The 57,671-nt window shown below is 39.2% G+C and carries 48 protein-coding genes, 9 tRNA genes, 2 rRNA genes, 1 pseudogene and 1 other annotated feature (1 of these 61 cut by a window edge); of the genes and pseudogenes, 19 read left to right on the plus strand and 41 right to left on the minus strand.

From position 1 onward, the window contains the following. From AC6H0J_RS08575 to AC6H0J_RS08615, 9 genes are all read right to left on the minus strand, one after another. Positions 1–2,647 (minus strand): 23S ribosomal RNA (locus AC6H0J_RS08575) (it extends 252 nt beyond the left edge of the window). A gap of 307 nt (positions 2,648–2,954) precedes the next feature. Further along, positions 2,955–3,030, minus strand: a tRNA-Ala gene (locus AC6H0J_RS08580). A gap of 53 nt (positions 3,031–3,083) precedes the next feature. After that, positions 3,084–3,160: transfer RNA gene (locus AC6H0J_RS08585), tRNA-Ile, on the minus strand. 82 nt (positions 3,161–3,242) lie between these two features. Further along, positions 3,243–4,782: ribosomal RNA gene (locus tag AC6H0J_RS08590) — 16S ribosomal RNA — on the minus strand. Together the 16S and 23S rRNA genes with 5 tRNA genes alongside form the textbook arrangement of a ribosomal RNA operon. A 169-nt stretch (positions 4,783–4,951) precedes the next feature. After that, positions 4,952–5,028, minus strand: a tRNA-Pro gene (locus tag AC6H0J_RS08595). Between the two features lie 21 nt (positions 5,029–5,049). Then, positions 5,050–5,125: transfer RNA gene (locus AC6H0J_RS08600), tRNA-His, on the minus strand. A 26-nt stretch (positions 5,126–5,151) separates the two neighbouring features. Further along, a tRNA-Arg gene (locus tag AC6H0J_RS08605) sits at positions 5,152–5,228 on the minus strand. A 148-nt stretch (positions 5,229–5,376) separates the two neighbouring features. Further along, the gene (rlmKL, locus tag AC6H0J_RS08610) at positions 5,377–7,512 is read right to left on the minus strand and encodes a bifunctional 23S rRNA (guanine(2069)-N(7))-methyltransferase RlmK/23S rRNA (guanine(2445)-N(2))-methyltransferase RlmL (protein WP_046952626.1); all 2,136 of its coding nucleotides are present in this window, start codon (positions 7,510–7,512) and stop codon (positions 5,377–5,379) included. A 130-nt stretch (positions 7,513–7,642) separates the two neighbouring features. Further along, positions 7,643–7,719: transfer RNA gene (locus AC6H0J_RS08615), tRNA-Met, on the minus strand. A gap of 185 nt (positions 7,720–7,904) precedes the next feature. Here AC6H0J_RS08615 and mltA point away from each other — a divergent pair. The 3 genes from mltA to znuA all read left to right on the plus strand — a co-directional run bounded on the left by mltA (position 7,905) and on the right by znuA (position 11,008). Then, entirely contained in the window at positions 7,905–9,017 is a 1,113-nt protein-coding gene (gene mltA / locus AC6H0J_RS08620) for a murein transglycosylase A (protein WP_005625936.1), read from the plus strand. Continuing rightward, positions 9,017–9,787 carry a tRNA cyclic N6-threonylcarbamoyladenosine(37) synthase TcdA gene (tcdA, locus tag AC6H0J_RS08625; RefSeq protein WP_005625938.1) on the plus strand — a complete coding sequence of 257 codons (771 nt, stop codon included), beginning with the start codon at positions 9,017–9,019 and terminating at the stop codon, positions 9,785–9,787. Before mltA ends, tcdA begins: the two co-directional genes overlap by 1 nt. A 177-nt stretch (positions 9,788–9,964) precedes the next feature. Beyond that, on the plus strand, positions 9,965–11,008 hold the full coding sequence (gene znuA, locus AC6H0J_RS08630; RefSeq protein WP_497513522.1) for a zinc ABC transporter substrate-binding protein ZnuA: 1,044 nt from the start codon (positions 9,965–9,967) through the stop codon (positions 11,006–11,008). Positions 11,009–11,057: 49 nt separating this feature from the next. Here znuA and AC6H0J_RS08635 read toward each other — a convergent pair whose 3' ends face one another. Continuing rightward, complete coding sequence (locus AC6H0J_RS08635) at positions 11,058–11,564, minus strand: DUF2301 domain-containing membrane protein (protein WP_497513524.1); 507 nt, start codon at positions 11,562–11,564, stop codon at positions 11,058–11,060. Between the two features lie 107 nt (positions 11,565–11,671). Then, on the minus strand, positions 11,672–13,033 hold the full coding sequence (gene mpl / locus AC6H0J_RS08640; protein WP_497513526.1) for a UDP-N-acetylmuramate:L-alanyl-gamma-D-glutamyl-meso-diaminopimelate ligase: 1,362 nt from the start codon (positions 13,031–13,033) through the stop codon (positions 11,672–11,674). A 157-nt stretch (positions 13,034–13,190) separates the two neighbouring features. On the opposite strand from mpl, the gene AC6H0J_RS08645 reads away from it, so the two are divergent. Beyond that, the gene (locus AC6H0J_RS08645; protein WP_497513528.1) at positions 13,191–13,742 is read left to right on the plus strand and encodes a hypothetical protein; all 552 of its coding nucleotides are present in this window, start codon (positions 13,191–13,193) and stop codon (positions 13,740–13,742) included. 48 nt (positions 13,743–13,790) lie between these two features. Here the strand turns inward: AC6H0J_RS08645 and metC are convergent, their stop codons facing one another. After that, complete coding sequence (gene metC / locus AC6H0J_RS08650; protein ID WP_497513529.1) at positions 13,791–14,978, minus strand: cystathionine beta-lyase; 1,188 nt, start codon at positions 14,976–14,978, stop codon at positions 13,791–13,793. 136 nt (positions 14,979–15,114) lie between these two features. On the opposite strand from metC, the gene AC6H0J_RS08655 reads away from it, so the two are divergent. The 5 genes from AC6H0J_RS08655 to AC6H0J_RS08675 all read left to right on the plus strand — a co-directional run bounded on the left by AC6H0J_RS08655 (position 15,115) and on the right by AC6H0J_RS08675 (position 16,791). Then, positions 15,115–15,717: a peroxiredoxin C gene (locus AC6H0J_RS08655; protein ID WP_005625599.1), complete on the plus strand. Its 603-nt coding sequence runs from the start codon at positions 15,115–15,117 to the stop codon at positions 15,715–15,717. A 100-nt stretch (positions 15,718–15,817) separates the two neighbouring features. Then, positions 15,818–16,375 (plus strand): CDP-diacylglycerol--glycerol-3-phosphate 3-phosphatidyltransferase, encoded by a 558-nt coding sequence (pgsA, locus tag AC6H0J_RS08660; RefSeq protein ID WP_005625600.1) that lies wholly within the window; start codon positions 15,818–15,820, stop codon positions 16,373–16,375. A 154-nt stretch (positions 16,376–16,529) separates the two neighbouring features. After that, positions 16,530–16,605: transfer RNA gene (locus tag AC6H0J_RS08665), tRNA-Gly, on the plus strand. A 4-nt stretch (positions 16,606–16,609) separates the two neighbouring features. Continuing rightward, positions 16,610–16,696 (plus strand) — tRNA-Leu (locus tag AC6H0J_RS08670). Between the two features lie 19 nt (positions 16,697–16,715). Then, positions 16,716–16,791 (plus strand) — tRNA-Lys (locus AC6H0J_RS08675). 208 nt (positions 16,792–16,999) lie between these two features. Here the strand turns inward: AC6H0J_RS08675 and thrC are convergent. The 3 genes from thrC to thrA are packed head-to-tail and all read right to left on the minus strand — an operon-like array spanning position 17,000 to position 21,721. Further along, a complete protein-coding gene (thrC, locus tag AC6H0J_RS08680) occupies positions 17,000–18,274 on the minus strand; it encodes a threonine synthase (protein ID WP_497513532.1) in 1,275 nt (424 codons plus the stop codon). 42 nt (positions 18,275–18,316) lie between these two features. Beyond that, entirely contained in the window at positions 18,317–19,261 is a 945-nt protein-coding gene (gene thrB / locus AC6H0J_RS08685; RefSeq protein ID WP_497513534.1) for a homoserine kinase, read from the minus strand. A 12-nt stretch (positions 19,262–19,273) separates the two neighbouring features. Continuing rightward, on the minus strand, positions 19,274–21,721 hold the full coding sequence (gene thrA, locus AC6H0J_RS08690) for a bifunctional aspartate kinase/homoserine dehydrogenase I (RefSeq protein ID WP_118801123.1): 2,448 nt from the start codon (positions 21,719–21,721) through the stop codon (positions 19,274–19,276). 35 nt (positions 21,722–21,756) lie between these two features. After that, positions 21,757–21,875, minus strand: a sequence feature (Thr leader region). Positions 21,876–22,045: 170 nt separating this feature from the next. Between thrA and AC6H0J_RS08695 the strand changes: the two genes are divergently transcribed. Continuing rightward, positions 22,046–22,747: a YggS family pyridoxal phosphate-dependent enzyme gene (locus AC6H0J_RS08695; protein ID WP_118801122.1), complete on the plus strand. Its 702-nt coding sequence runs from the start codon at positions 22,046–22,048 to the stop codon at positions 22,745–22,747. 74 nt (positions 22,748–22,821) lie between these two features. Here the strand turns inward: AC6H0J_RS08695 and AC6H0J_RS08700 are convergent, their stop codons facing one another. The 7 genes from AC6H0J_RS08700 to AC6H0J_RS08730 all read right to left on the minus strand — a co-directional run bounded on the left by AC6H0J_RS08700 (position 22,822) and on the right by AC6H0J_RS08730 (position 29,276). Beyond that, positions 22,822–23,577, minus strand: coding sequence for a class I SAM-dependent methyltransferase (locus AC6H0J_RS08700; protein WP_118801121.1), 756 nt, complete (start codon positions 23,575–23,577; stop codon positions 22,822–22,824). Between the two features lie 132 nt (positions 23,578–23,709). Beyond that, on the minus strand, positions 23,710–24,855 hold the full coding sequence (nagA, locus tag AC6H0J_RS08705; protein WP_118801120.1) for an N-acetylglucosamine-6-phosphate deacetylase: 1,146 nt from the start codon (positions 24,853–24,855) through the stop codon (positions 23,710–23,712). A gap of 57 nt (positions 24,856–24,912) precedes the next feature. Further along, positions 24,913–25,716: a glucosamine-6-phosphate deaminase gene (nagB, locus tag AC6H0J_RS08710; RefSeq protein ID WP_009500377.1), complete on the minus strand. Its 804-nt coding sequence runs from the start codon at positions 25,714–25,716 to the stop codon at positions 24,913–24,915. Between the two features lie 178 nt (positions 25,717–25,894). Then, the gene (nanA, locus tag AC6H0J_RS08715) at positions 25,895–26,773 is read right to left on the minus strand and encodes an N-acetylneuraminate lyase (protein ID WP_005631506.1); all 879 of its coding nucleotides are present in this window, start codon (positions 26,771–26,773) and stop codon (positions 25,895–25,897) included. Positions 26,774–26,783: 10 nt separating this feature from the next. Then, entirely contained in the window at positions 26,784–27,650 is an 867-nt protein-coding gene (locus AC6H0J_RS08720; RefSeq protein WP_118776840.1) for a MurR/RpiR family transcriptional regulator, read from the minus strand. Further along, complete coding sequence (locus AC6H0J_RS08725) at positions 27,643–28,545, minus strand: N-acetylmannosamine kinase (RefSeq protein WP_497513537.1); 903 nt, start codon at positions 28,543–28,545, stop codon at positions 27,643–27,645. The genes AC6H0J_RS08720 and AC6H0J_RS08725 overlap by 8 nt, the downstream gene beginning before the upstream one ends. Before the next feature lie 44 nt (positions 28,546–28,589). After that, the gene (locus tag AC6H0J_RS08730; protein ID WP_497513538.1) at positions 28,590–29,276 is read right to left on the minus strand and encodes a putative N-acetylmannosamine-6-phosphate 2-epimerase; all 687 of its coding nucleotides are present in this window, start codon (positions 29,274–29,276) and stop codon (positions 28,590–28,592) included. Positions 29,277–29,636: 360 nt separating this feature from the next. On the opposite strand from AC6H0J_RS08730, the gene AC6H0J_RS08735 reads away from it, so the two are divergent. From AC6H0J_RS08735 to AC6H0J_RS08755, 5 genes are all read left to right on the plus strand, one after another. Beyond that, positions 29,637–30,623: a sialic acid TRAP transporter substrate-binding protein SiaP gene (locus AC6H0J_RS08735; protein ID WP_497513599.1), complete on the plus strand. Its 987-nt coding sequence runs from the start codon at positions 29,637–29,639 to the stop codon at positions 30,621–30,623. A gap of 71 nt (positions 30,624–30,694) precedes the next feature. After that, the gene (locus AC6H0J_RS08740; RefSeq protein ID WP_497513540.1) at positions 30,695–32,545 is read left to right on the plus strand and encodes a TRAP transporter large permease subunit; all 1,851 of its coding nucleotides are present in this window, start codon (positions 30,695–30,697) and stop codon (positions 32,543–32,545) included. Between the two features lie 123 nt (positions 32,546–32,668). Continuing rightward, positions 32,669–33,796, plus strand: coding sequence for an N-acetylneuraminate epimerase (locus AC6H0J_RS08745; protein WP_497513542.1), 1,128 nt, complete (start codon positions 32,669–32,671; stop codon positions 33,794–33,796). A gap of 88 nt (positions 33,797–33,884) precedes the next feature. Continuing rightward, complete coding sequence (nagE, locus tag AC6H0J_RS08750; RefSeq protein WP_497513543.1) at positions 33,885–35,348, plus strand: N-acetylglucosamine-specific PTS transporter subunit IIBC; 1,464 nt, start codon at positions 33,885–33,887, stop codon at positions 35,346–35,348. Between the two features lie 63 nt (positions 35,349–35,411). Beyond that, entirely contained in the window at positions 35,412–35,846 is a 435-nt protein-coding gene (locus tag AC6H0J_RS08755; protein WP_497513545.1) for a methyltransferase family protein, read from the plus strand. A 42-nt stretch (positions 35,847–35,888) separates the two neighbouring features. On the opposite strand, the gene hflC is transcribed toward AC6H0J_RS08755, so the two are convergent. The 13 genes from hflC to yceD all read right to left on the minus strand — a co-directional run bounded on the left by hflC (position 35,889) and on the right by yceD (position 47,798). After that, positions 35,889–36,776 (minus strand): protease modulator HflC, encoded by an 888-nt coding sequence (hflC, locus tag AC6H0J_RS08760; protein WP_005625632.1) that lies wholly within the window; start codon positions 36,774–36,776, stop codon positions 35,889–35,891. Beyond that, the gene (gene hflK / locus AC6H0J_RS08765) at positions 36,776–38,011 is read right to left on the minus strand and encodes an FtsH protease activity modulator HflK (protein WP_032825326.1); all 1,236 of its coding nucleotides are present in this window, start codon (positions 38,009–38,011) and stop codon (positions 36,776–36,778) included. Before hflK ends, hflC begins: the two co-directional genes overlap by 1 nt. A 752-nt stretch (positions 38,012–38,763) precedes the next feature. Beyond that, positions 38,764–39,126: a hypothetical protein gene (locus AC6H0J_RS08770; protein WP_497513547.1), complete on the minus strand. Its 363-nt coding sequence runs from the start codon at positions 39,124–39,126 to the stop codon at positions 38,764–38,766. Between the two features lie 124 nt (positions 39,127–39,250). After that, the gene (locus AC6H0J_RS08775) at positions 39,251–39,622 is read right to left on the minus strand and encodes a hypothetical protein (RefSeq protein ID WP_046953076.1); all 372 of its coding nucleotides are present in this window, start codon (positions 39,620–39,622) and stop codon (positions 39,251–39,253) included. Between the two features lie 332 nt (positions 39,623–39,954). After that, a complete protein-coding gene (locus tag AC6H0J_RS08780) occupies positions 39,955–40,662 on the minus strand; it encodes a 4'-phosphopantetheinyl transferase family protein (RefSeq protein WP_005627311.1) in 708 nt (235 codons plus the stop codon). Positions 40,663–40,722: 60 nt separating this feature from the next. Then, complete coding sequence (locus AC6H0J_RS08785; protein WP_005627315.1) at positions 40,723–42,054, minus strand: anaerobic C4-dicarboxylate transporter; 1,332 nt, start codon at positions 42,052–42,054, stop codon at positions 40,723–40,725. A 204-nt stretch (positions 42,055–42,258) separates the two neighbouring features. Continuing rightward, a complete protein-coding gene (gene acpP, locus AC6H0J_RS08790; protein ID WP_005627318.1) occupies positions 42,259–42,489 on the minus strand; it encodes an acyl carrier protein in 231 nt (76 codons plus the stop codon). Positions 42,490–42,761: 272 nt separating this feature from the next. Next, positions 42,762–43,490, minus strand: a complete 729-nt coding sequence (gene fabG / locus AC6H0J_RS08795) for a 3-oxoacyl-ACP reductase FabG (protein ID WP_005627320.1) — start codon at positions 43,488–43,490, stop codon at positions 42,762–42,764. A 12-nt stretch (positions 43,491–43,502) separates the two neighbouring features. Next, positions 43,503–44,441, minus strand: coding sequence for an ACP S-malonyltransferase (gene fabD / locus AC6H0J_RS08800; protein WP_114892584.1), 939 nt, complete (start codon positions 44,439–44,441; stop codon positions 43,503–43,505). Positions 44,442–45,068: 627 nt separating this feature from the next. Continuing rightward, positions 45,069–46,019: a beta-ketoacyl-ACP synthase III gene (locus tag AC6H0J_RS08805; RefSeq protein ID WP_497513550.1), complete on the minus strand. Its 951-nt coding sequence runs from the start codon at positions 46,017–46,019 to the stop codon at positions 45,069–45,071. A 20-nt stretch (positions 46,020–46,039) separates the two neighbouring features. Continuing rightward, positions 46,040–47,059 carry a phosphate acyltransferase PlsX gene (gene plsX / locus AC6H0J_RS08810; protein ID WP_005627327.1) on the minus strand — a complete coding sequence of 340 codons (1,020 nt, stop codon included), beginning with the start codon at positions 47,057–47,059 and terminating at the stop codon, positions 46,040–46,042. A 21-nt stretch (positions 47,060–47,080) separates the two neighbouring features. Beyond that, on the minus strand, positions 47,081–47,251 hold the full coding sequence (rpmF, locus tag AC6H0J_RS08815) for a 50S ribosomal protein L32 (RefSeq protein WP_005544470.1): 171 nt from the start codon (positions 47,249–47,251) through the stop codon (positions 47,081–47,083). Positions 47,252–47,273: 22 nt separating this feature from the next. Next, a complete protein-coding gene (gene yceD, locus AC6H0J_RS08820) occupies positions 47,274–47,798 on the minus strand; it encodes a 23S rRNA accumulation protein YceD (protein ID WP_005627329.1) in 525 nt (174 codons plus the stop codon). Positions 47,799–47,956: 158 nt separating this feature from the next. Here yceD and asd point away from each other — a divergent pair, with 158 nt between their 5' ends. The 4 genes from asd (at position 47,957) to yedF (ending at position 51,186) form a co-directional block, all read left to right on the plus strand. Then, complete coding sequence (gene asd / locus AC6H0J_RS08825) at positions 47,957–48,826, plus strand: archaetidylserine decarboxylase (protein WP_032825584.1); 870 nt, start codon at positions 47,957–47,959, stop codon at positions 48,824–48,826. A gap of 24 nt (positions 48,827–48,850) precedes the next feature. Further along, the gene (gene bamJ / locus AC6H0J_RS08830) at positions 48,851–49,474 is read left to right on the plus strand and encodes a BamJ family beta-barrel-assembly machinery protein (protein WP_005627333.1); all 624 of its coding nucleotides are present in this window, start codon (positions 48,851–48,853) and stop codon (positions 49,472–49,474) included. A 204-nt stretch (positions 49,475–49,678) separates the two neighbouring features. Then, positions 49,679–50,899 (plus strand): selenium metabolism membrane protein YedE/FdhT, encoded by a 1,221-nt coding sequence (yedE, locus tag AC6H0J_RS08835; protein WP_032825576.1) that lies wholly within the window; start codon positions 49,679–49,681, stop codon positions 50,897–50,899. Between the two features lie 17 nt (positions 50,900–50,916). Next, positions 50,917–51,186: a sulfurtransferase-like selenium metabolism protein YedF gene (gene yedF / locus AC6H0J_RS08840; protein WP_005627337.1), complete on the plus strand. Its 270-nt coding sequence runs from the start codon at positions 50,917–50,919 to the stop codon at positions 51,184–51,186. 62 nt (positions 51,187–51,248) lie between these two features. Here the strand turns inward: yedF and AC6H0J_RS08845 are convergent. The 6 genes and pseudogenes from AC6H0J_RS08845 to suhB all read right to left on the minus strand — a co-directional run. Then, a pseudogene (locus tag AC6H0J_RS08845) lies at positions 51,249–51,436 on the minus strand (5-methyltetrahydropteroyltriglutamate--homocysteine S-methyltransferase); the annotation flags it as partial. A 202-nt stretch (positions 51,437–51,638) separates the two neighbouring features. Further along, complete coding sequence (locus AC6H0J_RS08850) at positions 51,639–52,844, minus strand: BaiN/RdsA family NAD(P)/FAD-dependent oxidoreductase (RefSeq protein ID WP_497513553.1); 1,206 nt, start codon at positions 52,842–52,844, stop codon at positions 51,639–51,641. Then, complete coding sequence (gene nrfF / locus AC6H0J_RS08855; protein ID WP_497513555.1) at positions 52,841–53,998, minus strand: heme lyase NrfEFG subunit NrfF; 1,158 nt, start codon at positions 53,996–53,998, stop codon at positions 52,841–52,843. Before nrfF ends, AC6H0J_RS08850 begins: the two co-directional genes overlap by 4 nt. Beyond that, a complete protein-coding gene (locus AC6H0J_RS08860) occupies positions 53,995–54,525 on the minus strand; it encodes a DsbE family thiol:disulfide interchange protein (RefSeq protein WP_005627344.1) in 531 nt (176 codons plus the stop codon). The genes nrfF and AC6H0J_RS08860 overlap by 4 nt, the downstream gene beginning before the upstream one ends. Beyond that, positions 54,525–56,432, minus strand: a complete 1,908-nt coding sequence (gene nrfE / locus AC6H0J_RS08865) for a heme lyase NrfEFG subunit NrfE (protein WP_005627346.1) — start codon at positions 56,430–56,432, stop codon at positions 54,525–54,527. Before nrfE ends, AC6H0J_RS08860 begins: the two co-directional genes overlap by 1 nt. Before the next feature lie 240 nt (positions 56,433–56,672). Further along, positions 56,673–57,476: an inositol-1-monophosphatase gene (suhB, locus tag AC6H0J_RS08870; RefSeq protein WP_005633301.1), complete on the minus strand. Its 804-nt coding sequence runs from the start codon at positions 57,474–57,476 to the stop codon at positions 56,673–56,675. Between the last annotated feature and the right edge of the window lie 195 nt (positions 57,477–57,671).

Raw genomic sequence — 57,671 nt, forward strand, 5'->3', positions numbered from 1 at the left:
CAGCCCCAACCAATTCTCCAACGCCCACGGCAGATAGGGACCGAACTGTCTCACGACGTTCTAAACCCAGCTCGCGTACCACTTTAAATGGCGAACAGCCATACCCTTGGGACCTACTTCAGCCCCAGGATGTGATGAGCCGACATCGAGGTGCCAAACACCGCCGTCGATATGAACTCTTGGGCGGTATCAGCCTGTTATCCCCGGAGTACCTTTTATCCGTTGAGCGATGGCCCTTCCATTCAGAACCACCGGATCACTATGACCTACTTTCGTACCTGCTCGACTTGTCTGTCTCGCAGTTAAGCTTGCTTATACCATTGCACTAACCTCACGATGTCCGACCGTGATTAGCAAACCTTCGTGCTCCTCCGTTACTCTTTGGGAGGAGACCGCCCCAGTCAAACTACCCACCAGACACTGTCCGAGACCGCGTTCCGCAATCTTCGTTAGAACATCAAACGTTAAAGGGTGGTATTTCAAGGACGACTCCATAATCACTGGCGTGACTACTTCTAAGTCTCCCACCTATCCTACACATCAAAATTCAATGTTCAGTGTCAAGCTATAGTAAAGGTTCACGGGGTCTTTCCGTCTAGCCGCGGGTACACCGCATCTTCACGGCGATTTCAATTTCACTGAGTCTCGGGTGGAGACAGCCTGGCCATCATTATGCCATTCGTGCAGGTCGGAACTTACCCGACAAGGAATTTCGCTACCTTAGGACCGTTATAGTTACGGCCGCCGTTTACTGGGGCTTCGATCAGGAGCTTCTCTTTCGATTACACCATCAATTAACCTTCCAGCACCGGGCAGGCATCACACCCTATACGTCCACTTTCGTGTTTGCAGAGTGCTGTGTTTTTAATAAACAGTTGCAGCCAGCTGGTATCTTCGACCGGTTCAACCTTCGCCCGCGAGGGACTACAATCTACGCCGGCGCACCTTCTCCCGAAGTTACGGTGCTATTTTGCCTAGTTCCTTCACCCGAGTTCTCTCAAGCGCCTGAGTATTCTCTACCTGACCACCTGTGTCGGTTTTCAGTACGGTTTAGATAAACCTGAAGCTTAGTGGCTTTTCCTGGAAGTGTGGTATCGGTTACTTCAGCTCCGTAGAGCCTCGTCATCATCTCTCAGTGTTTAATAGAAGTCCGGATTTGCCTAAACTTCCCACCTACCAACTTAAACGCACATATCCAACAGTGCGATAACCTAACCTGCTCCGTCCCCACATCGCAGTTTATCCAAGTACAGGAATATTAACCTGTTTCCCATCGACTACGCTTTTCAGCCTCGCCTTAGGGGCCGACTCACCCTGCCCCGATTAACGTTGGACAGGAACCCTTGGTCTTCCGGCGAACGGGTTTTTCACCCGTTTTATCGTTACTTATGTCAGCATTCGCACTTCTGATACGTCCAGCAGCCCTCTCGAGCCACCTTCATCCGCTTACAGAACGCTCCCCTACCCAACAGACTTACGTCTGATGCCGCAGCTTCGGTGCTATATTTGAGCCCCGTTACATCTTCCGCGCAGGCCGACTCGACTAGTGAGCTATTACGCTTTCTTTAAATGATGGCTGCTTCTAAGCCAACATCCTAGCTGTCTAAGCCTTCCCACTTCGTTTCCCACTTAATATAGACTTTGGGACCTTAGCTGGCGGTCTGGGTTGTTTCCCTCTCCACGACGGACGTTAGCACCCGCCGTGTGTCTCCTGAGTATCACTCTTTGGTATTCGTAGTTTGCATCGGGTTGGTAATCCGGGATGGACCCCTAGCCGAAACAGTGCTCTACCCCCAAAGGTGTCCGCTCAAGGCTCTACCTAAATAGATTTCGGGGAGAACCAGCTATCTCCCGGTTTGATTGGCCTTTCACCCCCAGCCACAAGTCATCCGCTAATTTTTCAACATTAGTCGGTTCGGTCCTCCAGTTAGTGTTACCCAACCTTCAACCTGCCCATGGCTAGATCACCGGGTTTCGGGTCTATACCTTGCAACTATTCGCCCAGTTAAGACTCGGTTTCCCTTCGGCTCCCCTATTCGGTTAACCTCGCTACAAAATATAAGTCGCTGACCCATTATACAAAAGGTACGCAGTCACCCTTTCAGGCTCCCACTGCTTGTACGTACAAGGTTTCAGGTTCTATTTCACTCCCCTCACCGGGGTTCTTTTCGCCTTTCCTTCACAGTACTGGTTCACTATCGGTCAATCAGGAGTATTTAGCCTTGGAGGATGGTCCCCCCATCTTCAAACAGGATATCACGTGTCCCGCCCTACTTATCGTTAACTTAGTACCACAGCCTGGATGTCGAGTACGGGGCTATCACCCTGTGTCGCTAAGCTTCCCAGCTTATTCCTCTATCTCTGCTGCTATCATTAACAGGCTCTTTCGCTTTCGCTCGCCGCTACTGACGAAATCTCGGTTGATTTCTTTTCCTCGGGGTACTTAGATGTTTCAGTTCTCCCGGTTTGCCTCACCTACCTATGTATTCAGTAAGTGATAGTAGATTCTTCATCTACTGGGTTTCCCCATTCGGATATCTTGGATTAAACGCCTCTTATCGACTCATCCAAGCTTTTCGCAGATTAGCACGTCCTTCTTCGCCTCTGATTGCCAAGGCATCCACCTTGTACGCTTAGTCACTTAACTATACAACCTCAAATGTTTTCAATCACTTTAAGTTTTCACTTGAAAGTGCGGTCAATTTGATGCGTATCTTCATTCAACTAAACACTTGATTGCTTTTGTTCAATCAAGATTTTATGCAAAACAGGTTTTATTTTTAGATTTCCCTTTTCAGTTCCCTCTTTCACTTTCCTGTCTTGCCTACTCAGACTTTCTCTCGAAAATCTCTTGTTTTCAGCTTGTTTCCAATTTTTTAAAGAACAGTTGATAAAACTTTTCAGTTATCATCGTTAAATAAACTAAATAAATAAATTTACTTAACGATGATAAGTGGTGGAGATAAGCGGGATCGAACCGCTGACCTCCTGCGTGCAAGGCAGGCGCTCTCCCAGCTGAGCTATATCCCCATGTCATCGTTTATTTATCACCTTATTCACCTTCATCACTCACTCAGTTTGAGTGGTGGGTCTGAGTGGACTTGAACCACCGACCTCACCCTTATCAGGGGTGCGCTCTAACCACCTGAGCTACAGACCCAAGGGAATAACGGCTTTCTGCTCGATATTGTCTACAATATATCAATCAATCTGTGTGGACACTTATTGTCTCTCGTTTTCAGTAAGGAGGTGATCCAACCGCAGGTTCCCCTACGGTTACCTTGTTACGACTTCACCCCAGTCATGAATCATACCGTGGTAAACGCCCTCCAAAAGGTTAAGCTATCTACTTCTGGTACAACCCACTCCCATGGTGTGACGGGCGGTGTGTACAAGGCCCGGGAACGTATTCACCGCGACATTCTGATTCGCGATTACTAGCGATTCCGACTTCATGGAGTCGAGTTGCAGACTCCAATCCGGACTTAGACGTACTTTCTGAGATTCGCTCCACCTCGCAGTTTCGCCACCCTCTGTATACGCCATTGTAGCACGTGTGTAGCCCTACTCGTAAGGGCCATGATGACTTGACGTCATCCCCACCTTCCTCCAGTTTATCACTGGCAGTCTCCTTTGAGTTCCCGACCAAATCGCTGGCAACAAAGGATAAGGGTTGCGCTCGTTGCGGGACTTAACCCAACATTTCACAACACGAGCTGACGACAGCCATGCAGCACCTGTCTCATGGTTCCCGAAGGCACTCCCGTATCTCTACAGGATTCCATGGATGTCAAGAGTAGGTAAGGTTCTTCGCGTTGCATCGAATTAAACCACATGCTCCACCGCTTGTGCGGGCCCCCGTCAATTCATTTGAGTTTTAACCTTGCGGCCGTACTCCCCAGGCGGTCGATTTATCACGTTAGCTACGGGCACCAAGCTTTAAGCCCAATCCCCAAATCGACAGCGTTTACAGCGTGGACTACCAGGGTATCTAATCCTGTTTGCTCCCCACGCTTTCGCACATGAGCGTCAGTACATTCCCAAGGGGCTGCCTTCGCCTTCGGTATTCCTCCACATCTCTACGCATTTCACCGCTACACGTGGAATTCTACCCCTCCCTAAAGTACTCTAGTTACCCAGTCTGAAATGCAATTCCCAGGTTAAGCCCGGGGCTTTCACACCTCACTTAAATAACCGCCTGCGTGCCCTTTACGCCCAGTTATTCCGATTAACGCTCGCACCCTCCGTATTACCGCGGCTGCTGGCACGGAGTTAGCCGGTGCTTCTTCTGTATTTAACGTCAATGATGTCTACTATTAGCACACATCCCTTCCTCAATACCGAAAGAACTTTACAACCCGAAGGCCTTCTTCATTCACGCGGCATGGCTGCGTCAGGGTTCCCCCCATTGCGCAATATTCCCCACTGCTGCCTCCCGTAGGAGTCTGGACCGTGTCTCAGTTCCAGTGTGGCTGGTCATCCTCTCAGACCAGCTAGAGATCGTCGGCTTGGTAGGCCTTTACCCCACCAACTACCTAATCCCACTTGGGCTCATCTTATGGCATGTGGCCCGAAGGTCCCACACTTTAATCTTTCGATATTACGCGGTATTAGCTACAGTTTCCCGTAGTTATCCCCCTCCATAAGCCAGATTCCCAAGCATTACTCACCCGTCCGCCACTCGTCAGCAAGAAAGCAAGCTTTCTCCTGCTACCGTTCGACTTGCATGTGTTAAGCCTGCCGCCAGCGTTCAATCTGAGCCATGATCAAACTCTTCAATTCAAGTTCAATCGCTCAATACTGCTGACATAAAATGTCACTACTTAAAAAGTATAATGAATTTCTAGTTAGCACCTATTAAGACTTCAAAATTAAAAAATATTTTTAAAACAAGTCAATCAACAAGTGCCCACACAGATTGTCTGATACATTGTTAAAGAGCAAAATAAAGTGGTCGGCGAGATAGGATTTGAACCTACGACCCACTGGTCCCAAACCAGTTGCGCTACCAAGCTGCGCTACTCGCCGTCAGATCTTATAAAGATAAGATGGGGTGGCTAATGGGATTCGAACCCACGACAACTGGAATCACAATCCAGGGCTCTACCAACTGAGCTATAGCCACCATTAAAAGTTGTTATTGCACTGACCTGGCGCGCTCGACAAGATTCGAACTTGCGACCTTTGGCTCCGGAGGCCAACGCTCTATCCAACTGAGCTACGAACGCGTTATTGCGTCGTTGCGGAGGCGTATATTAATGATTTAATAAAACCTTGTCTAGCACTTTTTGAAAAAAAATGTTTGAGCGATAGTTTTTTATTCAGTTTGTTTAAAATTCACTATTTTTTCGACTATTTTTACAACTTAGCAAATCATTATATATGTTGAATCATCCAACAATTATGAATTTGTTTATTACGTTCAAAATCTAGTGGTAACGTTTTATGCGAAATTTCTGCCGCACTTAAACCTAATTCTTCCAACTCAACTAAATTCATTTTGAATCCACGTTTATTATTCGAAAAAACAATTGTGCCATTATTCGACAAAACTCGTTTTAGATTGCTCATCAATTTCACATGATCTCGTTGAACATCCCAACTCTCTTCCATACGTTTAGAATTTGAAAACGTTGGTGGATCCACAAATATCAAATCAAATTGACGATCACATTTTTCTAACCATTGAAGGCAATCTGCTTGAATTAATTTATGTTGTTTACCTTCAATATCATTCAAAATAAGATTTTGCTCCGCCCAATTAAGATAAGTATTGGACATATCAACGGTAGTTGTCGATTTAGCGCCACCAAGTGCTGCATGAACAGTGGCAGAACCTGTATAAGCAAATAAGTTCAAGAAATCTTTACCCTTTGCCAACTCACCAATCATTTTTCTTGTTAAACGGTGATCTAAGAATAATCCAGTGTCTAAATAATCTGTCAAATTTACCCAAAGTTGCGCGCCATATTCATTCACATAAAAGTATTCACCTTTATTGGCTAATTTCTCATATTGGTTGGTACCTTTTTGTTTCTGACGAACTTTGAGGATCAACTTATTCGTTTCTACACCTGTAACGTGCAAAGTTGCAGTAACAGCATCTAATAAACGTTGACGCGCTTTATTTTCATCAATATTTTTCGGCGCGGCATATTCTTGCACAACAATGTAATCTGCGTAACGATCGACGGCTAAATTATATTCAGGCAAATCAGCATCATATAAACGATAAGCGTCTAATCCTTGTTGCTTTGCCCATTTGCTAATTTTCTTAATATTTTTTTGTAATCGATTAGCAAAATCGGTTGCCACCTCCGAAGTGCGGTTAAATTCTAGTGCCTTTTCATCTGTAATTGCGTCAGATTTTCGTTCTGAAACTTGATAATTCTTCTGCACACAATCTAGTGGGCCATTTTTTGCTTTAAACTGTCGGCTGGCACGCATTCTCAAACAATCAAGCAATGTGGATTCGCTACTAAAAACAGAAACATTCCAACTGCAAAATTCTTTTTTAAGTCTTTGCCCAAATACAGAATAGAGCGCGATTAAAGCTGGGGTTGTGCCTAAACGTTCCCCATAAGGTGGATTACAGATAACCGTACCGACTTCATTTAAACGAGGATTTTTCAACGCTGCAACATCACCTTGTTGCCATTTAATTAAATGTGAAACACCTGCATTTTGTGCATTCTTCTGCGCCTTTTTTAATACGCGGTGATCGAGGTCAAATCCATAAAAGTGCGGTTGAATTTCACTTTGTTTTTCTTCTGCTAATTCAATCGCTTCATTTTTTACTTTTTCCCAAGCCGATTGATTATGCGCTTTCCAAAAATCAAATCCCCAATGTAAACGATAAAGTTGCGGTGCAATTTTGGCTTCCATTTGTGCCGCTTCAATTAAAAGCGTGCCTGACCCACACATTGGATCTACTAATGGAGAACCCGCTTGCCAACCTGAACGCATAACAATTGCCGCAGCTAGAGTTTCACGTAAAGGCGCTTGACCTGCATCTTCACGATAGCCTCGCAAATGTAATGCTTCCCCACTTAAATCTAAAGAAATCACTAAATTTTCACGATTCAAATAAGCATGAATACGTACGTCCGGCTGAATTTTATCTACATAAGGACGAGTTTTACCTTGACGTTCAAAGTAATCGACAATTCCATCTTTAACGCGCATCGCACCAAATTGAGTATGACGAATTTCTTGGTTGGTTCCATTAAAATCTACAAAGAATGTAACTCGTTCATCAAATTGCGCTAACCAATTAAAGCCCGAAACAGCCGCATAAAGATCCAAATCACTGTAAATTTTGGTTTCAATCAAAGGAAATAAAATGCGTGAAGCAAGGCGTGACCAAAGCAAAGTGCGGTATAAAGTTTCGTTATCTGCTTGATAATGAACGCCCCCTTGAACTACTTTTGCCTCTTGCGCGCCAAGTTCAGTGAGTTCAACTTTTAATAATTCTTCAAAGCCACGAGAAGTCGTTGCAAATAATTGTTTCATTTAGGTACCGATTTTAAAAATTTTGAGGGATTATAGCATAGAAAAAGATGATCTAATTGAGATCATCATAGCGAGTTAAACTGTAAAAAGAAAAGCCCTGATTTTCTTAAATCAGGGCTTTATAATTTGTTGGTTGCGGGGGCCGGATTTGAACCGACGGCCTTCGGGTTATGAGCCCGACGAGCTACCAAGCTGCTCCACCCCGCGTCTGATGTGGTGCACTATACGCTATTAATATTTTTTTGCAAGAATTAAACAAAAGTTTATGTTTCATTTGTTAATAAAATGTTCAATGTGCGTTTTTATTAATCAGCTTGACTAAATAACACTGGTCGTTTTGAAGGATTTTTGATAGCGTATGCAGCCTTATTTAAGCTTATTTAGGATTAAAAATGTCAGTTCGAAAATTTTTCTCATTAAAAACATTTTCTATTGCAGTGACAACCGCACTTTTAGTTGCCTGTGGTTCTTCTAATACAACAAAAACTCAAATTCCAACCACCTCAAATGGCAGCGATCCTCGACAATTTGGTGCTAAATATTCGGGTCGTAATTATCAACAAGCTGTGTTTATGCCAGTTTCTCAAGTTGAAAACCAAAGTGCGGTCATTAATCAGGGTGATTTTTTAACGCAACTTTCAAATGTACAAAGTTATTCAAGCAAACTATCTGATCGTTTCTATGGCAACTATGAAAAAATTACGAACTGGGTACTTTCTGGCGCCAATGTCAGTGAGCTTTCTAAATTTGGTATTAACCCGCAAATTATGCGTGGGTTCGATGGATATCAAAATGTTTTGATGACAGGCTACTACTCGCCTGTCCTTCATGCACGCCGTTCACCGCAAGGTCAATTCCAAAATCCAATTTATCGTATGCCAGCAAATAAACGTTTTAGCCGTGCGCAAATCTACGCCGGTGCATTAGCGGGTCAAGGATTAGAATTAGCATATAGTGATTCCATGTTAGAGAACTTTTTACTTGGGGTACAAGGCAGCGGCTATGTAGATTTTGGTGATGGCAACCTTAATTACTTCGCTTATGCAGGACAAAATGGCTTTCCTTATACCGCTGTTGGCCGTTTATTAGTTGAAGATGGTGAAGTACCAAAAGAGAAAATGTCTATTCAAGCAATTCGTGAATGGGGCAATCGTAATCCCTCTCGCGTACAAAGTTTGTTAGAACGTAATTCTTCTTATGTATTCTTTAAAAATGATCCGAGTGGCAAAGTAAAAGGTTCTGCTGGCGTACCACTTGTACCAATGGCTTCAGTAGCATCAGATCGTAGCGTTGTACCATCTGGTACTGTTCTTTTAGTCGAAGTGCCTGACATTGATAATAACGGAAACTGGCTTGGTACACACAAATTGCATTTAATGGTTGCACTTGATGTGGGCGGTGCGGTGAAAGGCCACCACTTTGACTTATATCGTGGCATTGGTGATCAAGCAGGCCATATTGCGGGATTATCAAAACACTATGGCCGAGTATGGGTGTTACAATAATGGCGCCAGTGGACAATTATGAACAGCGATTTGGCGGTATTGGTCGACTTTATACACCTGATGGACTCGCGCGCTTACGCAAAGCCCATATTTGCGTAATAGGCATTGGTGGCGTGGGTTCTTGGGTCGTAGAGGCCTTAGCACGTTCAGGCGTTGGTGAACTCACATTAATTGATATGGATGATATTTGCGTCACGAATATCAATCGCCAACTTCCTGCAATGAGCGGCACAATCGGCAAACTAAAAACTGAAGTGATGTCAGAACGAGTAAAGCTGATTAATCCTGAATGTACCATCAATATTATTGATGATTTTATCTCGCCAGAAAATCAATCGGATTACCTCAATCGAGGCTATGACTATGTCATTGATGCTATTGACAATGTGAAAACTAAAGCGTCGCTGATTGCTTATTGTAAACGCAACAAAATTAATGTGATTACTATTGGTGGGGCTGGCGGTCAAACTGATCCAACCCAAATTCAAATTGCCGATCTTAGTAAAACTATTCAAGATCCGCTGCTCGCTAAAGTGCGGTCAGTTTTACGCAAAGATTACAATTTTAGCCAAAATCCAAAACGCAAATTTAGTATCGATGCGGTATTTTCAACACAACCTCTAATATTCCCACAAATGACTGAAGGTTGTGCAATTTCTGCCACAATGAATTGCGCAAACGGATTTGGCGCAGCCACGATGATTACGGCAACCTTTGGTTTTTTTGCTGTTTCTCGTGTAATAGATAAATTACTAAAGAAAAAATCTTAATCTCCTCTTGAAAATGCACATTGACCATAAATGTGCATTTTTTATCGAATGAAACCTATTTACTTTGAAAATGAAAAATTTTCCCTCAGGTTCTCTATAAAATCGTTGCAATTTATATAAAAAGGCGTAGTCTTTTTCCCTTTGAGAATTATTACTAACAAGTAAGGAAACAGAAATATGAAAAAACTTTTAAAAATTAGCGCCGTTTCTGCCGCACTTTTAAGTGCGCCAATGATGGCGAATGCCGATGTATTGGCATCAGTAAAACCTTTAGGTTTTATTGTTTCATCTATTGCAGATGGCGTAACTGGTACACAAGTCCTTGTTCCTGCAGGCGCCTCTCCGCATGATTACAATTTGAAATTATCTGATATTCAAAAAGTAAAATCTGCAGATTTAGTTGTGTGGATTGGTGAGGATGTTGATTCATTCTTAGACAAACCAATTAGCCAAATTGAACGTAAAAAAGTGGTTACCATTGCCGATCTTGAGGATGTTGAACCTTTATTAAGTAAAGCTCACCACGAGCATTTCCATGAAGATGGCGCTCACGATCATAAACATGAGCATGAGCACAAACACGAACATAAACACGATCACGAACATGAACACAGCCATGATCATAAGCACGAGCATGAACATCATGACCACGCTCATGAACATGACGACCATGACCACGATCACCATGATCATGACGAAGGTTTAACAACAAACTGGCATGTTTGGTATTCTCCCGCTATCAGCAAAATTGTTGCACAAAAAGTGGCGGATAAATTAACTGCACAATTCCCAGATAAAAAAGATTTGATCGCTCAAAATCTTTCAGATTTTAACCGCACTTTGACAGAACAAGGTGAAAAAATCACAGCACAACTTGCGAACGTTAAAGATAAAGGTTTCTACGTTTTCCACGATGCTTACGGTTATTTCAACGATGCTTATGGTTTAAAACAAACTGGTTACTTCACCATCAATCCATTAGTAGCACCGGGTGCAAAAACTTTAGCGCACATTAAAGAAGAAATCGCAGAACATAAAGTAAATTGCTTATTCGCAGAACCACAATTTACGCCGAAAGTGATTGAATCTTTAGCTCAAAATACTAAAGTCAATGTAGGACAACTCGATCCAATTGGCGATAAAGTCACTTTAGGCAAAAATTCTTATGCAACATTCTTGCAATCTACTGCAGATAGTTACATGGAATGTTTAGCTAAATAAACCATTCTAAAAACAATGACCGCACATAAAAGTGCGGTCATTTTCTTTTCTAAATTTGATATTTTGTTTTATCTCCAATATCAAAATACAAAGGCATTCGCCATTTTTGTATCGCTAAAACTAAAAGTAATACGCCAGAAATAATAGAAAAAATTCGTAGCGCAATAAGATTATTTAACACCCACGAAAACCACAAGCAAGCCACAAATATCGGCTGAAAATTTAGCAAAAGTACGCGGAAACAAAAATATTCTTTAAAACACAAACCACCTAAAGTAAGTAACGCACCGCCAAGAGCCAAAGCGGGATAATGATTAATATAAAAAAGTAATCCTATCCAAGTAGCAAATTGAAAAAGCAATCGGAAAGATTTCAGATAAATATGTAACGAAGAGGCACAGCAAGTTGCCGCAATTAATATAAATGTGAGTGATAAATCTGGATACCAACTCATGGCAAGAATAGCCAACGCCGCTATCACAAAGCCAGTGCGATAAATAATGACAGTCAGATTATCTAAAAAATCCATCGGTGATTTAATATGTGGATCAGCCATTCTACAAAGATTCCTTTTATAAATTACAAATTAAAAATATATGTTACGTCAACTCAATAAAAAGTGCGGTCAACTTAAAAATGCTTTCTAAATTAACCGAACTTTTATTATTTCTGTTTAAGCTTATCAAGAATTTTTTGATGAATGCCACCAAAACTGCCGTTAGACATCACCAAAATGTGATCTGTAGGTTGGGCCTCAGCGACAATCATATCAACTAATCGCTCTAAATTTGCATTCCAATAGGCAGGCTGTACACATTGGTTTGCAATATCTGCCACTTCCCAAGGAAGTTGTTCTGGTTGAAGCATAAACACTTCATCAGCTCGTCCAAGCGCAGGCGCAATTTCATCTTTATGAACACCCATTTTCATTGTGTTAGAACGAGGCTCAAGCACTGCAAGAATTCGCACCCCCCCCCCCACTTTATCTCGTAAAGCAGTTAGTGTAGCAAGAATAGCTTCTGGATGATGAGCGAAATCATCATAAACGGTGATTCCATTAACTTCACCTTTTACTTCTAAACGACGTTTAGCATTTACAAAAGATCCCAATGCTTTACATGCATCTTCAATAGACACACCCGCATGATGAGCAGCTGCTATAGCCATTAAAGCATTATGCATATTATGTTGTCCGACTACATTCCATTTTACTTCTGCCACTTTTTCACCATGATGGAAGACCGCAAAATGTGAGGCATCATTTGTAATACGCTCAGCAAACCACTCACTATCTTTGCCTAAAAATTGTTGTTGCGACCAACATCCCAATGCCAAAGTTTCTTTTGCACTTTGTTCACTCGCCGAACTTAATACCAAACCACTTGCCGGAATAGTTCGAATCATATGATGAAATTGGCGTTGGATCGCTTTCAGATCATCAAAAATATCTGCATGATCAAAACTAATGTTATTTACGATAAGTGTACGCGGATTGTAATGGACAAATTTCGAACGTTTATCAAAGAAAGCTGTATCATATTCATCAGCTTCAATAACAAAATAAGGGCTATCTCCTAAACAAGCTGAAATGCCAAAATTACCGGCAATTCCGCCGATTAAAAATCCTGGTTTTAAGCCACTTTGTTCTAAGATCCACGTTAGCATGCCTGTTGTAGTTGTCTTTCCATGCGTACCAGAAACTGCCAATACCCAACGATCGCGCAATAAATGATCATGTAACCATTGAGGACCAGATGTGTATTTCAAATTATTTTCCAACACATATTCTACGCAAGGATTACCGCGTTTCATCGCATTACCAATAATTACCATGTCAGGCCCAGGTTGTAATTGTGCAACATCATAATTTGGAATAATCTCGATGCCTTGCTCTTCTAAAAAAGTGCTCATTGGAGGGTAAACATTAGTATCAGAACCCGTCACGTGATAGCCCATTTGTTTAGCAATCATCGCCACGCCGCCCATAAATGTTCCACAAATACCTAAGATATGAATATGTTTCATTATACTTCTCTACTTATCAAGGAAAATGAAAAGCATAATAAAACAACTTCTAAAACTTTCAAAATAAAAGACAGCCGTAAGAGGTTACATGGACTATAATTTAACCCTTAAAAAATAAGTACAACTCAGCTAACAAAATATAATGAAGGAATTTACAATGAAATTTAATAAATCTTTTCTCTTTGCAAGTATCATCGTAGGTTCAATTGCATTAACCGCTTGTAACGATAAAGAAGAAAAAGTAGAAGAAAAACCTGCAGCAACAGAAACTACTCAACCTGCTCAACAAGCAGTACAACAACCTCAAGTAAAAACGGATGATTTAGTCACTCAAGCAAATGCAGAGTTCCTAAAAGTTGCGAATGTAAAAGTAACAAATGTTTCTGTAACAGATGATTTAAAATCGTTTTCTATCACTTATGAAATCACAAACTTAAGTGATAAAGCTATTTTAGAAGCGCAATGGTTAACTGTTTATAAAGAAAATAACCAACCATTCTATGTAGCAAATCTTCCAGCATTACAATTTGGAAAAACAATTGCACCAAAAGCTAGCGAAACAGTGACATTATCAACAACTGAAGAAGCTGTGCTTTCTCAAATTCGTCCGCACTTGCAACAAGGGAAAAATATCCAAGTAGATATTATCGGGACTTCAGTACATTTTGCTGACGGTTCCAAAATTGGCTTAGTGTCAGATCAAAAATAATCCTATAAAAAATGCCTGTATAAAACAGGCATTTTTTTATCCGCACTTTTAGGCAATTCTATCAAATCCAGCTTTTAAATCTGCAATCAATTCATCTACATCTTCAAAGCCGATATGCACACGAATTAATGAACCTGTAAGGTTACGTTTAATATTTGGACGAATATGTGCAATTTCTTCTGGTTGATTACAAAGAATTAGAGACTCAAATCCTCCCCATGAATAAGCCATAGTAAAAAGTTGAAAATGATCCATGAAATTTGAGACTTCTTCCGATGTTAATCGCTTAGTTAATTCAAAAGAAAATAAGCCACTGCTACCACTAAAGTCTCGTAAAAAGAATTCATGACCAAGACAACTAGGTAAGGCTGGATGGTACACAGTTTTTACTTCTGGTTGCTCACTCAACCATTTTGCTACTTTAATACTGCTTTCCTGATGCTGTTTTAATCGTACACCCAATGTGCGAATACCACGAGCAGTCGTATAAGCAGAATCTGCATCCACCATCTGCCCCATTAAATAGGAATGCTCTCTAAGCTGATCCCAAGTTCGCGCATTCGCAACGGCAGTACCAATCATAATATCTGAATGCCCCACTAAATATTTCGTACCCGCTTGAATAGAAATATCAATATCATGCTCTAACGCTTTAAATAGAACACCTGCCGACCAAGTATTATCAATCATAATCACAATATTAGGGTTCACCTTTCTTGCCGCCTTCACAATAGTCGGAATATCGGGAATTTCCATTGTGATAGAACTCGGTGCTTCCAAAAAAAGTACTTTTGTATTCGGTTGAATAAGCGTTGCAATATCAGCCCCAATAAGAGGATCGTAATAAGTTGTATCGATCTGCATTTTTTTCAGCACAATATTACAGAAATCTTGGGTTGGCTCGTAAGCTGCGCCACTCATTAACACATGGTCGCCAGTTTTTACAAAAGAAAGAATCGAATTAGTTACTGCTGCTGCACCACAAGGATAAAGATAACAGCCTGCGCCCCCCTCCATTTCGCACATTAAATCTTGTAATGCAAAATGTGTTAGAGTCCCTCTTCTGCCATAAAATAATTCGCCTTTTACTCTATGTTGAGTAGCGTGTTTTTTATCTTCAATACTGTCAAATACTAATGAAGAAGCTCGCTGTAAAACGGGGTTTACAGCTCCTTGTGAAAAGCGTTTTTTACGCCCTGCATGGACAAATGTTGTTGAGAGATTGTGTTGTTGCATATTTCCACCTTATTTTAGATAAGATTAATTGCTTTAATAGATAAAATCGAGTATAAAATGTCGGCGTTTCAAATAGAACCGAGCCGCTATTTTGTGTGGCAAAACTTTAACTTAACTTTATATAGGAATTATGACTATGGTATTAGTAACCCGTCAAGCACCAGATTTTACTTCATCTGCTGTATTAGGCAATGGCGAAATCGTTGATAACTTCAACTTTAAAAAACACATTGCTGGAAAAGCTGCAGTAATCTTTTTCTACCCATTAGACTTTACCTTTGTTTGCCCTTCTGAGTTAATCGCATTTGACCACCGTTATGAAGAATTCAAAAAACGTGGCGTAGAAGTAGTTGGTGTTTCTATCGACTCTCAATTCACTCACAATGCATGGCGTAACACCCCAACTGAAAATGGTGGTATTGGCCAAGTTAAATATGCATTAGCAGCAGACGTAAAACACGAAATTGCTCAAGCATACGGTATTGAACATCCAGAAGCAGGCGTTGCATTACGCGCTTCATTCTTAATCGACAAAAATGGCGTCGTTCGTCACCAAGTAGTAAATGATCTTCCATTAGGTCGTAACATCGATGAAATGTTACGTATGGTTGATGCATTACAATTCCATGAAGATCACGGTGAAGTTTGCCCTGCTCAATGGGAAAAAGGTAAAGAAGGGATGAAAGATAACCCTGAAGGCGTTGCAAAATACTTAAAACAAAACGCTGATAAACTTTAATCCGTAATTATTTACAAGAAAGCCACATAATGTGGCTTTTTTTATATTCTTAGATACTTTAGAATAGGTGTATCTCTAACACCAAGAGCGGTTCATTTCTATGAAATTTAATATTCCTATTTTCCTAACGATGTTTCGTGTAATCCTGATTCCGTTTTTCGTGATTGCATTTTATTTACCTATCGAATCCTCCCCTTTTATTACTACATTCATATTCTTTATTGCTGGTGTTACTGATTGGCTTGATGGTTATTTGGCTCGTAAATGGAAACAAACTACAAGATTTGGCGCTTTTTTGGATCCTGTTGCGGATAAAGTAATGGTTGTCGCAGCCTTGGTTCTCATCGTTGAATATCAACACTCTCTTTGGATTACGATTCCTGCCATTATTATGATTTCTCGCGAAATTATAATTTCTGCATTACGTGAATGGATGGCAGAACTCGGAGAGCGTAGTAAAGTCGCTGTCTCTTGGTGGGGAAAATGGAAAACAACAGCCCAAATGTTAGCCCTAGGCGGATTATTATGGCGTTACAATAACTATATGGAAATTGCCGCTATAATCTTGCTTTACATCGCAGCCATTTTAACAGTATGGTCAATGATCCAATATTTACAAGCAGCAAAAGGTAGCCTACTAGATGACCTAAAACTCTAATTCTGGATAAAGTGCGGTATTTTCTACCGTACTTTTATTATTTTGTCTTATTTTTAATCAAATAAAGTTTTTTTTTATTTTTTCATTTGACACAAGACTATAAAACCGTAAAATACGCCCCGTTGTCACGCAGCAATGCTGATTGGTGATAAATGCGGGAATAGCTCAGTTGGTAGAGCACGACCTTGCCAAGGTCGGGGTCGCGAGTTCGAGCCTCGTTTCCCGCTCCAATTTGCCCGAGTGGTGGAATCGGTAGACACAAGGGATTTAAAATCCCTCGCCTTTCGAGGCGTGCCAGTTCAAGTCTGGCTTCGGGCACCATTTCAAAAATGATATTAGTGGGTCGTTAGCTCAGTCGGTAGAGCAGCGGACTTTTAATCCGTTGGTCGAAGGTTCGAATCCTTCACGACCCACCACTTAAAAATAAAGTAAGCACCGAAAGGTGTTTTTTTATTGCCTAATATCTGGTACTACTTTTCAATTACTGGCTGATTGAAAAATAGCTATTATCTCTATCCAATCTAAAATAATTAATATATTAACGCTACGTTATATTTCCTAAAATAAAATAGCGCCTGAAAATCAAGCGCTATCCAAAATACAATAAAAATTTACCGCACTTTATTATTTCAATAAGTAAGCCCGTAGTTGTGCAAAATCATTATCCATTTCATCAGAAAGCAATGGTAGCTGATTATGTTTATCCAGGGCTTCAGGTAATGAAAGCTGAATACCAAGAATACGTTCTACGGATTCTTTAAATTTTGCTGGATGAGCTGTACACAGGAAGATTCCTGTTTCACTAGCTTTAAGTTGATCTTTCAACACCTGATAAGCAATCGCTCCGTGCGGTTCACAAACATAACCTTCAGCATTCATTGCTTTTAAGGTTTCTTCAGTTTGTGCATCAGTCAGCATCCCCGAACCTAAATCAGTTAAATTCCAACCATTTCGTTTAAACAGTTCTTCCACTCTTGGCCAGTTATTTGGACGGCTTACATCCATTGCATTAGAAAGAGTTACAACTGTCGTTTTAGGATCCCAATTGCCCGATTTCAAATAACGTGGCACAGTATCATTTGCGTTTGTTGAGGCGACAAAGCGTTTTATCGGCAAACCTAAGGTTTTTGCAATTAACCCTGCAGTTAAGTTACCAAAATTACCACTTGGCACAGAAACCACAACATTATCACGTTTTTCTTTTGGCAATTGTGCGACAGCCTCAAAGTAATAACAAACTTGAGCTAATAAGCGGCTAATATTAATAGAATTTGCAGAGTTAAGTCCGATAGTTTGGCGCAATTCAGCGTCATCAAAGGCTTGCTTAACTAAAGCCTGGCATGCATCGAAATCAGCGTTAATCGCAACAGTACGAATATTCCCACCTAAAGTACAGAATAGCTTTTCTTGCAATGGACTGATTTTGCCTTTTGGATAAAGGATAACTACATTAATATTTTCTAATCCATAAAACGCGTGTGCTACAGCTGCTCCAGTATCGCCAGACGTTGCCGTTAAAATAGTGATTTTTCCATCACCACGTACCGCCGCAAGTGCCTGTGCCATAAAACGCCCACCAAAGTCCTTAAATGCCAATGTGGGACCATGAAATAATTCAAGTGCATAAATATTATCTTCAACTTTTTCTAACAGTGCGGTGAAAGTAAACGCATTTTTCACCATCTCGTCTAACGTTGCTTTCGGTAATTCTTCACCAATTAATGCACTTAGAATTTTTTGGCTACGCTCAACAAGAGGTAATTCAAGTAATTCATCAATGTTATTAAGTTGAGGAATAACTTCAGGAAAGAATAAACCTTGATCCCGTCCAAGACCTTGACGAACAGCCTGAGAAAAAGTAACTTGTTCTTCGGGATGTTTGATATTGTATAAATTCATATTTAATCCGTTTTTAATCTGATTTTATCTATTTAAATTAACTTATTTAATTTCTCTTGCGCCTTCGTTATCGACCTTGCATACATGCACAAAACCTTCATTATTTTGTAAATAATGATTCTCTAAATAAGTTGAAAGTTTAATTGCAGTTTGTAAGTCTGGAGCAATAGAGAAAATAGTTGGTCCTGAGCCTGAAATACCTGTGGCAAGTGCACCTAAGTCTCGCGTAGCCTGTTTTACTTCAGCAAAATTAGGTAGCAGAGATTCACGATAAGGCTCGGCAATGACATCTTTCATCATTATCGCTGCAAGGTTTTCCTGATGGGTATGGCAAGCATGCACAAAGCCACCTAAATGACGACCATGGGCAATCACGTCTTGTCGAGTATAGCTTTTCGGTAAAATTGCACGAGCTTCAGCAGTAGAAACTTCAATTCCTGGATACGCCAACACCCAATACCAATTATCAAAAAATGGCAATTTTTGACAAATATTACCGAGCGATTGCACCATAAATTGCACACCGCCAAGATAGCAAGGTGCAACATTATCATAATGGATTGAACCAGAAATACGGCCTTCCAATTCTCCCATCATTTCAAGCAACTCCATTTTCGAAAAAGGGCAATCATGAAACTGATTTAATGCCACTAATGCAGCAACAATAGAACAAGCACTAGAGCCTAAACCAGAGCCAATAGGCATATTTTTTTCAAGCGTTAAACGCAAAGGCTTCACATTTCCTCCGCGTAATTTTAATTGCTCGCGAAATAGCACATAAGCTTGGTAAACAATATTTTTTTGTGGTTCTTTCGGTAATTTACGAACAAAATAGCCCGCACTTTCTAACTCAAAACCACTTGAAATAGATTCTATTTGAACCACATCACCTAACAATGAACCATCAATAGGAGAGATCGCGGCGCCTAAAGTATCGAAACCTACGCTAATATTCGCGCTAGATGCAGGGGCGTAAATTCTTAACATTGGGAATCCTTATTAATGTTGTAATGTTCTTAAAATATCGGCAAAGATACCTGCCGCAGTAACTGCATTGCCTGCTCCATAACCACGTAATAAAAGTGGAATAGGTTGGTAATAACGAGTATAAAATGCCAAAGCATTTTCACCATCTTTCACTTTATAAAGTGGGTTATTCTGATCGACTGCAACAATGGATACTTTACATTTGCCTTCGCAAATTTTTCCAACATAACGCAATACTTTGCCTTCAGCTTTAGCGGTGGAAACACGAGCTTTAAACTCTTCATCAAGCTGTGGCAACATTGCCATAAATTCATCTGCAGATTTTCCTTCAGAAAAGCCTTTCGGCAATACACCTTCAACTTCAACATCAGAAAGTTCAAGCTCAATTCCTGCTTCACGAGCAAGAATTAATAATTTGCGCGCTACATCTTGTCCAGAAAGGTCATCTCGAGGATCAGGCTCAGTAAAGCCTTTTTCACGCGCAAGTGCGGTGACTTCTGAAAGAGAAAGTCCTTCCTCCAATTTACCAAAAATAAAGGAAAGGGAGCCAGATAAAATGCCTTCAAAATATTCAAGTTCATCACCTGCAGCAAGTAAGTTTTGAAGATTTTCAATCACTGGCAAACCTGCGCCCACATTCGTTTCATACAAAAATTTATGTTGGCTTGCTTGAGCGTTTTGGCGTAACTCATTGTAATAAGCTAATTCTCGTGTATTCGCTTTTTTATTTGGCGTGACCACATGGAAACCTTCTTTTAACGCACGAGCATAAAGCCCCGCTACAGATTCGGCTGAGGTACAATCTACAAATACAGGATTCACCACATGATGTAATTTAATGAAAGAAAGCAATACATCAAAATCTGATGGCTGAGTCGCATTTTCTAAATCGGTTTTCCAATCGTCTAAACATAATCCATTTTCATCGAGCAACATGCGGTTGGAATTCGCAATAGCGCAAACTCGAATTTCAACATTCTTCTTTGCTAGATACTCCTTTTGACGCTTTACCTGCTCAATTAATTCTCCGCCTACTCCACCAACGCCCACTAAAAACATATCCACTACTTTTTTATTATTGAAAAGAGCCTGATGGGTAGCTTTCACTGCTTCAATCGCTTTATTTTGCGGCACAACGGCAGAAATTGAACGTTCACTAGAACCTTGTGCAATCGCCACAATGCTAATATTTGCCTGTGCTAACGCAGAGAAGAAACGAGCAGCAATGCCTTTCGCTTGCTTCATTCCATCGCCCACAACAGAAATAATGGATAAATCTTTAATCACTTCAATTGGTTCTAATTGATGTTCATTTAATTCATTAGCAAACTCAGTTTCTAGTACGGTTTTCGCTACTTCTGCAGATTTCACTGGCACACAGAAACTAATACTATATTCAGACGAAGACTGGGTAATTAAAATGACTGAAATGCCTGCGCCTGACATAGCTGAAAATACGCGAGATGCCATGCCAACCATGCCTTGCATACCAGGGCCTGATACATTAAACATCGCCAAGTTATCTAAGTTAGTGATACCTTTGACTTGTAAACCTTCTGATTTCACATTGCCATCAATAATCGAACCCGGCGCAGAAGGATTTCCTGTATTTTTAATGACACAAGGAATATTTTGTGGCAACAATGGGCCAATCGTACGAGGATGAATCACTTTCGCACCGAAATAAGAAAGTTCCATTGCTTCACGATAAGAAAGAGTTGGTAATAAACGAGCATCAGGCACTAAACGTGGATCGCAAGTATAAACGCCATCCACATCGGTCCAAATTTCGCATACGCTTGCGCCTAAACAAGCGGCTAAACAGGCCGCAGAATAATCTGAGCCATTACGACCGAGCAGCACCAACTCACCTTTTTCGTTACCCGCAGTAAAGCCTGCCATAAGCACCACTTTATCTTTTGCAATACTTGCTGCATCAACACGTTTTGTTGATTCTTCAATTTCAACAGAAGATTCAAGATAACCGCCTTTTGCTAATAATTGTTTGACCGGATCCACAATATGTACGCTATAGCCACGCGCTTCAAACCAAGCCTTCATCATTGCGATAGAAAGTTTTTCACCACGGCAATCAATCGTCGCTTTAACTGCATCTTCTACTTTTCCTGCTTGACGAATTTCTTCTAATAATCCTTTGATTTGAACAAATTCAGCATCAATAAGCGCCTTGGTGCCATTTAAGTCGAATTGATTATTTTCGGCATGTAAGCCATTGATGATGTTATAGAAAATTTCGATTGCTTCGTTGAAATGCGTATCGGTTGGTTGATTTAATGCAGCTTTTTCAGAAAGGGCGACGAGATGATTAGTTATTTTTGCTGGTGCTGATAAAACACCTGCTGCCTGCTCTTCTAAATGAGCTTGCTCGATCAATTTCGCTGCTTGGGAAAAACGTTCCGGATTTGCAAGCGAAGTGCCGCCAAATTTAAGTACGCGCATGATTGGTTCTCCTAGAGATATTGTGTTTTTAAATTTATAAAAAAACCCGCTATTCAGTTGAATCGCGGGTTTTCTGTATCCTGTTTTTTGGTGCACTAACCCGCGCCATTAATCATAGTAATGGTCATCATAATGGTGGTAATCGTGCTAATGATTACGGATAAAGTGCGGTTATTTTTCATTGTGTTTTATCTTGAAAAATGAATGTGTAAAGAAATACCGAAATTTCCCGAGCTTGTCAAACAGAAAGTAACAAATTTTTCAGAAATTTTCTCAGTTAATAAATTTCGTGTAAACTAACCGCACTTTTATAAAGGAGAACCTATGGATATCCAGCATAATCTCAACCTAATTCATCAAAAAATTGAAACAGCTTGCAAAGAAGCTAAACGCAATCAAAATACCGTAAAATTACTTGCCGTATCTAAGACCAAACCTATTTCCGCTATACTTTCGGCTTATCAGGCTGGACAAAGGACTTTTGGTGAAAATTATGTGCAAGAAGGTATAGAAAAGATCCAATATTTTGAATCGCAAGGTATTAACCTTGAATGGCATTTTATCGGCCCATTACAATCGAATAAAACCCGTCTCGTTGTAGAACATTTTGATTGGATGCAAACACTTGATCGAGCAAAAATTGCAGATCGTTTAAATGAACAACGACCAACTAATAAAGCACCGTTAAATGTCTTGATTCAGATTAATATCAGCGATGAAGAAAGTAAATCAGGTATTCAACCTGAGGAAATGTTAACACTGGCAAAACACATCGAAAATTTACCGCACCTACGCTTACGTGGCTTAATGGCAATACCCGCACCGACCGATAAAATCACAGAACAAGAAACCGTGTTCAGAAAAATGTCAGATCTATTTGAACAACTTAAACAAGCCTCACCTAATCAACAAATTGATACACTTTCTATGGGAATGACAGATGATATGCCAAGCGCAATAAAATGCGGTTCTACTATGGTACGTATTGGTACTGCAATTTTCGGTGCAAGGGATTATTCAAAATAAATCTAAACAACCCTAGTGAAAAAATTATCGTAAAAAAAGCGAACCACACATAAAAGAGCGGTTCGTTTTTTATATTATTTTTGACTACATACAGCAATAAAATGTAATTTATGTTGAGGATCATTAAAGGTTTTGAACATTCTTTTAAATTGCTCACGATTTTCCGCTTTCATAGCATTACGGATGATTTTTAACGTCCCAAGAATGCCCTCATCATAAAGCATTCCTTTTGGTGAAAGTAATGTCATCTCACCAGAGAAAGTATCGACATTTCTAAAGCCACTTTCTTGGAATATTCCTTTCCATCCATCTTTCGTTAATGGCGTGACCGTCACGTTAATCGCTTTGCGCATATTTTCAAGAATAGTTTGATGATCATTTCCCACCAGCATAACATCGTGAGTAAGCAATAAACCATTGGGTTTTAATACTCGAAAATATTCTGCAATGGCTTTTTTCTTAGCTTCCACGGGTAACATCGTCAGCATCGCTTCATTAATGACAATATCAAAACTTTCATCCTCGAAAGGCAACTTCATCGCATTCGCACGCTGTACATGAATTTTTTCTTGCAAGCCATTTGCTTCGATATTTGCTTGTGCTTTTTCTAATGCATGTTCATCTAAATCAACACCTTCAATATGGCAACCAAATTGCTTCGCCAATCCAATGGCTGTCGTTCCCATATTACAGGCAACCTCTAATACTTTTTTATCTTGGCTAAAATCGCCATTGGCAATTAACCAATCTGTTGCTTTTTTACCGCCTGGACGCAAACGAGTTTTACCTAAACGTGCAAGAAAATTATGCCCTACTTCATCTTTTGCCATATCTATCTCCTAGTAATTAACTTGGTTTTTATATTATAGATGAAAATTATTCTTATTAAAGTAGTAAAGCAAAAAATAACCCAACCGATTGGTTGGGTTATAAAAGATCAGGAAAATTTACCGCACTTTAAATCAATTAGGTTTCCATTCACCATTGAGCACGGTTGCTGTCACTTTATAATCTGACGTAAACACAGATAAATTCGCGATTTTTCCTTTTTCTACCGAACCTAAACAGTCATCCACACCAATTGCTCGTGCAGGATAAAGATTACTCATTCGAATTGCTTCAGCAAGTGGAATTTCAACAAACTCCACTGCATTCTTAATAGATTCGATCATGGTAATTGATGCGCCAGCGATCGTACCGTTCGCATCAAAACAACGGCCATCTCGGATATAAATGGTTTTACCTACAAAGGTGAAGGTTTCCAATTCAGGTGGTGCACCTGCTGCAGCAAGAGAGTCAGTTACAATACAAAGTTTGTCACCTTTGATTTTTTTATCAATGCGAACATTACCGTAATTGATATGCACACCATCCACGATAATACCAGTGTAAACATCAGAATCTAGTACAGCCCCCACTACGCCCATAGCACGTCCAGAACTAATTGGCGACATCGCATTATGCAAGTGAGTCGCAAAAGTTGCGCCTTTGTGGAAGGCGGCTTTAGCGACTTCATAAGTCGCATTAGAATGGCCTACAGAGACAATAATGCCCGCTTTCACAAAATCAGGCGTATAGTTAATGGTTGGGTTTTCTGCGGCAATGGTAATTTTTGTAATGACATCACCATTTTCACAGAGGAAATCCTTCATTTCAGGCGTAATTTCACGAATATATTCCGGACGGTGTACACCTTTTTTCTCAACGCTGATAAACGGTCCTTCAATATGTAAACCAAGTGCTTGGTTTTTATGCTTGTTTAAATATTCACGCATAATTTTCACCGCACTTTTTATGTTTTCATCTGGTGCTGTGATAAAAGTTGGAAGGAAACTTGTACAACCTGATTTCAAGTTAGTTTCCTGCATAATTTCCAAGGTTTCAACGCTAGTTTGATCGTTAAACATCACGCCGCCACAGCCATTTAATTGAAGATCAATAAAACCAGCGGTTAAATTATTACCTTGTAAATCAATGGTTTTGATACCTGTTTCTAATTCAGCTTGTGGAACTACCGCTTCAATAATTTCACCGTTAATAATTACAGCAAAATCACGTAAAACATCATATTTTGTGTAAATCACACAATTCGTTAATGCATATCTCATTTTTTGTCCTTAAATAAAATAATCAGAAAAATTACCGCTCTTTTGAGCGGTAGGATCTTATAACACGCTATGAATAGCGCGTTGTTCTAATTCAGTAAAATATTTAACAGTTTTTACCTTCAATTCTTGTTGTGCAGGCTCATCACAAACTAACACAAAATGGCGATGTAGCTGAAGAGCACTCACTGTCCACATATGGTTCACACCACCTTCTACGGCTGCTTGAACTGCAAGTGCCTTATGATGGCCAGTCGCAAGGATCATCACTTCTTCTGCATCTAATAATGTGCCTACACCAATAGTCAAAGCATATTTCGGCACTTTATTCACATCATTATCAAAGAAACGTGAATTTGCGATCAGTGTGTCTTGAGTTAACGTTTTAATACGAGTACGGGAACTTAATGATGACGCCGGTTCATTAAAGGCAATATGGCCATCATTGCCTACTCCGCCCATAAATAAATTAATTTTTCCGTAAGATTTAATTTTTTCTTCATAACGGCGACATTCCGCATCATGATCATCCGTGTTGCCATTAAGAATATTGATATTTTCTGGCTGAATATCGATATGATTAAAGAAATTGTTATACATAAAACTATGATAACTTTCAGGATGTTCCTCTGGTAAACCCACATATTCGTCCATATTGAATGTTACCACATGCTTAAAACTCACCTCTCCCGCTTTACAAAGTGCGATTAATTCTTGGTAAGTTTTTAATGGTGTGCCACCAGTTGGTAAACCGAGAACAAATGGACGTTCAGCCGTAGGATTAAAATGATTGATACGATCAACAATATGGCGTGCAGCCCAACGACTCACCTGTTGTTCGTTGTGTAGAGGGATAAGACGCATACTATACTTCCTTTATTTTCAATACCGTGGATAAACAAACCAACGGTTAAACATAATGGTTCCCCACTACGAAATAGAAAAACTGAGAAGCAGGAAACGAGAATTGCTACCCCAAGAGGGATAAATTATGAGTAACCTAGGGAAATCAATCCCCTAGGTTCTCACGATATTCCATTAATTATAAAAATTTCGCTTTCAACTCTTTTGCTTTAGCAAGCTGAGCATCTGTTGCTTTTGCTGTCATTGGCTCACGGCAATAACCCGCATCCACACCTTCTAATTTAAGCAATTCTTTGATGGTTAAATATAAACCATTCGCTAAAATGCCTTCGATTAAATCGTTGGTTACATGTTGAATTTCTAACGCTTCGGCTAATTTACCCGCTTTGGTTAATTCAAAAATTTGACGAGCACGAACACCGTTTACGTTGAAAGTTGAACCGATTGCACCATCCACACCAAGTGCGGCCGCAGGTAACATCATTTCATCGAAACCAGCCCAAATTAAGTGGTTTGGATAAGCTTTTTTCAAACGTTCTAATAAATAGAAGTCACCTGCTGTAAATTTTACCCCTAATACTTTCGGGTTTTTGTAAAGTTCACCAAATTGTTCAATTCCCATATTCACACCAGTTAAAAACGGAATAGAATACACGATCATATTATTGCCCGTTTCTGCAATAATGGTGTCGTAATAATGTTTGATTTCAGGGAAACTAAATTTGTAGTAGAACGGAGTGACGGCAGATAAGCTATCGTAGCCTAATTCTGTTGCATATTTACCTAATTCCACCGCTTCTTTTAAGTTTACGCTGCCCACTTGAGCAATTAGCGCGATTTGATCTTTTGCTTCATCTTTTGCAATACGGAAGATTTCTTTTTTCTCTTCAGTTGAAAGCATAAAGTTTTCGCCTGTTGAACCACCCACATATAAACCATCAACTTTCATTTTGTCGATATTATGGCGGATAATTTGACGTAAACCTTTTTCATTAATTGTGCCATCTTCATTAAATGACACTAATAATGCACTGAAAATACCTTTTAAATCACGCATAAGTTTTCTCCTATTTTATACGTTGTTCAAGAATCACATTGAGGGTTTTTTGCTTGGTTTGAACTGCAAGTTCTTCTTCGCCCTGCACTAACAAAGCATAAATTAAATCTAATACAAAAAGCTGTGCAATTTTGGTACCAATGGAGTCACCTTGTAGCTTCCCTTGTTTATTACCATTTACCAAAACATAATCAGCATATTCTGTAACAGGTGAACGCAAACTATGAGTTAATGCCACTGTCGTTGCACCATTTTGTTTAGCAATTTTGAGTGTGTGCGCTGTTTCTGCGGAATAGCCAGAATGACTTAAACCAATTGCCACATCAGAAGACGTAAGTAATGCCGCCTGCATATACATAAAATGATTATTGCCTGTTGCATCCACTTGGAAACCGATGCGCATCAATTTATTTTTCGCATCTTCAGCTGTCACACCAGATGATCCCACGCCGAATAAAAAGATACGACGTGCTTTTTTAATGGCTTTAACGACTTGTTCAAGCTGTTTTAAATCTAATAAATTAACCGTTTCTTCCATTACATTAGAAACTGCCGCTTGCAACTTTTGTGCAATCGTTAAAGAATCATCGCTCGGCATAATTTCTGTTTCGAGCACAGTTTCATCATTGTTATCTTTCGTGGCAAGCTCAATAGACAGTTCTAATTTAAAATCGCTGAAACCTTTAAAACCAATGGTTCGACAAAAACGGACGAGTGTCGCTTCTCCAACTTCCAAATGCTTAGCGATTTCTGAAAGGGGGCATTGAGACACTAAATCAGGAGAACGCAAAATCGTATCAGCAATTTTTTTCTCTGATTTGGTTAGACTATGGTAAAGCGAACTAATGGTGTTTAACACATTTCCGGATTTAGCCATAAATTGTTCCTTTTGGTTTATCAAGCAGAACATCTTTTACCCAATAAGCTGCGCCGACTAATCCTGCATCTTGACCAAATTTAGCAGATTCAATATCACAGCTATATACAGCAGGCATATCCTGTAAGAAACGTTTGACTAATGGTAAATAACCTTCAGCCAACCCGACACTACCACCTACAACAACTTTTTGCACATCCAATCCAATCACTAAATCCGCCACTAAATTGGCAATGGCTTGGGCTGAACGTTCTATAAGTGCGGTAGCTTTTTCATCATTTTTTCTAAAGCGTTCAAAAACTTCTCTTGGTTCACAAGGATCATCCCATTGAGAAGACACCGCTTCAATAGCACGACCAGCAGCAACGGCTTCTACACAACCTCGACGACCACAACCACACATTGGGCCATTTGGATCCGCTAATGTATGCCCGATATGTCCTGCAATTCCCTTTGGACCAGTTTGTAATTGTTGGTTTAATATGACACCGCCACCGACGCCAGTAGAAACCGTAATAAAAACAAAGTTTGATACTTTCTCTGGATCTTGAAGTTGATATTCCGCATAAGTCGCGGCTTGCGCATCATTTAATAAGCCAATTGGTTTATCCGTGTGTTTAGCAATACTTTCTTTTAGTGGAAATTGATTCAAACCACCTAAATTTTTAGGATTAAGTGCGGTTAAAACACCATCATTTATAATACCGGTTGAAGCCACCGCCACATAATCAAATTGCCCCGCATAATGAGTAAGAAGTTGTTCCAATGCTTGATGCATTCCTTCTACCACATTTTCACGCGGCGTATGAATTTGTTGGCGTTGTTCAACTTCGCCATTTTTTACGATAGCCGCTGCGATTTTTGTACCGCCAATGTCTAGAGCTAAACAACGCATAACTTATCCTTATAGTATGAAGTATTTTCTCACACGTCTTACGACTATCTTGCAGATTTCACAGAATTAGCGAACCAACTCACGATATGCTCAAGGCGAGTTAAGGCTGAACCAACGGTTACGCAATCTGCGCCAATTTCAATCGCAACTTTTGCTAATTCAGGCGTGTTATAGCGACCTTCTGCCATCACAAAACAACCTGCAGATTTTAAATCTTTCACTAATTGATAATCAGGTTCTTCGGGAACTGGACCACCTGTATAACCAGACATTGTGCTCCCCACGATATCAAAACCGAGTTTTTGACAATACAAGCCTTCTTCTAAATTAGAGCAATCTGCCATAGCCAAGCAGCCCATTTCATGGATTTTTTTCACCGCACTTTCAATATCAACTGGACGAGGACGGCTAGTGCCATCTACCGCAATAATATCTGCCCCAGCATTGGCAAGATCTTCAATATCTTGCAGAAATGGCGTAATACGAATCGGACTATCAGGTAAGTCGCGTTTTACAATACCGATAATTGGAATGTTTACAAAAGGACGTGTCGCTTTAAGGTTATCTACACCTTCAATACGTAAACCTGATGCGCCACCAGCAACAGAAGCTTGGGCCATGGCAGAAACAATTTCTGGTTTATCCATTGGGCCATCATCAACAGGTTGGCAAGAAGCAATGAGACCATATTGAATTTGAGAAAGCACATCTTGATGAGATAATTTCGACATAATATCACTCCTAAATATATTGAGGCCGATAATGCTCAAATGCTTTATTACAAGCCATCTAGGCGTTAGCATTATTTAGACTCAATCATCCTCAAAAATATAACTGAGCCCGCATTTTCGTCAGTGCTCAGCATTATATAAAAACATAACTCCATTTTAAAATATTTTTTTGAAGTATTTTTTTGTAAATGTGATCTACCTCTCAATTTTGAAATAAAACTTCAAAGAACAGTTCAAAAAGTATTTTTTTACTTTAGAATAGCGCCCGAGTAGTTTTTTTGATGTCTAAAACATTAAGCATTCACTTTCAATCCAAGCTAATTATGGCTTATATCAACATAGGTTCACACAGGAGCGAACATTATGAAATTTACTAAACTTTTCCTTGCAACTGCTATCACATTAGGCGTTTCTTCAGCCGTTTTTGCCGCAGATTATGACTTAAAATTTGGTATGAATGCGGGTACTTCATCTAATGAGTACAAAGCAGCAGAAATGTTTGCAAAAGAAGTAAAAGAAAAATCACATGGTAAAATTGAAGTTTCACTTTATCCAAGTTCACAACTTGGTGATGACCGAGCAATGTTAAAACAATTAAAAGACGGTGCTCTTGACTTCACTTTTGCTGAATCAGCTCGTTTCCAATTATTCTATCCTGAAGCAGCAGTGTTCGCGTTACCCTATGTAATCACCGATTACAACGTTGCGCAAAAAGCCTTATTTGACACCGCATTTGGTAAAGATTTAATTCAAAAAATGAATAAAGAATTAGGCTTAACCTTATTATCACAAGCTTATAACGGTACTCGCCAAACAACTTCAAACAGAGCGATCAATAGCATTGCTGATATGAAAGGCTTAAAACTTCGTGTACCAAATGCTGCAACTAACTTAGCGTACGCAAAATATGTAGGAGCATCTCCAACACCTATGGCATTCTCTGAAGTATATCTTGCACTTCAAACTAACTCTGTAGATGGTCAAGAAAACCCATTAGCAACAGTACAAGCACAAAAATTCTATGAAGTGCAAAAATTCTTAGCGATGACTAACCACATTTTGAATGACCAACTTTATTTAGTGAGTAACGAAACTTATAAAGAATTACCTGAAGATCTTCAAAAAGTAGTCAAAGACGCCGCTGAAAATGCCGCAAAATACCACACTAAATTATTCGTAGATGGCGAAAAAGATTTAGTGACATTCTTTGAAAAACAAGGTGTTAAAGTGACTCACCCAGATTTAACTCCATTCAAAGATGCAATGAAACCATTCTATGCTGAGTTTGTAAAACAAACTGGTGAGAAAGGTGAAAAAGCATTAAAAGAAATCCAAGCTATTAAATAATCTCTATCACGTGCGCCAGCAATTTAGTTGGCGCACTCATTTTCGTTCTCCACAATCTCTCGGAGTGAAGTATGAAATTTTTTAACAAACTTGAAGAATGGATTGGCGGCGCACTATTCCTTGTCATTTTCGGTATTCTTGTTGCTCAAATCCTATTCCGCCAAGCTTTCCAATCACCATTAATTTGGAGTGAAGAACTCGCTAAATTATTGTTTGTATACGTAGGTATGCTCGGCATTAGTGTTGCTATCCGCAAACAAGAACACGTTTACATCGACTTCTTAACCAATTTAATGCCTGCTTCGGTCAAAAAAGTAACAAACTCCTTTGTACAGTTGGTGATTTTCCTTGGCATTATTTTCTTTATCCATTTTGGTATTAAAACGTTCCTTGATGCAAGTTTCCCAATTGATGCGTTAGGTGGAATTTCAGAGAAATGGATTTATGCTTCTCTGCCGATCATTTCTATCCTAATGTTAGTGCGCTTCTTCCAAGCACAAGCAGACAATTTTAAAGAAGATAAAAGCTATTTACCTGCGACGTTCTTCATTGTAAGTGCGGTCATTTTATTAGGCATTTTATTTACGTTCCCAGAATGGTACAAAGTATTACGCATTACAGAATATGTGAAATTTGGTTCTAACTCTGTATACGTTGCCCTAATATTCTGGCTAGTTATTATGTTCCTTGGTGTGCCAGTAGGTTGGTCATTATTCATCACCACATTGCTTTATTTCTCCATGACCAGATGGAATGTGGTAAACGCAGCGGCTGAAAAGCTGACCATGAGTTTAGATAGTTTCTCATTACTTGCTGTGCCGTTCTATATCCTAACTGGTATTTTAATGAATACTGGCGGTATCACAGAACGTATCTTTAATTTTGCGAAAGCCTTACTCGGTCACTACACTGGTGGTATGGGTCATGTAAATATTGGTGCAAGTTTATTGTTCTCAGGTATGTCAGGTTCTGCACTTGCTGATGCGGGTGGCTTAGGTCAGTTAGAAATCAAGGCTATGCGCGATGCAGGTTATGATGATGATATTTGTGGTGGTATCACTGCAGCATCTTGTATCATCGGTCCATTAGTTCCACCAAGTATTGCCATGATTATTTACGGTGTAATCGCCAACGAATCCATTGCGAAACTATTCGTTGCAGGTTTTGTACCAGGCATACTTGTAACAATTGCTTTGATGATCATGAACTACTACGTATCTAAAAAACGTGGTTATCCAAGAACACCAAAAGCAACTCGTGAAGAACTTTGTACATCATTCAAAAAAGCATTCTGGGCAATTTTAACCCCATTACTCATCATCGGTGGTATCTTCTCTGGCTTATTTAGCCCAACAGAATCTGCCGTTGTTGCTGCGACTTATTCCGTCATCATCGGTAAATTCGTTTATAAAGAATTAACCATGAAAATGCTCTTTAATAGCTGCGTTGAAGCGATGGCAATTACTGGTGTGGTTGCATTAATGATTATGACTGTGACCTTCTTCGGAGATATGATCGCACGTGAACAAGTTGCAATGCGTATTGCAGACGTGTTCGTTGCCGTAGCTGATTCTCCACTTATGGTATTAGTCATGATCAATGCGCTCTTGCTCTTCTTGGGTATGTTCATTGATGCATTAGCATTGCAATTCTTAGTGTTACCAATGTTAATTCCAATCGCAATGCAATTTAATATCGACTTAGTATTCTTCGGTGTAATGACTACTTTGAATATGATGATCGGTATCTTAACCCCACCAATGGGAATGGCTCTTTTTGTGGTGGCGCGAGTGGGTAATATGTCAGTATCCACTGTGACTAAAGGTGTATTACCGTTCTTAATACCGATATTCTTAACATTAGTATTAATTACGATTTTCCCACAAATCATTACTTTTGTACCAAATCTATTGATGTCTTAACACTAAAGTGCGGTTAAAAAAAGCAAAGCTTTTATAACCGCACTTTTTTTATAAAATCAATCCTATTCAATGCGGTTTTATGAATAGCAAACCATAAACATAACTTAATAAATGAGGTTTATTATGAAATTGACAAAAACAGCATTATGCGCCGCACTTTTTGCAACTGTTGCATTTTCAGCTAACGCACAAGCCTATCCAAATTTACCAGTAGGTATCAAAAGCGGAACTGGCGCACTCATCGGCGATACCGTATATGTAGGCTTAGGTTCGGGTGGTAATAAATTCTATTCTTTAGACTTAAAAGATCCTGCTGCACAATGGAAAGAAATTGCAGCATTCCCTGGTGGTGAACGTAATCAACCTGTTGCAGCAGCTGTAGATGGAAAACTTTATGTATTCGGTGGTTTGCAAAAAAATGAAAAAGGCGAACTACAACTTGTTAATGATGCTTACAGCTATAATCCAGCTGATAATACTTGGGTGAAACTTCCTACTCGCTCTCCGCGTGGTTTAGTCGGTTCAAGCAGCGCATCTCACGCCGATAAAGTTTATATTTTAGGTGGTTCTAACCTCTCTATATTTAATGGTTTCTTCCAAGACACCGTGGCAGCAGGTGAAGATAAAGCGAAAAAAGATGAAATCGCAGCCGCTTATTTCGAACAACGTCCAGAAGATTATTTCTTCACAACAGAATTATTGAGCTATGAACCATCAACCAATAAATGGCGCAATGAAGGTCGTATTCCATTCTCTGGCCGTGCTGGTGCAGCATTCACTATCCAAGGTAATGACTTAGTGGTGGTCAATGGTGAAGTGAAACCAGGGCTTCGAACCGCAGAAACTCATCAAGGCAAATTCACTGCTAAAGGTGTGCAATGGAAAAACTTACCTGACTTACCTGCACCAAAAGGTAAATCACAAGATGGTTTAGCTGGTGCACTCGCAGGCTATAGCCATGGCCATTATTTAGTCACGGGTGGAGCGAACTTCCCTGGTTCAATTAAACAATTCAAAGAAGGCAAACTTCATGCGCATAAAGGTTTAACCAAAACATGGCATAACGAAGTTTATACTTTAAATAATGGTAAATGGAGTATCGTTGGTGAATTACCAATGAATATTGGCTATGGCTTCTCTGTGTCTTACAACAATAAAGTATTGCTCATCGGTGGTGAAACTGACGGTGGTAAAGCGTTAACCAGCGTCAAAGCCATTAGCTACGATGGTAAAAAATTGACCGTTGAATAATTTGGCATAGAATAATGTATAAGGCTTGATGCAAAGAATGGGCTCAAGCCTTTTGATTTCATCAAAATATAAAAATTAAGGAGATTATATGAGTGTACTTAGTTACGCACAAAAAATCGGTCAAGCCTTAATGGTGCCTGTGGCAGCCTTACCTGCCGCGGCATTATTAATGGGGATTGGCTATTGGATCGACCCAGATGGTTGGGGGGCAAACAGTCAATTAGCGGCATTATTAATTAAATCTGGTGCAGCAATTATTGATAATATGGGCTTACTCTTCGCTGTGGGCGTCGCATTTGGGCTTGCAAAAGACAAACACGGTTCCGCCGCACTTTCAGGCCTTGTTGGTTTCTACGTAGTAACCACCCTACTTTCCCCTGCTGGTGTAGCACAATTACAACACATTGATATTAGTGAAGTGCCTGCAGCATTCAAAAAAATCAATAACCAATTTATCGGGATTTTAATTGGTGTCATTTCAGCTGAACTTTACAACCGTTTCTATCAAGTTGAACTACCAAAAGCACTTTCGTTCTTTAGCGGAAAACGCCTCGTCCCAATTTTGGTTTCTTTCGTGATGATCGCCGTATCATTTGCCTTACTCTATATTTGGCCGCATATTTTCAACGCACTCGTTTCATTTGGTGAATCCATCAAAGATTTAGGTGCAGTCGGTGCGGGGATCTACGGTTTCTTCAACCGCTTATTAATTCCTGTTGGCTTACACCATGCCTTAAACTCTGTATTCTGGTTTGATGTAGCGGGTATCAACGATATTCCAAACTTCTTGGGCGGCGCTAAATCCATTGCCGAAGGCACTGCCACTGTGGGGGTCACTGGTATGTATCAAGCTGGTTTCTTCCCAGTGATGATGTTTGGTTTACCTGGTGCGGCTCTTGCGATTTATCACTGTGCAAAACCAAATCAAAAAGTACAAGTTGCCTCAATTATGCTTGCGGGTGCGTTAGCTTCTTTCTTTACAGGGATCACTGAACCGCTTGAATTCTCATTCATGTTCGTTACACCAGTACTTTATGTATTGCATGCATTATTAACGGGTATCTCTGTATTCATTGCAGCCACAATGCACTGGATTGCAGGATTCGGCTTTAGTGCTGGTTTAGTGGATATGGTACTTTCTAGCCGCAACCCACTTGCTGTTAGCTGGTATATGTTACTTGTACAAGGTATCGTATTTTTTGCTATCTATTATTTTGTGTTCCGTTTTGCAATTAATGCCTTTAATCTCAAAACACTAGGACGTGAAGATAAAGCAGATACAGCTGCAGCCCCAACACAAAGCAACCAATCTCGCGAAGAAAGAGCGGTAAAATTTATCGATGCTTTAGGTGGTTCAGAAAACTTCAAAACTGTGGATGCTTGCATCACTCGTTTACGCTTAACTTTAGTTGACCATCACAATATTAATGAGGATCAACTTAAAGCGCTTGGTTCAAAAGGTAATGTAAAATTAGGTAATGATGGATTACAAGTCATTTTAGGACCTGAAGCTGAACTTGTAGCAGAAGCGATTAAAGCAAAATTAAAATAAATTTTGACCGCACTTTACATGCCGTCTATCACTAGGCGGCATTTTTATTAATGAGATTTAGCGATGTTATTTATTCCACCACCACTACTCTGTTTATTAATTGGCACTGCAATGTATTTTTTGCCAAAAGTAGCTAGTTATTCTGTCCATTTTGCAGTTACTGCCTTTGTCATTACTCTTTCATTTTTGATTGCTGGAGGCAGTGTATTACAATTTTTTATACGCAAAACGACCATCAATCCTCATGACTTTAAACATACAATACAATTAGTTTCTACAGGCATATTTCGATTTAGCCGTAATCCAATGTATTTAAGTTTGCTATTAATGTTAATTGCGTGGGCTATTTGGTTAGGTAATAGTTTGGTTTGGTTAGGCGTGATTGTCTTTATACTAGTGATGAATCGCTTTCAAATAGCCCGAGAAGAAGCCTATTTGGAAAATAAATTTGGCGATGAATATCGTCGTTACAAACAAAAAGTAAGACGCTGGCTATAAAAAAACACCTTCACGATGAAGGTGTTTTTATCAATTTTAAATCTATTTCTTCGGTGCCTGCATAAAGCGGAAGAAATCACTATCTGGTTTTAAAATCATCATATTGTCAGAGCTTGCAAAACTCGCCTCATAGGCTTTTAAGCTACGAACAAAAGTAAAGAATTGTGGTTCTTGAGCAAAAGCATCTGAATATAATTTTGCCGCTGCAGCATCGCCTGAGCCTCGTAATTCTTGTGCAGTTTTATTTGCATTAGCAAGAATTAACGTCACTTTACGATCTACATCGGCTTGGATAAATGCAGCTTTTTCTTTACCTTGAGAACGGTGTTCTCGCGCAACTGCATCACGTTCTGCACGCATACGTTGATAAATTGAAGAAGATACTTCGTCCGGTAAATTAATTTGTTTTACACGCACATCAATCACTTCAATACCCAATTCTGCCGTACTATCTTGCCCTGAATTTAAAGCTTTTTTGGCACCTTCCATTAATTCACCACGCGTACCAGAAACGATGTCTTTAATAGTTCTTGTACCAATTTCAGAACGCAAACGGTCATTTACTTTACGGCTTAACAAACTTGACGCTTGGGTATAATCGCCACCACCAGTAGATGTGTAGAATCGACCAAAATCACTAATTTTCCATTTCACATAAGAATCTACTAGCAAGTCTTTTTTCTCAACAGTAACAAAACGTGTTGCCGATCCATCTAAAGTACGAATACGTGCATCTAAAACTTTAATGCTATCAATCAAAGGCACTTTAAAATGCAAGCCTGGTTCATATACCACCACTTTATTATCTGCATCACGTTGTACTTTGTTGAATCGCAACATAATACCGCGAGTACCTTCCGTCACGACCACGACACTAGAATACACTACTGCCGCAATGACAAAAATAGCTGGTAATAAAAATTTACGCATTAGTTAAATCTCCCTTGGCGAATCGGCTCAACAGTGCTTGGTAGTTGGCTTGAAGAATGATTAATACGCTCTGGCTGTGATAAAACAGGCGCAGATTCTACCGCTCTTTCTGTTACGGCTGGCGCTTTAGCTGATACTTTTTTACCCATGATTTGTTCTAAGGGTAATACAGTTAAATTGTTACCATTATTGCCATCAAGCATCACTTTTGGGGTATTTGCCATGACTTTTTCCATGGTTTGAATATATAAACGCTCACGCAGTAAATCTGGCGCAGCTTTAAATTCAGGCAACAAACGCTGCAAACGTTCCACTTCGCCTCGTGCATCTAACACGATACGATCTTTATAAGCTGTCGCCTCTTCAATAATACGTTGTGCATCACCACGCGCAATCGGCTCTTTCTCTCGGGCATAGGCTTCCGCTTCACGAATGAAACGTTGTTCATCTTCCTGAGCTTTAATCGCATCATCAAACGCATCTTTTACTTCTTCTGGAGGACGCGCAGATTGGAAGTTCACATCAATAACCTCAAGTCCCATATCATAGGATTTGATAATGTCATTTAACGCTTTCCACGTATCTTCACGAACAACCGCACGGCCTGTTGTTAAAATATCATTCATTGACATATGGCCAATCACATAACGCAATGCACTGTCAGTCGCTTGACCTAGACTGTCATCAGCATTCGTCACGCTAAAACGATATTTAGCAGGATCTTGCACACGATATTGCACGGTCATTTCCACACGAACCATATTTTCATCTTTAGTCAGCATCGAACCTTGTGTGCGAAGTTCTTTAACTTGCTCGACATTCACTGGCAATACTTTATCTACAAATGTTGGTTTCCAGTTTAAACCAGGTTGAACAATAGAATGCAATTCACCAAAACGAAGCACCACACCACGCTCAGCCTCTTTAATAGTGTAGAAACCACTTACGCCCCAAATAATCGCACCAATGGCAACAGCAAGCGGCACCACTTTTCCAAAATTAAATGGCGTACTGTTTTGAGAACTACCATTGTTTTGACCGCTCTTTTTATTTCCACCACCTAATTTTCTGAGAAGGTTATTAAAAATCTCCTCAATATCTGGCGGAGATTGTTCTTGATTCCCACGATTTTTATTGTTATTCCATCCATTATTATTGGATGAATTTCCCGGCTGTTGGTCGTTGCTTTGCCCTGGTTTGCTCCAAGGATCGCGATCTGAACCGTTCTGTGACATTTCATTCTCCATTTGTCAAAAAATTGTTAAGAGTTTAGCTAAATAAATGGGGCGCGTCTATGAAAATGCAAGAGGGGATAACCATTAATTTCGCCGCACTTTTAAGTTATGCCCCTTAGGCGCGGAGATTTTTTGCCATTAGCGTTAGATAGCTTTTGCTGTTTGCTATCGTAGCAGTTACAGCCTTAACAGATTTTTAAATTAAGATTACCTTTAATAGCAATACGCATATTTTCAGAAAAAGCAATGTTAATTCTCATCGCAGCTTAGGGGTCTTGCTCTCTCGTGATATTTCCGTAGAAAATTGGGTGTGCTTACGCTAGATTGGATGTAAAGTTATAAGGTTTACTTAACACAAGCATAATTGAAAATACAAAAAGTGCGGTCAATTTTTGAGAAGTTTTAAAACTCTTTAAAAGAGACCGCACTTTGTACTTCTGTATTTTAAATTGTAGTCTATTTAAATATCAAACAGACTACAAATTTCTAATAACTTAACATCAGAAATTAAACACTTTCTATACTATCCACCTCTTAGTTTTTTAGATATAAGAATTGATAATACTATTAATGGTGATAATCTGGAAAAACTATATAAGTTAAATGACAATACGTCAAGAATATCTTTCATAGAGATATTTCCAAAACTCACAATAAATTTAAATAATATAATAAGAAAAGACATACCAACAAAACAAAATATAAACACGAACAAAGAATAACCAGTAAAATAAACTAAAAAACTCATTAATCTACTTAGCATATAAACTCTCTCTGGAAAAATTTCTAATATCTTGCTCATCGCTTTCTAAAAATTTATTTAATGACTCACCTGTAAACGAGTCAGCTGCAACCCCCAATCTAACCGGATATTTCTTATAATCCTCATAACCAGTATAATAAAAGCTCCTATTTCTATACTCAGGATTATAATAACTCCGATTTTTACTAAGACCTTTTAGAATAGCCATATCAGCGGCTTTTTCCATACTTTTACCTACAGCTCCACCCAATGAAGTTGCGATAGCAGATGAAGCCGCTTTATAACCAGCATGTTTAATTGAATCCTCATTAGACTCAAAATATCCTTGCAAGCCTGAACTCACGGTATTCACTATCAATGTCGTTTTAAAATTTATTCCACCAGTAATAAATCCTGTTGTACCGCTCCAAGCTAAATCACTGGCTGATGTATCTTTACCTTGATAAGAGTTCCCACAATATCCTGATTAAATCTATCTACTTCAAATGACATATATCTAAATCAGGATAAAAATAATTTAAAAAAAATAGTCCATCATAAAAGTTTACTCCCATATATTGTTCACCTTTACAATAATCTCCATCACTAACCTTAACAAACCCTAGAGATAATATAAAATCATTTAACTCATTATAATTAGTTTCTTTTATGTAGAATTTTACAGACGCATAGGTCCTGTTAGAATCAGATATATCAACAATTTTATCTTTATATCTTTCCAAAACAAGCATATAAATATCTTGCTTTTTTTTATTATTTTTTCCCTTATCAACAGCACCTTCTTTTAACAAAGATAAGAGAAGAAAAAAGAAACAAGATATAAATAAAAATTTCAATACATTATTCATTTTAATTTCTCCGTGTATTCAGTCTCAATTGAGAATCTCTGCTCAACACCAATTGAAAGTATTTTCTTAGGCGTAGACGAAATTGTTTCGCCGTAACCTATACACCGATAATAACAACCTTCTACTCCCATACTATATCCAGCCAAAGTATCGTTTTGTGCCGCTGCTTGTAATGCTGCTGTCACCGCACGAATCACCAGGTCTTTTTCACTACCAATGCCGTAATCATCAATCCCTTTTTTAATAAGGCTAATTTGTTTACTGATTTCTTGCGCTTAATCACTATTTTGACGGCTCCTTACGGTGAGGTTTTAAATATAATAATAGCCCCTCTAGTTCACATGATAAAAGCTGAATTCTTGTAGTATTTTAAGTTGCAATCGTTCCCCACTCCACTCATAAAAGTGCGGTAATTTTTCTTGATGATTGACAAAAGCGGCTAAATAAATAGGGAGTTCATCAGTAAACCACAACTTCCCCTGCGGGCAATAATCTGAAAAAATTTTTTGTTGTTCAGGAAAATGACGAACATTGGATAATTTTACGATTCCAAATCCTTGGGATTTCAATACAGCCTCTCTCAAACACCAACAATGATAAAAAGCCTTCAAAGAATCCTGCTGATGATGAAACCAATCAATTTCTTCTTTTGGTGCAATATGTTCCATCAACGCCGTAAAATTTCTTATTTTAGGAAATTCAATATCAATTCCCACCGCACTTTTTTCTTCATTTCTAATATCTAATATTACCGCCACCCAATCACCAGAATGGCTAATATTAAAATCTATTCGATCATCTAGAAAATAAGGTCTGCCACTTTCAGTACGATGAATTTGAGATAAAAGTGCGGTGGATTTTCCTGCTATTTTTAGAAGTTGGAAAAGTAATAAGTGGGCAAGCCGACGGCACTGATGACGCTGAAAAACACGCGAACTATCCGTTTCAATTTGATACAGATTTTCTGGAATCAGTTCATCGGGTAAGGATTCCAAAGAAAAAGGTTGATTTATATTGCCGTAGGCGATGTAGGTTGTCATAAAAATAAAAGCACCATTCAAAGGTGCTTTTATATTAAAAGGATTTAGTTTGTGTGTAAATTAGCGAATCACTAATTCCGCCACAGAAACACCTACCAAGCAAGCGACAACAACCCCAATTAAACCTGGCACCATAAAACTGTGGTTAAAATAATATTTACCAATTTTCGTTGTACCCGTTACATCAAAGTTTACTGTTGCAATGTCTGATGGATAATTTGGAATAAAGAAATAGGCATAAGTTGCTGGCATTAAACCAACCAAGATTGGTGCTGGAATACCTAAGCCAATACCCACAGGTAATAACATAACTGCGGTTGCAGCTTGGCTATTAATTACGACTGAAACTGCAAATAATGCCAATGCGAATGTCCAAGGATAAGTTTGAACCATGTCAGTAATCGCGGCTTTAAATTCTGGCATTGCATATTGGAAGTATGTATCGCTCATCCAAGCAATACCATAAATCGCAATCGCTGCCACCATACCAGACTTAAATACCACGCCATTTGGCACGATTTGAGGATTCGTTTTCGTTGCAAGTAAAATCACACCACCAAAGCAAAGCATCATCATTTGGATGATTAGTGACATGGAAATCGCTTTTCCGCTACCGATAGTACGAATTTCAGGAATCATCGCAATCGCAACAATCACAACTAATGCTAATAAGAACAAATAAACTGATTTTTTAGCGCCTTGTGGAAGGGCTTCATTCAATGTTGTGCTTGTGGTATTGAAAATACGTTCGCGCCATACTGGATCTTGTAAACGACGTTGATATTCAGGATCTTGTTCCAACTCTTTACCACGACGCATACTATATAAAGAAAGCGCTATGGTACCCGCTAAGGTTGCAGGAACAGTCACACAAATAATATCTAACAAACTAATATGCTCAAAACCAGGCATTGCAGTAATTTTACCTAGATAGAAGACAACAGCTGCAGAGAGTGGGCTAGATGTGATGGCTAATTGAGATGCCACCGAAGAGGCAGCCATTGGACGTTCTGGACGGATTTTGTTTTTCAATGCAACATCGCCGATGATTGGCATAATTGTGTAAACAGAGTGACCAGTACCAAGCATAAACGTTAATAAATACACGACTAATGGGCCGAGTAAAGTTACACGTTTTGGATTTTTACGGAGAATGCGTTCGGCAATTTGTAACATAAATTTCAAACCGCCTGCAGCTTCAAGTACGGATGCACAAGTCACCACTGCAAGAATGATGAGCATTACATCAATCGGTGCTTTCCCCACTGGCATACGGAATACGAAAACTTCGATAGCAAGACCGATACCAGAAACAACGCCTAATCCGATACCACCATAACGGCTGCCCATATAAAGCATTAATAATAAGAATAAAAATTCTAAATAAAGCATAAGTACCTCAAAAATAAAAAAACTGTAAAAATAATACCCTTTTTGAGGAATAAAACTAGATATTTTTTAAATTTTAGAGCAAGAATTGAATTAAAAGATAATTCAGATCAATTTTACAATGCTGGAATAAGAGAAAAGTGCGGTGATGTTAGAAAGAAATTTTTGAAAAAAATTAGGCGACTTAAAAAGTCGCCCAACTTGAAATTATTGATTGTTTTGCACGTAGTCAATCGCAGATTGAACAGTTGTGATTTTTTCAGCTTCTTCATCTGGAATTTCGATATCGAATTCTTCTTCTAAAGCCATTACTAATTCAACTGTGTCTAAAGAGTCCGCACCTAAATCTTCAACGAAAGAAGCTTCAGATTTAACATCTTCTTCTTTAACACCTAATTGTTCAACGATGATTTTTTTCACGCGTTCTTCAATACTCATTTGTTTTTCCTATTTTGTTGGTTTTAACTCATAAAAGAGCGGTTAGTGTATGTATTTTTTATCAACTTGCAACTATTTTATAGGCTGGTCGCACCACAAAATGGGCAATCTGAATACACACATTAAAAATAGTTACGTACCTTTGCATACGCTCAAGGCGTAACCAAGCTACACTGCGAATGGGATTCTAACATTATCTAAAATCTTTGGCTATGATTTTGTGTTTAGAACACCGCTCAAGTCTAAATAAAGAGAAATGCTGATTTTCAGCATTAGCTCATATATAAACCACCATTTACATGCAAGGTTGTGCCCGTAATGTAAGCCGCATCATCAGAAGCTAAGAAAGCAACGGCTTTAGCAATATCTTTGGCTTCACCTAAACGACCAGCAGGAACATTAGATAAAATACCCGCTTTTTGTTCATCAGTAAGCACTTCTGTCATATCCGTTGCAATAAAACCTGGTGCAACCACATTTACAGTAATACCTCGTGCAGCCACTTCTTTCGCTAAAGATTTAGAAAAACCGATCACACCCGCTTTTGCCGCACAATAGTTAGCTTGTCCTGGATTCCCCATTGAACCCACCACTGAACCAATATTGATGATACGACCAAAACGTTTTTTCATCATTGAACGTAACATGGCTTTAGAAAGATGATACACCGAAGTTAAGTTAGTTTGCATAATATCAAACCACTCATCATCTTTCATACGCATCAATAAATTATCGCGAGTAATACCTGCGTTATTTACGAGAATATCAATATCGCCAAAATCATTTTTAATTTGCTCAAGTAAAGTTTCGATAGATTCTTTATCCGTTACGTTTAAAACTAAACCTTTACCTTTATCTCCTAAATATGCAGAAATTGCCTCTGCACCTTTTTCAGATGTTGCAGTACCAATTACAAATGCACCTTTTGAACTAAGTTCCTCTGCAATCGCACGGCCAATACCACGAGTAGCCCCTGTCACTAAAGCAATTTTACCTTGCATTTTTTCTTCCTTTTACGCTAAAAATTCTTCTACAGCATTGAATGATGCAACATCATTTACAGATATTGCTTGTAAATCACTCACAATGCGTTTAGTTAAACCATTTAATACTTTACCCGGCCCCACTTCAACAAGCGCTTGAACACCATCTTGCGCCATTTTTTCAACTGTTTCAGTCCAACGAACTGGGCTATATAACTGACGAACAAGTGCGGTACGAATTTCTGCACCTTCAGTTTCAGCTTTCACATCAACGTTATTTAATACTGATGTTGTTGGTGTATTAATTTGAATATTCTCAAGTTTTACAGCTAATTGCTCTGCTGCTGGTTTCATCAAGGCACAGTGAGAAGGTACGCTCACCGCTAATGGCAATGCACGTTTCGCTCCCGCGTCTTTACATAATGCAGCCGCACGCTCAACTGCAGCTTTCGCACCAGCGATAACGACTTGGCCTGGTGAGTTAAAGTTCACTGCTGATACAACTTCACCTTCTTCCGCTTGTTTACAAGCATTAATAATCGCTTCATTATCTAAACCAATAATTGCATACATTGCACCAGTGCCTTCAGGCACAGCTTGTTGCATTAATTTTCCGCGCAATTCCACTAATTTAATCGCATCTTGGAAATCCAACACGCCAGCACAAACTAACGCAGAATATTCACCTAAGCTATGGCCTGCCATCACTTCTGGTTTTAATTGAGGAAATATTTCTTGCCATACGCGATAAATAGCTACAGATGCAGCTAAAAGTGCAGGCTGAGTTTGCCAAGTTTTATTGAGTTCTTCAACTGGGCCTTGTTGAACAAGATGCCATAAATCATATCCAAGAGCATCAGATGCTTGTTTAAATGTTTCAGTAACGATTGGATATTCAGTTGCAAGATCAGCAAGCATACCGACAGTTTGGGAGCCTTGGCCTGGGAAGACCATTGCGAATTTTTTCATTATGTTTTGTCCTATTGTTTTAATTAAAAATATTTTTCGATAATTGACATCAGGATTTCGCCTGACGGCGACCTACTTTTCTTTGCTTGTGCAAAGCAAAGTAGGCAAAAGAAACACTCCCCAATTAAATCGCTGATCTTTGCTTTGTTTCAATTTTCTTTACGGCAATTTGCTGAACTCGCTTCGCTCAAACAGACGCAAATTGCCTAAAAATTGAAAGTCACAAAGGCGATTTATATGGGGCCCAAATTTAATCGGAGCATTATTTAAAAAGTGCAATTGATTTTGAGTTCATTTTTAGAGTGAAAAACATTTTGAATTTTCACCGCACTTTACATCGAAGAAAGAATAAATCGGGTTCCCTTCTTTGCCGCCTGGAAAAATAGAAATTTGTAGGAAATTTGCGTCTGTTTGAGCGAAGCGAGTTCAGCAAATTTCCGTGAAGCAAATTTCTATTTTTTCAGGAAACAAGGCAAAGCAGGGTTACTTTTCTTTTTGCTTACTTTTTCTTTGGCAAAGCAAAGAAAAAGTAAGTTGCCGTCAGGCGAATCCCTGACTCTTTAACAGAAAAAGTGCGGTCAAATTTTACCGCACTTTTTAAATTACTTATCCATTCTAACAAATTAATTAGAAGCGTACTAACGCTGAACCCCAAGTCCAACCACCGCCAAAGGCTTCTAATAATAGTAACTGCCCACGTTGAATACGGCCATCTCGAACAGCTTCATCTAAAGCGACTGGAACAGTTGCTGCACTGTTGTTAGCGTATTTATCTAACGTTACCACAACTTGCGACATATCCATTTCTAATTTTTTAGCTGTCGCTGTAATAATACGTAAATTTGCTTGGTGTGGTACAAGCCAGTCTAAATCTTTTTTATCTAAATTATTTGCTAAAAGCGTTTCTTCCACCACATTTGAAAGTTCACTAACTGCCAATTTGAAGGTTTCGTTACCTTGCATCTCAATATATCCAGATTTTTCTATACCACGTTCTGGCTGAGCTAAAACAAGGGCATTATTTTTATCTGCTGAAGCATGTAAATGAGTAGAAATAATCCCTTCTTGTTCACCCGCTTCAAGAAAGACCGCTCCAGCACCATCACCAAATAGCACAACAGTGCTGCGATCTGTTTCATCTAATTTACGAGAATTGAGATCTGAACCAATCACCAAGGCTTTTTTCACCTTGCCTGCACGAATAAATTGATCTGCCACGCTCAATGCATAGACAAAGCCTGTACAAGCTGCGGCTAAATCAAAAGAAATCGCATCATCAATATTTAATAAACCTTGCACTTGGCACGCGGCACTTGGATAAGCATGTGAATTACTTGTAGTTGCAACAATAATCAGTTCAATATCTTGAGGATTAATTTGAGCAGCCTCGATCGCATTTTTTGCTGCCTCAAATCCCATTGTTGCAACAGTTTCATCTGCCGCTGCGATACGACGTTCACGAATACCGGAACGAGTGACAATCCATTCATCTGATGTATCAACCATTTTTTCCAATTCCGCATTTGTGCGGATGTAGCTTGGTAAATAACTACCAGTAGATAAAATTCTGCTATTCATAATAAATAAAAATTAAGTCATTAATAACGAGAAAGCCCAGCCAATATTTTTTCTGGAAGTTGCTGGCGAGCTTGGAAAGCGGCATCAGCAATAGCATGTGCAAAAGCATTCACGTTTGCACTACCGTGACTTTTTACCACCACAGCTTTTAAGCCAATAAGTGATGCGCCATTATATTCATCAGGGTTAATTCGTTTCAAGCGTTTATAGCATTGTTTAAATACAAAGCGAAAAAGCCAAGCAAGAATGGGCTTTATAAAACGTGAATTCGCTTTATCTTTAAACAAAGATAACAAATTTCTCACCGCCCCTTCTAAGGTTTTCAACGCGACATTGCCTGCAAATCCATCACTCACAATTACGTCGGCTTTCCCATTCAATAAAACATCACCTTCGATAAATCCGACATAATTAAGTGCGGTTGATTTTTGCAGTAAATTAGCAGCATCACGAATAGATTGATGGCCTTTGATTTCTTCAATACCAATATTCAATAATCCAATTCTCGGATACACCAAATTAAGTCGAGCTTCAGCAAAAATCGCACCCATTATAGCAAATTGATAAAGATTTTCCGCACTACACTCAATATTTGCACCAAGATCCAACATCACTGATTTTTCACCATCAATGGTCGGAATAAAAGAAATCAATGCAGGACGTGCAATGCCTTGTAAAGGCTGCAATAAAATCTTCGACAATCCCATTAATGCCGCTGTATTGCCCGCACTGACACAACCTTGCGCTTTGCCACGTTGTACCGTTTCTAATGCTAAACGCATTGATGTACCTTTACTATGACGCAACGCATAAGATATGCCTTGATTATTTTCGATAACACTTGAGCAATGTTGAACTTGTATTCGTTCTAAAACTGATTGAGAACAGTTATTGAGAAGAGGAGAAATTTGTTGGCTATCGCCAAAGAGGATTAAAGAAAGCTCAGGATCATTTTCCAACGCTAAAAGAGAGGCAGAGATAGGAATACGGGGACCAATGTCCCCGCCCATCACATCTAACGCTAAGGTTAGACGAGTCAAGTGAATACCTATAAGTAAAAATTACTTATTGATCACTTTACGACCACGATAGTAACCATCTGCAGTTACGTGGTGGCGTAAGTGAGTTTCACCGCTTGCTTTATCCACTGATACTGCAGCAGTAGTTAACGCATCGTGTGAACGACGCATGTCACGACGTGAACGAGATTTTTTATTTTGTTGAACAGCCATTGGCCATACTCCTAAATTTAATTTACTTTTGCTTTAAATTAGCTAATACAGCGAACGGGTTCGGTTTTTTTGCCAATTCGTCAGGCAATTCGCCAAAAACCTGTTCCTGCGCGGACACTTCACAGTGTTCAGATGAATGCATTGGTACAAGCGGCAAAGCTAAAATTAGCTCATCTTCCACCGTGCCAATTAAATCTATTTCGCCAAACTCATTGAACTCGATTGGCTCATAAATTTCCGGCAATACATCAGCTTGATCCCAATTAGCCACTGGACTATAAGTAAACTCACATTCCAATGTTTGTTTGTAAGGCTCGTTACAACGCTGACATTCTAATTCAACATCAACTTGTACATTACCTTTCATCACCACTAATTTTTGTGGATCAATATAAAACGATAATGTTACCTGTGCATCGCTGAGCACGTTTACCACTGATTCGGCCAAACGCTCAAGCTGATTAGCAGCATAATAGCCAACATAATCAAGCCGTCTTTGAGCATCTTTTACCGGATCAACGGTTAGGGGTAGTTTTACCTTTTGCATAGGGCGTGAATATTACCTGTTGTTGCGAAGATAGTCAAAGGGAAATCACATTTTTTATTGGATAACTCAATAAAGGAAATTATCCGCTAACTAAAAAGGTTGGAACTATAACAAAAATTGCTATAATCACGCCTCTTTTTTAACAAGGAAAGATAATGATGACTTCAAATTCTTATTGGCAACGCTTAAAGGTGGCATTTCAATATGTTATGCCGCAAATTTATTTAACTCAAATTGCTGGCTGGTTTGCTAAACAAAAATGGGGTGTGCTAACCCATGTTGTAATTAAAGCTTTTGCGAAAAAATACAACATTGATATGAGCATTGCGCAAAAAGAACAATTTTCTGATTACGCAAGTTTTAATGAATTTTTTATTCGTCCGTTAAAAGAAAACGCGCGTCCAATTAATCAAAATCCTACCGCACTTTGTTTACCAGCAGACGGGCGCATTAGCGAGTGCGGTCATATTGACGATAATCTTTTATTGCAAGCTAAAGGGCATTTTTTCAGCCTAGAAGGCTTACTGGCAGAAGATAAAGAATTAGTGGAAACCTTTAAAAATGGTGAATTTGCTACCACTTATCTTTCTCCTCGTGATTACCACCGAGTACATATGCCGTGCGATGGTACGTTGCGTAAAATGATTTATGTGCCGGGTGATTTATTCTCTGTGAATCCATTTTTAGCCCAACATGTACCCAATTTATTTGCGCGTAATGAACGTGTGATTTGTGTATTTGATACTGAATTTGGCACAATGGTACAAATTTTAGTCGGTGCAACCATTACTGCAAGCATTGGCACAACTTGGGCGGGCGTAATTAATCCACCACGCCACAACGAAGTGAAAACTTGGACTTATGAAGGAGAAAGTGCGGTCAAATTATTGAAAGGTCAAGAAATGGGTTGGTTCCAACTTGGTTCGACAGTAATTAATTTATTCCAAGCAAATCAAGTCCGTTTAGCTGATCATTTAAGCGTCAACGAACCTGTTCGCATGGGCGAAATCTTGGCATATAAAAAATAATTTTTAACGAAAGGAAAACATCAAATGAATTTTGAACAAGTAAAATTAGAAAGCATTTCTGAAAAAGGTAGCTACGGTATTGGTTTACAAATTGGTCAACAATTAGCCGATAGCCAAATGGAGATCACCGTTGAAGCTGTGGCAAAAGGCATTTTTGACGCGTTAAACCATAATCAACCTGCATTAGACATCAATGATTTAATGCATTCTGTTCAAGCTCTTCAACAACAAGCAACTGAAGCACAACAAGCGCAATTTAAAGCCATTGAAGAAGAAGGCAAAAAATTCTTAGAAGAGAATGCGAAAAAAGCGGGCGTAAACGTAACCGACAGCGGTTTGCAATACGAAATCATGACTGAAGGCAATGGTGCAAAACCATCTGCAACAGATAAAGTGCGTGTACACTACACTGGTACATTACCAGATGGCACCGTATTCGACAGCTCTGTGGCTCGTGGCACACCAGCTGAATTCCCAGTAAATGGCGTAATCCGTGGTTGGGTTGAAGCATTACAAATGATGCCGGTCGGTTCTAAATGGAAACTCACAATTCCACACGAACTTGCTTACGGTGAACGTGGAGCTGGCGCATCAATTCCGCCATTCTCAACACTCGTATTTGAAGTAGAATTATTAGATATTCTTTAATCGAAAAATATGATATTTATAAAGGCAAAGCTATAAAGGTTTTGCCTTTATTGTTAAAATAATGTTATTATTTTATCTGACAAATTTCATTTGTCTTATATCGCAAGTTTTGTGTATAGGAAAATGGGCACTTCTTTTTTTCACTGTATTCATTATTTATACCTTTCTTGCAAATCTTTCTTTTCAATAAATTTAGGTTATCTTATGAAAGAGATTTGGCTACAATTTAAACAAAATTATTTAATTAAATACTGGAATCCGATTGTTGCAGTGACTGCAGCGGGTTTGCTTTCCGCTTATTACTTTGGGGTAACAGGCACTTATTGGGCTGTTACAGGGGAATTTACTCGGTGGGGAGGGCATGCATTACAAGCGTTAGGCGTTGATGTATCTGAATGGAGTTACTACAAAATCATAGGAATGCAAGGTAATATCTTCTCACGTGTTGATGGTGTCATGATCTTAGGCATGTTTGCAGGTTGTATTTCTGCGGCACTTTGGGCAAATAATGTAAAATGGCGCAACCAACCACATAAACGTCGGATTGTTCAGGCTTTAATTGGAGGTGCATTAGCAGGATTTGGTGCACGTTTAGCAATGGGATGTAATTTAGCTTCACTTTTTACAGGTATCCCACAATTTTCGGTACACGCTTGGTTCTTCACTATCGCAACAGCAATAGGTACTTATGCTGGTGTAAAAGTCACATTACTACCAATATTTCGCGTTAAATTAGAACTGAAAAAAGGCGCAGCGAAAATAAAAGAAACAGATCCTAAACAAGCACAACGCCGTTTCTGGATTGGTATGATTGTATTTTTTGCTTATCTTATTGCTTCACTTTATGTAATGACTCAATCTATTAAGCTTGGTTTTGCTATGCTTTGTGGTTTGGCTTTCGGGTTATTAATTGAACGAGCTCAAATTTGTTTTACCTCAGCTTTCCGTGACTTATGGGTAACTGGGCGTGCTTATATGGCAAAAGCTATTATTTTTGGAATATTAGTGGGTACAATTGGTGTATTTAGCTACATTCAACTTGGCGTCTCGCCTAAAATTATGTGGGCTGGCCCCAATGCTATTATTGGCGGTTTATTATTCGGATTTGGTATTGTACTCGCTGGTGGTTGTGAAACAGGTTGGATGTATCGCTCAATGGAAGGTCAAGTACACTTTATGTGGGTTGGCTTAGGTAACGTAGTCGGATCAACTTATCTCGCCTATGTTTGGGATGATATCGCTCCTGTTTTAGCACTTGATTACGAAAAACTTAATTTACTAAAATCTTTCGGGCCCGTAGGTGGCTTACTTGTGAATTACGGTTTATTAATTTTATGTTTAATTGCCGTAGTCTGGTGGGAACGTCGTTTCTTAGCCAAAGCAAAATCTCAAATAACCGCACAAACTGGCTGTGGATGTAATTAACCAAAAGGAGCATAATCATGGCATTTACTATTGTTCAAAAATTAGATAAAGATCCAAAAGACATTTCACCCGATTATACATTAGATACGTTAGGCGAACCCTGCCCTTACCCCGCTATTGTAATGTTAGAAACCATGCCACAATTACAAAAAGGTGAAATTTTAGAACTATTAAGCGATTGCGCACAATCTATCAACAATATTCCTATTGATACTAAAAATCATGGCTATACACTGCTAAGTGTAGAGCAAGATGGAACAAAATTGCGTTATTTAATTCAGCGTTAATAAATGGCTCCATAAGGAGCCATTTATTATCTACCAATAAAATCAAATTAATCTTCGCCCCAAACCTCTTTAGCGATTTCTTCGCGTGTACCATAAATGCCCGCATCCACTGGATAGGATACATTAATTGATTGGGACTAGGGATGCTGTATTTAACTATGCCACGATCACCAACAATAGCATTCAATTTCTTAAAATGCTCAATAAATAGATGATTTGAATACCTACATCTAACCGAGCTTGGACTAACTTTGTAATTGCTTGATCTTCAATCTCAGTTAATTATTCACGAGAGATTTCACCTTATGCAAATTTTAAACGAGCCTCTTTTAATGCTTGTGAGCGTAAATAAAAGCCTACTGTGGCTGCATGTAATGGGAGTTTTTTTGATATTTTACTTCCTTATTTTATGATTTAATTAAAAGAATTCTAACGTATTTTCTACACCCCTTCTATTTTTCACTAATTCCTTGTGAACAAGCATAAGCCGAGCTCCACGCCCATTGGAAATTATAGCCACCTAACCAGCCAGTCACATCCAATACTTCACCAATAAAATATAAACCGCTGACTTGGTTGCTTTCCATTGTTTTAGAAGAGATCACTTTGGTGTCCACCCCGCCCATTGTGACTTCTGCCGTACGATAGCCTTCCGTGCCATTTGGAGTAAACTCCCAGTGATGAATAAAATCCACTAGATTTTTTACCCGCACTTTACTGATGTTAGCGATAACTTCATCTTGCACAATGCCTTGTTCAATCCAAAGCTCGACCAATTTTTTCGGAAGTAATCGAACCAAGATGGTTTTCAACATTTGTTTTGGCGAAGATTGTTTTGCTTGATTAATTTCCTCTTCCACATTGTGGTTCGGTAATAAATCAATTTCTACAGACTCAGTTGGCTGCCAATAATTGGAAATTTGCAATACCGCAGGGCCTGAAATACCACGATGAGTAAACAAAAGCTGGTTATAAAAAGATTTTCCGCTCTGCGCTGTGATCGTAACTGGCAAGCTAATGCCTGAAAGTACGGTTAAAAATTTATCTGTTTCTCGATAAGTAAAAGGAACTAAACTCGCGCGAGGAGGAATAACAGGAATGCCAAATTGTTCTGCAATTTGATAGCCAAATGGCGTTGCACCAAGCCCAGGCATAGAGAGCCCACCAGTGGCGATAATCAAATTTTTACATTGCCATTGGGTTGAATTTATCTGTAAAACAAACAGCGCTTTTTCATCATTTTGAATCCGTTCAACTTGAGAAACTTCGCTACGCAATAAAATCTTAGCACCATATTTATCGCATTCAGATTTCAGCATTTCAACGATTTGTTCTGCGCCCTCATCGCAAAATAATTGCCCCAATTCCTTTTCGTGATAAGCAATCCCCTGCTCCGCTACTAAAGAAATAAAATCCCAATTGGTATAACGAGCCAGTGCCGATTTGACGAAATGAGGATTTTGCGAAAGATAATGAGCGGGCGTAACCTCTAAATTGGTGAAATTACAAAATCCACCGCCCGACATCAAAATCTTACGCCCGATTTTTTTGCCGTTGTCGAAAACTGTCACCGACTTGCCTAGCTTAGCCAACTGTGCCGCACAAAATAATCCTGCCGCACCTGCACCAATAATAATGTTTTCAGAATATTGGCTCACGGATTTTGCCCTTTTTCACCACGTTGTAAAAAATCCAACATCTTCATTCGTTGAATAACTGAACGACGATCCACTGCCGCATTACCTGAATCTAATAACTGCTGTAAATACGCACCGGCTTGTTGATATTGACGATTTTCTAAGGCAATTGTCGCTAACAAAGAAAGGCTCGATACTTCATTTTTATCTTTTGTCAACGCTTCATTCAAAAGTTGCTCGACTTTTGCTGTCACTTGCTGGCCTGCTTGATAATAAAGTGCGGTGGCTGCCAAGCCTAAAATATTAGGTTTACTTCCTGATATTTTTTCTGCGTTAGAATAAGCCACAAGCGCACTATCAAATTCATTATTCTGCACATAAACTTCCCCAAGCTGAAGCCAAGTTTCCGCATTATTTGGATCAGTTCGCAGTTTATTTTGGATCTTCTCAATCACATTTTCATTTTTGTGTTCATCATTCATTTCAACATTTTGATTATGTTGCTCAATCATCGATTGCTCACCTTGTTGAACACGACTAAAACGATCAAGGGAAAAATAATAAGCGGTTGGAATCGCAATTAATAAAAAGAAAACCACAAAAGAAAGTTTGTGATTACTTTTCCCAAAGGAATCTGTCTTTTGTTCCTTTTGCTTAGGATCCGAATGAGACTCAGCATTAACAGAAAAATATCTCTGTTCTTTTTCCAACGCAGTTCCCTGCTCGACTGAAGATAGGGACGATTTTTTCCTATTTGAGAAATAAAGCAATACTGCAGCTAAAATTAAAAGAGCGATTGGCAATAGCCACAACAATGCCGTATTCCATTTGAACGGTGGTTTATAATTCACAAAATCACCAAATCTAGCGGTCATTTGATCGATAATTTGCTGATTACTTTTGCCCTCATCCACCATTTTGTACACTTCAAGACGCAAGTCATAAGCAATTGGAGAATTAGATTCCACCAAATTTTGGTTCTGACATTGTGGACAGCGTAAAGATTTTGCCAACTCTACGGCGCGAGTACGATCATCTTGATTTTGAAATTGATAGGTATCCACCATTTCCGCTTGGGCGAATAAGGAAAATGCGAATAAAAGTGCGGTCGCAAAAAAGACTATTTTTTGAACCTGAATAAAACCGCGAGTAAAAATATCTAATATGCTTTTCATTTGTTCTTCATTGCTTCAATTTTTGGCAAAAATACCGTTTGCCAAGTTTCTTTATCCAGTAAACCAGAATGGCGATAACGAATCACACCATTTTCATCCACAAGATAAGTTTCTGGCGCACCATCTACGCCTAATTTTAATCCCAATTCCCCATGACTATCATCAATGGTTAAGACAAACGGATTGCCCATTCTCTTGAGCATTTCAATGCCATTTTGCGGATTGTCGCGATAATCCACGCCCACAATAGGCAACGTTTTTGCAATCTCAATCAACAGAGGATGTTCTTCCTTGCAATAACCACACCAACTGCCCCACACATTTAATAAAAATGGCTGTTTAGGAAAATCTTTCGGGCTTACGATTTGTGACGGCTCATGTAAATTAGCCTGATAAAACTCTGGAACTGGTTTATCAATTAAAGCCGACGCAATTTTTTTCGGATCTTGATTTAACCCAGCAATTAATAATACACACACACCTAAGAGCACAAAGAGCGGTGCAAAAAAGATAAGTTTTTTGTTCATTATTTTTCCTGTTTTCTGCGTAATCCGAAAACGCTACAAAGTGCGCCAAAGGCCATTAAAATACCGCCAGCCCAAAGCCAACGAATCAGAGGTTTATAATGTAAGCGGAAAGTAAATTCTCCTTTGCCGAGAGAATCGCCCATCACAATATATAAATCACCCCAAAAACCGCCATCAAGCCCCACTTCGCTCATTGTCATTGTTCGCACATCGTAATAACGGCGCTCAGGGATAATTTCTGAGTAAGGTTTTCCATTTTCAGTTACGTCAAAAAAGGCAACTTCTGCCGTAAAATTTGGCCCGATTTCATTAGAAAATTGGCGATAGTGAAATTCATATTGCCCCAGCGTTTGACTTTGTTGCGGTGCTAAACGCACACCAATTTCACTGCCAAAATAACCGCTCATCACCGCACCGATAGTCACAATCGCCACGCCACAATGCGCTAAAATCATACCAAATTGAGACAAGCGAATTTGTCGCCAATTTTGCCATAAAGTGATAAATAAAAGGCAAATCGCAAGAGTTAATAACACAAAGGCGAAAGCATGGAAATTCAACGCAGAATTATTTCGTATCTGTTGCCAAATCATCAAGCCAGCAAGGATTAAAGACGGAATCAACAACCATACGCAACGTATCAATAATGTGCGATCAAATTGCATCCAACGAATGGTGAGTGAAATCACCATTAGGATTAAAATGACCGTAATAATTGGAAAGAAAATACTATTAAAATAAGGACTTCCCACCGAAATTGAACCCCAATTCATCGCTTGGAATAACATGGGGTAAAAGGTGCCTAAAAAGGTGGAAACCGTCGCAATGGTCAGCAAAATATTCAGTAATAAAATACCACCCGATTTAGAAACGAACTGAAATTTTACCGCACTTTCTGATGAACTGCCCGCTCGTAAGGCGAATAATCCAAAGGCTAACACTGTCAAAACAAAGAAAATTAATAACAACACATAACCGCGCGTGTTATCCAATGCAAAAGCGTGCACAGAAGTGAGCGCGCCAGAACGAACAATAAACGTGCCTAATACACTAAAGGCAAAAGCAAGCAAAGAAAAAAGTGTAGTCCAATAACTAAATACGCCTTGTTTTTCCGTCGCCATTAAACTATGTAATAAAGCCAAACCAAGCAACCAAGGCATTAAAGACGCATTTTCTACGGGATCCCAGAACCACCAACCGCCCCAGCCGAGTTCGTAATAAGCCCACCACGCACCGAGCACAATGCCAATGGTTAAAAATAACCAAGAAAACAACACCCAGCCACGCATTGAGCGTGCAATTTGTCGTGGAGATTGGTTATAAATCAACGCACTCAAACTCATGGCAAAATTCACTGCAAAGCCCACATAGCCAACATATAACAACGGCGGATGGAAAATTAATCCCACATCTTGCAACATTGGATTGAGATCGCGCCCTTCTGTCGGTGCTGGGAAAATGCGTCCAAATGGATTGGAATAAAATAAAATAAACACCGCAAAACCAAAGCAAATTAATCCCAATAAAGATAAAGATTGAGCGGAAAAAGTGCGGTCATTTTTTCGATTTAAAAAAGCAAAAGCAGCAAGCCATAAACTCAATGAAAATAACCAAAACAACATTGAACCTTCATGTCCGCCCCAAGTGGCAGCCACTTTAAAAAATGTAGGTAATTGGGAATTAGAATGTGCCGCTACATATTCAAGGGTGAAATCATCCACCGCAAAAGAATAAGCAAGCAAACCAATTGAGGATGTCGTCGCAAGGGTAAAAATATAACTAAGCGGCCAAGCGGCATTAATTAAAGTAAGATTTTTTTTGAATAATCCAAATTGAGGCACTAACGCAAGAAAAAATGCGCTAGCTGTTGCGAGCAAAAGAAGGAAAAAGCCAAGTTCTGGAAGCATAATGTCGTCGTTTTCTTCGTTGAGGTTCAGATTCGTCCATTGACGAGTTATTTACTAATTAAAAAAACACACGCCAATTTAAATCTGCATTAAAGTGCATTTTTCTCACCTAAATTCTACCGAAAATCCTAAATTTTGCACGCAGTTTGTGATTCACCTCAATAGGATAAATATGATTTGTACGGTAGATTTTTCATAAAAAAATAGCGCCCTATTGGCGCTATTCTAGTTATCAAAGAATTAATTATTAAATTCAGCACCTAAACAAGGGCGGATTTTATTTAACATTTCTTTTATTACGCGTGATGGTGCGGCAATGATATTGCCACTGCGTAAGTAGCCGTTACCTGCATCAAAATCACAGACTAAGCCCCCAGCTTCACGCACGATTAAATCGCCAGCAGCACAATCCCATGCTTTTAAGCCCATTTCAAAATAACCATCAATACGATTTGACGCTACATAGCATAAATCTAATGCTGCAGAACCAGTGCGACGGAAATCCGCGGCATCTTCAATTAAGGCATTCATCATTGCAAATTGAGTTGGCATTAATTTTGGTTGTTTGAATGGGAAACCGGTCGCTAAAATTGAACCTTGAATTTCACGTTTACTATCTACACGTAAACGTACTTCATTTAATTTTGCGCCTTCACCACGCACAGCGGTAAATAATTCATTGCGGATTGGATCGTAAACAACCCCAACTTCAGTACGATTTTTTACACGAATTGCGATAGAGACGGCAAAATGAGGAAGGCCCGTCATAAAATTACGGGTACCATCTAGTGGATCAATCACCCATTGTACATCGCTATCTTTGCCTTCAAGCGCACCCGTTTCTTCACTGATGATGGTGTGGTCAGGATAAGATTTACGAATAATTTCAATGATTTCTGCTTCTGCCGCTTTATCAACGTTTGTCACATAATCATTAATACCTTTTTGTGTGCTTTCGATAGCATCACGGCGTTCATAATTTTTAGCAATCACATTGCCCGCTTTTCGTGCCGCACGAATTGCGATATTTAACATTGGATTCATATTTCCACCAGATTTTAAAGAACAGAAAAATTACGCGCCATTATAGCGAGATTTGCCAAAATAACCAGTTGAAAATTATAAAACAATGGTTTTTATAGGTTTTCAGGAAAACTTTGTGATACGGATCGCAAAAATAGCATGAAGTGATTTTTCCATTAATTATTTACCATTAAAGTGCGGTAGAAAATTGGAGAG

It is taken from the genome of Haemophilus sp. THUN1691 (genome assembly GCF_059704425.1).

Excerpts from the sequence above, each read along its gene's own strand:
- mltA (WP_005625936.1), top strand. The coding sequence starts at position 7,905 with ATGTCAGTTCGAAAATTTTTCTCATTAAAAACATTTTCTATTGCAGTG.
- AC6H0J_RS08725 (WP_497513537.1), bottom strand. The coding sequence starts at position 28,545 with ATGCGTTGTTTAGCTCTAGACATTGGCGGTACAAAAATCGCAGCGGCT.
- thrC (WP_497513532.1), bottom strand. The coding sequence starts at position 18,274 with ATGAATTTATACAATATCAAACATCCCGAAGAACAAGTTACTTTTTCT.
- nagE (WP_497513543.1), top strand. The coding sequence starts at position 33,885 with ATGAGTGTACTTAGTTACGCACAAAAAATCGGTCAAGCCTTAATGGTG.
- AC6H0J_RS08805 (WP_497513550.1), bottom strand. The coding sequence starts at position 46,019 with ATGAATAGCAGAATTTTATCTACTGGTAGTTATTTACCAAGCTACATC.
- hflC (WP_005625632.1), bottom strand. The coding sequence starts at position 36,776 with ATGCGTAAATTTTTATTACCAGCTATTTTTGTCATTGCGGCAGTAGTG.
- fabG (WP_005627320.1), bottom strand. The coding sequence starts at position 43,490 with ATGCAAGGTAAAATTGCTTTAGTGACAGGGGCTACTCGTGGTATTGGC.
- AC6H0J_RS08720 (WP_118776840.1), bottom strand. The coding sequence starts at position 27,650 with ATGGCTAAATCCGGAAATGTGTTAAACACCATTAGTTCGCTTTACCAT.
- yceD (WP_005627329.1), bottom strand. The coding sequence starts at position 47,798 with ATGCAAAAGGTAAAACTACCCCTAACCGTTGATCCGGTAAAAGATGCT.
- acpP (WP_005627318.1), bottom strand. The coding sequence starts at position 42,489 with ATGAGTATTGAAGAACGCGTGAAAAAAATCATCGTTGAACAATTAGGT.
- nanA (WP_005631506.1), bottom strand. The coding sequence starts at position 26,773 with ATGCGTGATTTAAAAGGTATTTTCAGTGCATTATTAGTGTCATTTAAT.
- suhB (WP_005633301.1), bottom strand. The coding sequence starts at position 57,476 with ATGAATCCAATGTTAAATATCGCAATTCGTGCGGCACGAAAAGCGGGC.
- AC6H0J_RS08785 (WP_005627315.1), bottom strand. The coding sequence starts at position 42,054 with ATGCTTTATTTAGAATTTTTATTCTTATTATTAATGCTTTATATGGGC.
- AC6H0J_RS08700 (WP_118801121.1), bottom strand. The coding sequence starts at position 23,577 with ATGGCAAAAGATGAAGTAGGGCATAATTTTCTTGCACGTTTAGGTAAA.
- AC6H0J_RS08635 (WP_497513524.1), bottom strand. The coding sequence starts at position 11,564 with ATGGCTGATCCACATATTAAATCACCGATGGATTTTTTAGATAATCTG.
- rlmKL (WP_046952626.1), bottom strand. The coding sequence starts at position 7,512 with ATGAAACAATTATTTGCAACGACTTCTCGTGGCTTTGAAGAATTATTA.
- yedE (WP_032825576.1), top strand. The coding sequence starts at position 49,679 with ATGAAAGAGATTTGGCTACAATTTAAACAAAATTATTTAATTAAATAC.
- AC6H0J_RS08780 (WP_005627311.1), bottom strand. The coding sequence starts at position 40,662 with ATGACAACCTACATCGCCTACGGCAATATAAATCAACCTTTTTCTTTG.
- fabD (WP_114892584.1), bottom strand. The coding sequence starts at position 44,441 with ATGAAAAAATTCGCAATGGTCTTCCCAGGCCAAGGCTCCCAAACTGTC.
- AC6H0J_RS08775 (WP_046953076.1), bottom strand. The coding sequence starts at position 39,622 with ATGAATAATGTATTGAAATTTTTATTTATATCTTGTTTCTTTTTTCTT.
- rpmF (WP_005544470.1), bottom strand. The coding sequence starts at position 47,251 with ATGGCTGTTCAACAAAATAAAAAATCTCGTTCACGTCGTGACATGCGT.
- pgsA (WP_005625600.1), top strand. The coding sequence starts at position 15,818 with ATGAAATTTAATATTCCTATTTTCCTAACGATGTTTCGTGTAATCCTG.
- AC6H0J_RS08755 (WP_497513545.1), top strand. The coding sequence starts at position 35,412 with ATGTTATTTATTCCACCACCACTACTCTGTTTATTAATTGGCACTGCA.
- nrfF (WP_497513555.1), bottom strand. The coding sequence starts at position 53,998 with ATGAAAAGCATATTAGATATTTTTACTCGCGGTTTTATTCAGGTTCAA.
- nrfE (WP_005627346.1), bottom strand. The coding sequence starts at position 56,432 with ATGCTTCCAGAACTTGGCTTTTTCCTTCTTTTGCTCGCAACAGCTAGC.
- bamJ (WP_005627333.1), top strand. The coding sequence starts at position 48,851 with ATGAATTTTGAACAAGTAAAATTAGAAAGCATTTCTGAAAAAGGTAGC.
- asd (WP_032825584.1), top strand. The coding sequence starts at position 47,957 with ATGACTTCAAATTCTTATTGGCAACGCTTAAAGGTGGCATTTCAATAT.
- AC6H0J_RS08645 (WP_497513528.1), top strand. The coding sequence starts at position 13,191 with ATGAAATTTAATAAATCTTTTCTCTTTGCAAGTATCATCGTAGGTTCA.
- AC6H0J_RS08860 (WP_005627344.1), bottom strand. The coding sequence starts at position 54,525 with ATGAACAAAAAACTTATCTTTTTTGCACCGCTCTTTGTGCTCTTAGGT.
- thrB (WP_497513534.1), bottom strand. The coding sequence starts at position 19,261 with ATGTTAAGAATTTACGCCCCTGCATCTAGCGCGAATATTAGCGTAGGT.
- hflK (WP_032825326.1), bottom strand. The coding sequence starts at position 38,011 with ATGTCACAGAACGGTTCAGATCGCGATCCTTGGAGCAAACCAGGGCAA.
- metC (WP_497513529.1), bottom strand. The coding sequence starts at position 14,978 with ATGCAACAACACAATCTCTCAACAACATTTGTCCATGCAGGGCGTAAA.
- AC6H0J_RS08730 (WP_497513538.1), bottom strand. The coding sequence starts at position 29,276 with ATGTCGAAATTATCTCATCAAGATGTGCTTTCTCAAATTCAATATGGT.
- mpl (WP_497513526.1), bottom strand. The coding sequence starts at position 13,033 with ATGAAACATATTCATATCTTAGGTATTTGTGGAACATTTATGGGCGGC.
- AC6H0J_RS08745 (WP_497513542.1), top strand. The coding sequence starts at position 32,669 with ATGAAATTGACAAAAACAGCATTATGCGCCGCACTTTTTGCAACTGTT.
- tcdA (WP_005625938.1), top strand. The coding sequence starts at position 9,017 with ATGGCGCCAGTGGACAATTATGAACAGCGATTTGGCGGTATTGGTCGA.
- AC6H0J_RS08695 (WP_118801122.1), top strand. The coding sequence starts at position 22,046 with ATGGATATCCAGCATAATCTCAACCTAATTCATCAAAAAATTGAAACA.
- yedF (WP_005627337.1), top strand. The coding sequence starts at position 50,917 with ATGGCATTTACTATTGTTCAAAAATTAGATAAAGATCCAAAAGACATT.
- AC6H0J_RS08655 (WP_005625599.1), top strand. The coding sequence starts at position 15,115 with ATGGTATTAGTAACCCGTCAAGCACCAGATTTTACTTCATCTGCTGTA.
- AC6H0J_RS08740 (WP_497513540.1), top strand. The coding sequence starts at position 30,695 with ATGAAATTTTTTAACAAACTTGAAGAATGGATTGGCGGCGCACTATTC.
- znuA (WP_497513522.1), top strand. The coding sequence starts at position 9,965 with ATGAAAAAACTTTTAAAAATTAGCGCCGTTTCTGCCGCACTTTTAAGT.
- nagB (WP_009500377.1), bottom strand. The coding sequence starts at position 25,716 with ATGCGTCTTATCCCTCTACACAACGAACAACAGGTGAGTCGTTGGGCT.
- nagA (WP_118801120.1), bottom strand. The coding sequence starts at position 24,855 with ATGAGATATGCATTAACGAATTGTGTGATTTACACAAAATATGATGTT.
- thrA (WP_118801123.1), bottom strand. The coding sequence starts at position 21,721 with ATGCGCGTACTTAAATTTGGCGGCACTTCGCTTGCAAATCCGGAACGT.